General features: G+C 44.3%; 53 protein-coding genes (2 of these 53 only partly in view). 43 read left to right on the plus strand and 10 right to left on the minus strand.

The window, feature by feature from the left end:
* The 18 genes from BROSI_RS05960 to BROSI_RS06045 all read left to right on the plus strand — a co-directional run.
* On the plus strand, positions 1-207 hold the final stretch of the coding sequence (locus tag BROSI_RS05960; RefSeq protein WP_052562841.1) for a class I adenylate-forming enzyme family protein. 1,266 nt of this gene lie to the left of the window's left edge; 207 of the gene's 1,473 nt are visible here — the last part of the coding sequence; its start codon lies beyond the left edge, outside the window; its stop codon occupies positions 205-207.
* A 219-nt stretch (positions 208-426) separates the two neighbouring features.
* Complete coding sequence (gene rodA, locus BROSI_RS05965; RefSeq protein ID WP_052562842.1) at positions 427-1,536, plus strand: rod shape-determining protein RodA; 1,110 nt, start codon at positions 427-429, stop codon at positions 1,534-1,536.
* A gap of 6 nt (positions 1,537-1,542) precedes the next feature.
* Positions 1,543-2,697: an ABC transporter permease gene (locus tag BROSI_RS05970; protein ID WP_052562843.1), complete on the plus strand. Its 1,155-nt coding sequence runs from the start codon at positions 1,543-1,545 to the stop codon at positions 2,695-2,697.
* Between the two features lie 125 nt (positions 2,698-2,822).
* Complete coding sequence (locus BROSI_RS05975; protein WP_052562844.1) at positions 2,823-3,569, plus strand: ABC transporter ATP-binding protein; 747 nt, start codon at positions 2,823-2,825, stop codon at positions 3,567-3,569.
* Positions 3,570-3,717: 148 nt separating this feature from the next.
* Positions 3,718-4,506 (plus strand): HlyD family secretion protein, encoded by a 789-nt coding sequence (locus tag BROSI_RS05980; protein WP_230400651.1) that lies wholly within the window; start codon positions 3,718-3,720, stop codon positions 4,504-4,506.
* Positions 4,507-4,561: 55 nt separating this feature from the next.
* Complete coding sequence (locus tag BROSI_RS05985; RefSeq protein WP_052562846.1) at positions 4,562-6,406, plus strand: TIGR03960 family B12-binding radical SAM protein; 1,845 nt, start codon at positions 4,562-4,564, stop codon at positions 6,404-6,406.
* 69 nt (positions 6,407-6,475) lie between these two features.
* Complete coding sequence (gene folK, locus BROSI_RS05990) at positions 6,476-6,955, plus strand: 2-amino-4-hydroxy-6-hydroxymethyldihydropteridine diphosphokinase (protein ID WP_052562847.1); 480 nt, start codon at positions 6,476-6,478, stop codon at positions 6,953-6,955.
* Between the two features lie 4 nt (positions 6,956-6,959).
* Entirely contained in the window at positions 6,960-8,033 is a 1,074-nt protein-coding gene (locus BROSI_RS05995) for an LptF/LptG family permease (protein ID WP_052562848.1), read from the plus strand.
* A gap of 76 nt (positions 8,034-8,109) precedes the next feature.
* Positions 8,110-8,853 carry a ComF family protein gene (locus BROSI_RS06000; RefSeq protein WP_052562849.1) on the plus strand — a complete coding sequence of 248 codons (744 nt, stop codon included), beginning with the start codon at positions 8,110-8,112 and terminating at the stop codon, positions 8,851-8,853.
* A 102-nt stretch (positions 8,854-8,955) separates the two neighbouring features.
* Positions 8,956-9,318 carry a ribosome hibernation-promoting factor, HPF/YfiA family gene (gene hpf / locus BROSI_RS06005; protein ID WP_052562850.1) on the plus strand — a complete coding sequence of 121 codons (363 nt, stop codon included), beginning with the start codon at positions 8,956-8,958 and terminating at the stop codon, positions 9,316-9,318.
* A gap of 31 nt (positions 9,319-9,349) precedes the next feature.
* Positions 9,350-9,820, plus strand: coding sequence for a PTS sugar transporter subunit IIA (locus tag BROSI_RS06010; protein WP_052562851.1), 471 nt, complete (start codon positions 9,350-9,352; stop codon positions 9,818-9,820).
* 22 nt (positions 9,821-9,842) lie between these two features.
* Positions 9,843-11,897 (plus strand): phosphoenolpyruvate--protein phosphotransferase, encoded by a 2,055-nt coding sequence (gene ptsP, locus BROSI_RS06015; RefSeq protein ID WP_052562852.1) that lies wholly within the window; start codon positions 9,843-9,845, stop codon positions 11,895-11,897.
* Positions 11,898-11,994: 97 nt separating this feature from the next.
* Positions 11,995-12,606 carry a TIGR03936 family radical SAM-associated protein gene (locus BROSI_RS06020; RefSeq protein WP_261338895.1) on the plus strand — a complete coding sequence of 204 codons (612 nt, stop codon included), beginning with the start codon at positions 11,995-11,997 and terminating at the stop codon, positions 12,604-12,606.
* Positions 12,607-12,621: 15 nt separating this feature from the next.
* On the plus strand, positions 12,622-14,142 hold the full coding sequence (locus tag BROSI_RS06025; RefSeq protein WP_052562854.1) for an Rne/Rng family ribonuclease: 1,521 nt from the start codon (positions 12,622-12,624) through the stop codon (positions 14,140-14,142).
* Between the two features lie 30 nt (positions 14,143-14,172).
* Positions 14,173-14,493 (plus strand): 50S ribosomal protein L21, encoded by a 321-nt coding sequence (gene rplU / locus BROSI_RS06030; RefSeq protein WP_052562855.1) that lies wholly within the window; start codon positions 14,173-14,175, stop codon positions 14,491-14,493.
* Between the two features lie 51 nt (positions 14,494-14,544).
* A complete protein-coding gene (gene rpmA / locus BROSI_RS06035) occupies positions 14,545-14,793 on the plus strand; it encodes a 50S ribosomal protein L27 (protein WP_052562856.1) in 249 nt (82 codons plus the stop codon).
* A 68-nt stretch (positions 14,794-14,861) separates the two neighbouring features.
* On the plus strand, positions 14,862-15,890 hold the full coding sequence (gene obgE, locus BROSI_RS06040; RefSeq protein ID WP_052562857.1) for a GTPase ObgE: 1,029 nt from the start codon (positions 14,862-14,864) through the stop codon (positions 15,888-15,890).
* A complete protein-coding gene (locus BROSI_RS06045; RefSeq protein WP_052562858.1) occupies positions 15,881-16,651 on the plus strand; it encodes a type III pantothenate kinase in 771 nt (256 codons plus the stop codon). The genes obgE and BROSI_RS06045 overlap by 10 nt, the downstream gene beginning before the upstream one ends.
* Here BROSI_RS06045 and BROSI_RS06050 read toward each other — a convergent pair.
* Positions 16,638-17,078, minus strand: coding sequence for a TPR end-of-group domain-containing protein (locus BROSI_RS06050; RefSeq protein ID WP_052562859.1), 441 nt, complete (start codon positions 17,076-17,078; stop codon positions 16,638-16,640). The genes BROSI_RS06045 and BROSI_RS06050 overlap by 14 nt on opposite strands.
* 130 nt (positions 17,079-17,208) lie before the next feature.
* Between BROSI_RS06050 and BROSI_RS06055 the strand changes: the two genes are divergently transcribed.
* The 9 genes from BROSI_RS06055 to BROSI_RS06095 all read left to right on the plus strand — a co-directional run bounded on the left by BROSI_RS06055 (position 17,209) and on the right by BROSI_RS06095 (position 26,019).
* Positions 17,209-17,775: a hypothetical protein gene (locus BROSI_RS06055; protein WP_052562860.1), complete on the plus strand. Its 567-nt coding sequence runs from the start codon at positions 17,209-17,211 to the stop codon at positions 17,773-17,775.
* A gap of 5 nt (positions 17,776-17,780) precedes the next feature.
* Positions 17,781-18,479: a hypothetical protein gene (locus BROSI_RS06060; RefSeq protein WP_052562861.1), complete on the plus strand. Its 699-nt coding sequence runs from the start codon at positions 17,781-17,783 to the stop codon at positions 18,477-18,479.
* Between the two features lie 6 nt (positions 18,480-18,485).
* A complete protein-coding gene (locus BROSI_RS06065) occupies positions 18,486-20,198 on the plus strand; it encodes a DEAD/DEAH box helicase (protein WP_261338896.1) in 1,713 nt (570 codons plus the stop codon).
* 10 nt (positions 20,199-20,208) lie between these two features.
* The gene (locus BROSI_RS06070; RefSeq protein ID WP_052562863.1) at positions 20,209-21,549 is read left to right on the plus strand and encodes an acetyl ornithine aminotransferase family protein; all 1,341 of its coding nucleotides are present in this window, start codon (positions 20,209-20,211) and stop codon (positions 21,547-21,549) included.
* Between the two features lie 229 nt (positions 21,550-21,778).
* Positions 21,779-22,375, plus strand: coding sequence for a hypothetical protein (locus BROSI_RS06075; RefSeq protein WP_052562864.1), 597 nt, complete (start codon positions 21,779-21,781; stop codon positions 22,373-22,375).
* A 114-nt stretch (positions 22,376-22,489) separates the two neighbouring features.
* The gene (locus tag BROSI_RS06080; RefSeq protein WP_052562865.1) at positions 22,490-22,672 is read left to right on the plus strand and encodes a hypothetical protein; all 183 of its coding nucleotides are present in this window, start codon (positions 22,490-22,492) and stop codon (positions 22,670-22,672) included.
* 15 nt (positions 22,673-22,687) lie between these two features.
* Positions 22,688-24,541, plus strand: a complete 1,854-nt coding sequence (locus BROSI_RS06085) for an amidohydrolase family protein (protein ID WP_082059074.1) — start codon at positions 22,688-22,690, stop codon at positions 24,539-24,541.
* Between the two features lie 6 nt (positions 24,542-24,547).
* The gene (locus BROSI_RS06090) at positions 24,548-24,955 is read left to right on the plus strand and encodes a bacteriohemerythrin (protein WP_052562867.1); all 408 of its coding nucleotides are present in this window, start codon (positions 24,548-24,550) and stop codon (positions 24,953-24,955) included.
* The gene (locus BROSI_RS06095; RefSeq protein WP_082059075.1) at positions 24,955-26,019 is read left to right on the plus strand and encodes a methyltransferase; all 1,065 of its coding nucleotides are present in this window, start codon (positions 24,955-24,957) and stop codon (positions 26,017-26,019) included. The genes BROSI_RS06090 and BROSI_RS06095 overlap by 1 nt, the downstream gene beginning before the upstream one ends.
* A 34-nt stretch (positions 26,020-26,053) precedes the next feature.
* On the opposite strand, the gene BROSI_RS06100 is transcribed toward BROSI_RS06095, so the two are convergent.
* Positions 26,054-27,115 carry a methyltransferase gene (locus BROSI_RS06100; protein WP_157842407.1) on the minus strand — a complete coding sequence of 354 codons (1,062 nt, stop codon included), beginning with the start codon at positions 27,113-27,115 and terminating at the stop codon, positions 26,054-26,056.
* Between the two features lie 235 nt (positions 27,116-27,350).
* On the opposite strand from BROSI_RS06100, the gene BROSI_RS06105 reads away from it, so the two are divergent.
* A complete protein-coding gene (locus BROSI_RS06105) occupies positions 27,351-28,484 on the plus strand; it encodes a methyltransferase (RefSeq protein ID WP_157842408.1) in 1,134 nt (377 codons plus the stop codon).
* A 111-nt stretch (positions 28,485-28,595) separates the two neighbouring features.
* Complete coding sequence (locus BROSI_RS06110; RefSeq protein ID WP_052562870.1) at positions 28,596-28,832, plus strand: CDGSH iron-sulfur domain-containing protein; 237 nt, start codon at positions 28,596-28,598, stop codon at positions 28,830-28,832.
* 88 nt (positions 28,833-28,920) lie between these two features.
* Here BROSI_RS06110 and BROSI_RS06115 read toward each other — a convergent pair whose 3' ends face one another.
* The 8 genes from BROSI_RS06115 to miaB all read right to left on the minus strand — a co-directional run bounded on the left by BROSI_RS06115 (position 28,921) and on the right by miaB (position 38,953).
* Positions 28,921-31,230 carry an ATP cone domain-containing protein gene (locus BROSI_RS06115; protein ID WP_052562871.1) on the minus strand — a complete coding sequence of 770 codons (2,310 nt, stop codon included), beginning with the start codon at positions 31,228-31,230 and terminating at the stop codon, positions 28,921-28,923.
* A gap of 179 nt (positions 31,231-31,409) precedes the next feature.
* The gene (locus BROSI_RS06120) at positions 31,410-32,330 is read right to left on the minus strand and encodes a hypothetical protein (RefSeq protein WP_052562872.1); all 921 of its coding nucleotides are present in this window, start codon (positions 32,328-32,330) and stop codon (positions 31,410-31,412) included.
* Positions 32,327-33,400, minus strand: a complete 1,074-nt coding sequence (locus BROSI_RS06125) for a hypothetical protein (protein ID WP_052562873.1) — start codon at positions 33,398-33,400, stop codon at positions 32,327-32,329. Before BROSI_RS06125 ends, BROSI_RS06120 begins: the two co-directional genes overlap by 4 nt.
* 112 nt (positions 33,401-33,512) lie before the next feature.
* Entirely contained in the window at positions 33,513-33,785 is a 273-nt protein-coding gene (locus BROSI_RS06130) for a hypothetical protein (protein WP_052562874.1), read from the minus strand.
* Between the two features lie 200 nt (positions 33,786-33,985).
* Positions 33,986-35,110, minus strand: a complete 1,125-nt coding sequence (locus BROSI_RS06135; RefSeq protein WP_157842409.1) for an ABC transporter permease — start codon at positions 35,108-35,110, stop codon at positions 33,986-33,988.
* An 8-nt stretch (positions 35,111-35,118) separates the two neighbouring features.
* Entirely contained in the window at positions 35,119-36,129 is a 1,011-nt protein-coding gene (locus BROSI_RS06140) for an ATP-binding cassette domain-containing protein (RefSeq protein WP_052562876.1), read from the minus strand.
* A gap of 45 nt (positions 36,130-36,174) precedes the next feature.
* Positions 36,175-37,242, minus strand: coding sequence for an HlyD family secretion protein (locus BROSI_RS06145; RefSeq protein WP_052562877.1), 1,068 nt, complete (start codon positions 37,240-37,242; stop codon positions 36,175-36,177).
* Between the two features lie 352 nt (positions 37,243-37,594).
* A complete protein-coding gene (gene miaB, locus BROSI_RS06150; protein WP_052562878.1) occupies positions 37,595-38,953 on the minus strand; it encodes a tRNA (N6-isopentenyl adenosine(37)-C2)-methylthiotransferase MiaB in 1,359 nt (452 codons plus the stop codon).
* A 275-nt stretch (positions 38,954-39,228) separates the two neighbouring features.
* Here miaB and BROSI_RS06155 point away from each other — a divergent pair, with 275 nt between their 5' ends.
* The 14 genes from BROSI_RS06155 to BROSI_RS06220 form a co-directional block, all read left to right on the plus strand.
* The gene (locus tag BROSI_RS06155) at positions 39,229-39,906 is read left to right on the plus strand and encodes a response regulator (protein WP_052562879.1); all 678 of its coding nucleotides are present in this window, start codon (positions 39,229-39,231) and stop codon (positions 39,904-39,906) included.
* A complete protein-coding gene (locus BROSI_RS06160) occupies positions 39,903-41,291 on the plus strand; it encodes a HAMP domain-containing sensor histidine kinase (protein WP_052562880.1) in 1,389 nt (462 codons plus the stop codon). Before BROSI_RS06155 ends, BROSI_RS06160 begins: the two co-directional genes overlap by 4 nt.
* Positions 41,292-41,667: 376 nt before the next feature.
* Positions 41,668-42,033 (plus strand): lipid-A-disaccharide synthase N-terminal domain-containing protein, encoded by a 366-nt coding sequence (locus tag BROSI_RS06165; RefSeq protein ID WP_052562881.1) that lies wholly within the window; start codon positions 41,668-41,670, stop codon positions 42,031-42,033.
* A 46-nt stretch (positions 42,034-42,079) separates the two neighbouring features.
* The gene (gene cmoA, locus BROSI_RS06170) at positions 42,080-42,775 is read left to right on the plus strand and encodes a carboxy-S-adenosyl-L-methionine synthase CmoA (RefSeq protein WP_200891703.1); all 696 of its coding nucleotides are present in this window, start codon (positions 42,080-42,082) and stop codon (positions 42,773-42,775) included.
* Positions 42,772-43,494, plus strand: a complete 723-nt coding sequence (locus tag BROSI_RS06175) for a methyltransferase family protein (protein WP_052562883.1) — start codon at positions 42,772-42,774, stop codon at positions 43,492-43,494. The genes cmoA and BROSI_RS06175 overlap by 4 nt, the downstream gene beginning before the upstream one ends.
* Positions 43,495-43,971: 477 nt before the next feature.
* Positions 43,972-45,609 carry an ArnT family glycosyltransferase gene (locus BROSI_RS06180; RefSeq protein WP_052562884.1) on the plus strand — a complete coding sequence of 546 codons (1,638 nt, stop codon included), beginning with the start codon at positions 43,972-43,974 and terminating at the stop codon, positions 45,607-45,609.
* A 10-nt stretch (positions 45,610-45,619) separates the two neighbouring features.
* Positions 45,620-47,395 carry an ArnT family glycosyltransferase gene (locus BROSI_RS06185; RefSeq protein ID WP_052562885.1) on the plus strand — a complete coding sequence of 592 codons (1,776 nt, stop codon included), beginning with the start codon at positions 45,620-45,622 and terminating at the stop codon, positions 47,393-47,395.
* On the plus strand, positions 47,385-48,536 hold the full coding sequence (locus BROSI_RS06190) for an aminotransferase class I/II-fold pyridoxal phosphate-dependent enzyme (protein ID WP_052562886.1): 1,152 nt from the start codon (positions 47,385-47,387) through the stop codon (positions 48,534-48,536). Before BROSI_RS06185 ends, BROSI_RS06190 begins: the two co-directional genes overlap by 11 nt.
* A gap of 295 nt (positions 48,537-48,831) precedes the next feature.
* Positions 48,832-49,818, plus strand: coding sequence for a glycosyltransferase (locus tag BROSI_RS06195; RefSeq protein WP_052562887.1), 987 nt, complete (start codon positions 48,832-48,834; stop codon positions 49,816-49,818).
* Positions 49,815-51,824, plus strand: coding sequence for a bifunctional UDP-4-amino-4-deoxy-L-arabinose formyltransferase/UDP-glucuronic acid oxidase ArnA (arnA, locus tag BROSI_RS06200; RefSeq protein ID WP_052562888.1), 2,010 nt, complete (start codon positions 49,815-49,817; stop codon positions 51,822-51,824). Before BROSI_RS06195 ends, arnA begins: the two co-directional genes overlap by 4 nt.
* Positions 51,825-51,872: 48 nt before the next feature.
* Complete coding sequence (gene arnD, locus BROSI_RS06205; protein ID WP_052562889.1) at positions 51,873-52,802, plus strand: 4-deoxy-4-formamido-L-arabinose-phosphoundecaprenol deformylase; 930 nt, start codon at positions 51,873-51,875, stop codon at positions 52,800-52,802.
* A gap of 449 nt (positions 52,803-53,251) precedes the next feature.
* Complete coding sequence (locus tag BROSI_RS06210; RefSeq protein ID WP_052562890.1) at positions 53,252-54,559, plus strand: glycosyltransferase family 87 protein; 1,308 nt, start codon at positions 53,252-53,254, stop codon at positions 54,557-54,559.
* A 69-nt stretch (positions 54,560-54,628) separates the two neighbouring features.
* On the plus strand, positions 54,629-56,254 hold the full coding sequence (locus BROSI_RS06215; RefSeq protein ID WP_082059076.1) for an ArnT family glycosyltransferase: 1,626 nt from the start codon (positions 54,629-54,631) through the stop codon (positions 56,252-56,254).
* A gap of 222 nt (positions 56,255-56,476) precedes the next feature.
* Positions 56,477-57,671, plus strand: partial view of an adenylyl-sulfate reductase subunit alpha gene (locus tag BROSI_RS06220; RefSeq protein ID WP_052562892.1) — the 5' portion only. Its footprint extends 482 nt past the window's final position; 1,195 of the gene's 1,677 nt are visible here — the first part of the coding sequence; its start codon is at positions 56,477-56,479; the stop codon falls past the right edge of the window.

Here is a 57,671-nt window from a genome sequence, read left to right on the forward strand (position 1 = left end):
GCCGTTGTTGGGGTGCCTGACAAAGTTCGCGGTGAGGCTCCCAAGGCATTTATTGCGCTGCATGAGAACGTAACATGCAGCGAGGAAGAAATTAAGGACTACTGTATGCAGCGATTGCCACATTACAAGATACCTAAATATTTTGAATTCCGCAAGGAGTTGCCACACGGCCCCACCGGCAAGGTCTTAAAAAGGGCATTGAAATAACGCATTTCAGATTGAACAAAGCGTGAATCTGAAAGTATAACCTCTCTCTAAAACACATGCATGCTGAATGATTTTCTTCATATTTTCACCACCTTTATGACAAATAACCGGTGAAAGACTTCCCCTTTCTCCTGTTAGATAAATTTTACCATCTTTTAAAATGTTAAATGGAAAAGGTATATTTTTCCATACCGGTCAGCGTAATTTAAAGAGTAACTGATGATACGCAGTATAAGTCCCAAAAATTTTGATTGGTTCATGTTCCCCATAATATGTCTCATTTTGACCGTGGGGATATTTTTTATCTGGAGTGCATCATCCGAGAAGTTCGTATTCAAACAGCTCGTTTGGGTACTGATGGGATTTACCATTTTCTTTACCCTCCTTTATTTTGACTATCTCTCATTCGCCCACTACGCTTATATTATCTACGCCTGTGTCCTTTTCCTCTTATTACTCTTGCTAGTCCTTGGAGGTTCCGTGAAAGGCTCACAGAGGTGGTTTTCCATCGGTTCCTTTTCAATTCAGCCTTCGGAGTTCATGAAAATCACCCTGGTTCTCACCCTCGCAAGATTTCTCAGGTACAAGAAATACGGTCTCGGACTATTTGATATCGGAATTTCCCTCCTTTTAACCTTCATACCCATGGCGTTTATTATAAAGCAGCCGGATTTGGGCACAGCGCTGGTCATGGTTCCTATTTTACTTTCTATTCTCTATACTGCAGGTATCCGGCTCTCTCACCTCCTGATGTTCATCTGCACCGGGCTAGCCGTCTCACCTTTACTCTGGATGTTTCTGTTAAAGCCGTATCAGAAAATGAGGATCATAGGATTTCTCTGGCCTGAGAAAACCAATGATTGGGGCGCAGGCTATCACAGGCTCCAGTCCCTTATTGCCATCGGTTCCGGTGGTTTTTTTGGAGCCGGATGGGGAAATGGCACACAGAACCAAATGAAATTCCTGCCGGAACGGCATACAGATTTTATCTTTGCCGTTATTGCCGAAGAGTGGGGGTTTTTACGGACGTGTTTTGTCCTGTTTCTTTATATTGTTTTCATTACCTGCGGCATTGGTATTGCCAGGAGCACACGCGAGCCCTGCGGTCGACTTATTGTCGTAGGACTGGTTACCATGTTTGCGACTCAAATCGTAGTCAATATCTGCATGACTTTGGGAATAGCCCCCATTGTAGGAATCACGCTTCCCTTTATCAGTTACGGAGGTTCTTCCATGCTCACTTCATTTATCGCCCTTTCTATTATCTTTAATATTAAAATGCGTTCGAAGATAGACCTTGCTTCTCAGTATCTCCACGAAATACGGTAATAAAAAATGAATTTTGTTGCGTTAAAAATGCTTGTTGGAAATCGCGCCAAATACCTTGGCATTATTGTCGGACTGACCTTCGCTTCACTGCTTATTACCCAGCAGTCAGCCGTCTTCGTGGGGCTGATGACGCGGACGTTCGGCTTCCTGACGGACACGGCGCTTCCTGACATCTGGGTAATGGATCCGAAAGTGCAGTATATTGACGATCTCAAACCGCTAAAAGAAACGGAATCGCTTCGCGTTCGCAGCGTGCAAGGGGTTGCGTGGGCCGTGCCTTTGTACAAAGGGTTGCTGAAGGCGAGGCTGCCAAACGGAACCTTTCAGACATGCAACGTCATTGGTCTTGACGACGAGACGTTAATTGGAGGCCCCCCGAAATTGTTACAGGGGCAACTGGCCGACCTCCGCCGCAGTGACGCCGTAATCGTCGATAGTGTTGGCGCCACAGGTAAGCTGGCCAGGGTTATGCCAGACGGCAGGCGCGTGCCCATGAAAATAGGTGACACCATGGAACTCAATGATCATCGTGCCGTTGTCGTTGGAATTTGTGAAGTACAGCGAACGTTCCAGTCACAGCCGGTCGTTTACACAACTTTCTCGCGGGCAACGACTTTTTCACCGCGCGAGCGCAAACAGATGTCTTTTGTGCTGGTAAAAGCGAAACCGGGTCAGAATCTTCAGGCGTTGTGCCAGCGCATTCGCCAGACAACGGGTTTGGCTGCCTATACGAAGGACGAATTCAAAAAGCTTACTATCAGGTATTACAGGAAATACACGGGCATTCCTATCAATTTCGGGACTACGGTGGTGCTGGGCTTTATCGTTGGTGTTGCCATTGCAGGACAGACGTTTTACAACTTCACCCTTGATAATCTCCGTTATTTCGGAACGCTCAAGGCAATGGGCGCTTCGGATTTTCTGTTGTTGCGAATGATCTTGCTTCAGGCGGCAATGGTCGGAAGCATCGGATACGGACTCGGAGTCGGCGCCGCCTCGGTGTTCGGCATGCTGTCCGGCCGCACGGAACTTTCCTTCCAGCTGCCATGGCAGCTCCTGCTCTTCAGTGCGCTTGCCATCATGCTGATCTGTGCCATCTCTGCTGCCCTCAGCATGTGGAAGGTAGTGCGACTGGAGCCTGCAATTGTTTTTAAGAGCTAGCAGGCGAAAAAAATGGTTCAAGCCGCTTAAACGGCTTAAGCCGTTTAAACAGCTTAAACCGTGTATCCAGGATGGGAACTGAAACTTATTGTAATAATAAATCATAGAGAAAGTACCTGTTCATTATGTCAAATACGGATAACATTGCGGTGCTTTGCCGGGGTGTAACCAAAACGTATGGGAGCGGGGGTACCCGGGTCCGAGCCTTGAGTGGCGTAGATCTGGAGGTGCGTACGGGAGAACTGCTGATGCTCGTTGGCCCGTCCGGCAGCGGTAAGACAACACTGATTTCTGTCATCGCCGGCGTCCTGGACCGGGATGGCGGAGAATGTCTGGTATTTGGCCATGATTTCCAGCGTATGACCCATTATGAAAAGACGCAATATCGCGGACGAAACATTGGATTCGTTTTCCAGATGTTCAATTTGATTCCTACCCTGACGGCGGCTGAAAACGTAGCGGTTCCTCTGATCATCAATGGCACCAGACGGCGAGAGGCAATAGGCAGGGCGCGTGATATCCTCTGCCGTGTGGGTCTCAGCGATCGTACAAACTCACTCCCCTCGGAACTTTCAGGCGGACAGCAGCAGCGAGTCGCCATTGCACGGGCAATGTTACACAACCCGAAGCTCATTGTATGCGACGAACCCACCAGTGCGCTTGACCATGAGACTGGCCACAGGGTCATGGAACTGTTGCGCGAGGTGGCGGTTGGTATTGACCGTGCATTTGTTGTCGTTACCCACGATGCCCGTATTTTTGAATTCGCTGACCGCATAGCCAAAATGGATGACGGTCAGATCATTAGCGTGACAAATTCTCAGCGTAATTCGTCAGATCAAAAAAAGGAATCAGGAGAAGCCCATTATTAGAAAATACCTCCTCCCTGTCCTGGCGGCCTTAGGTGTTGGGTTTGCCGTGTTAACCGTCATTAAAGGCAGTAGATCCGTTCCACCGTCTCCACCTGTTGTGGATCCGAGTGCGCCGCCCTTCGGGTCATCTGTGGCCGGAGCTGGTATTGTGGAGGCAAACACGGAAAACATTGCTATCGGCACGCTCATTCCTGGTGTTGTCTCTGAAATTTACGTTTCCGTGGGCGGCAGGGTCAATGCCCGTGATCCTTTATTTAAGATCGACGACCGTGATCTGAAGGCCCAGCTGGCGATACGACAGACGGCGCTAAGAGTGGCAAAGGCAAAAGTCAGCGTGGAAAAGGCACAATTGGATGATTTGAAAGACCAATTGGCCAAGGCTGAAATCTTGTCTTACAAAAAGGTTATCAGCGTCGATGAACTGGACAGGCGCCGTTATGCGGTGCAAACCGCTGAGGCGAAACTGGCACAGGCAAGAGCAGAGGTCGCTTCTGCCAAAGCACAAGTGAATGAAACAGAAACCAATCTTGACCGGGTGATTGTACGGGCGCCATGCAATGGCAAGATCCTGCAGTCTAAAATCCATCCTGGGGAGTTTGCCCCTGCGGGCATCACCCAAACGCCGCTCATGCTCTTTGGTAGCACAGAACCCCTGAACGTGCGTGTTGATGTGGATGAAAATGACGCATGGCGCGTGTATCCGGATGCTCCGGCAGTGGCCTTTCTGCGCGGCAACCGGGAAATTAAAACGCCCCTAAAATTCGTGCGTTTCGAGCCGTATGTTGTTCCCAAAAAGTCGCTTACCGGCGACAGCACTGAGCGCGTTGACACGCGTGTGTTGCAGGTCATTTACCGCGTTGAACACAACGATCTGCCGATTTTTGCCGGTCAACAGATGGATGTATTCATCGAGGCGGCTGATCAGATTACACCATAAATTTCAAAACGAAACAACGCTTGCTTAATATCAGATTTCATATTATCATTAAAACATGAATGCCTTAAAACTGTTCATAACAGGAAATATACTACCCCTGGTGGAAATGCCCGGACAATATATCGGTGGGGAGTGGAACTCCGTTGTGAAGAATCATGACGATATTGATATAAAAATCGCATTGGCATTTCCCGATACCTATAGTATCGGTATGTCTCATCTTGGTATCCAGATTCTTTACGGGTTGCTCAACGAACGAACGGACACTGCTTGTGAAAGGGTATTTGCCCCTCTGGATGACATGGAATCACTTCTCAGGAAACAGAAGATTCCTCTCTTTTCCCTCGAAACCTGTACCCCTTTGAAAGAATTCGACATAATAGGTTTCTCTCTTCAGTATGAATTATCGTATACCAATGTCCTGAATATGCTGGATCTCTCAGGGATTCCTGTCATGGCATCTGAACGCAATGAAACAGACCCGCTTATTATTGCCGGGGGGCCTGCAGCCATTTCTCCCGAGCCATTGGCAGATTTTATTGATATCTTTCTTGTTGGAGACGGAGAGGAGTGCCTGCCACAATTCATTGAATTATTTAAGGACATGAAGCAGAGAAAACTCCCTCGCAAAGAAAAGATTGTTTCCATAGCACAAACCATGAGGAACTCCTATGCGCCATCTTTCTATGAAGTCTCTTATCATAAGAATAATACGGTAAAAGCTATATATCCAGGAATATCTGGTCTGCCGTCGCTCATCCGGTCGGCATCGGTAAAGGATCTCAACAAGACCTATTTTCCAACCAGGCCGATTGTGCCGTATGTAAAAACGATTCATGACCGCATTACTATTGAGGTCATGCGTGGATGCACACAGGGGTGCAGATTTTGCCAGGCCGGCATGAGTAAACGGCCTACCCGACCCCGTACTGTAGAAAACATTTTACACCTTGCGGAAAGCTGCTATACCAATACCGGACATAACGAAATATCCCTTGCATCACTTTCTATTAGTGACTATCCCTTTTTAAAACAATTAATGGACCGGATGAACCGCATCTTCCGTCCCCGCTATGTAAACATCTCTTTTCCGTCTTTACGGATAAATGAACAACTTGTCTTTTTGCCTTCCATGCTCAATACCGTTCGCAAGTCAGGACTCACCCTTGCGCCCGAGGCGGCAACGCAAACGCTGAGAAAGATTATTAATAAAAATATCACCGATGAAGATCTCTATACAGGCATCGGGGAGGCGTTTAAACAAGGCTGGAATCTGGTGAAACTCTACTTTATGGTTGGTCTCCCTACAGAGACAGACGACGACATCGATGCCATTGCAAGGCTTGCCTATAACGTCTCCGACTTGAAAAAGAATATGAGTGGTTCTTTCGGGCAGGTGAATATCAGCATAGCGCCCTTTGTGCCCAAGGCGCATACTCCCTTCCAATGGCACCCCATGGTTACCCTCCAGCGGATAAAAGAGATCAGAAACAGATTATTTGACCGGGTTCGGCGAAAATGTATTCATATCAAGTTTCACAATGCAGAACGCAGTATTTTAGAAGGGATATTTGCCCGCGGAGACCGAAGGTTGGGAAAGGTTCTTTATCAGGCATGGAGGGATGGATGCAAATTTGATGCATGGGAAGAACATTTCCATTTTCAAAAGTGGATGGATGCGTTTCAAAAGGCTGGGATTGATTGGAACTTTTATGTCCACCGCCAAAGAAACGACGATGAGGTCTTCCCTTGGGACCACATCAGCTGTGGTGTTGTAAAGCCATTCCTTATGCAGGAAAGGCAGAAATCTTTCGATGAGAAAATTACAGCCGATTGCCGCCTGGATACATGTCCGGAATGTGGAAGCTGCGCGCGTTCCAGGAATTTTTGCACAGTTTAGGCTATGCTTCGTTGAATTTGGTTAACTTTAGCAAAGTATTTTTATTAATCCGGTTAGGAAAGATGAATTATGGTACATGTTTTTCTCGGTCTTGGCTCAAATGTGGGAGACAGGGCAAGGAATCTGTTCTCCGCTCACGACCATATTATCACCACGAAGGGGATACAGCCTTTAAGGCTTTCCCGCTTTTATGAAACAGCGCCCATAGGCGGACCATCCCAGCCGATGTTTTTGAATGCCGTTCTCAGCATGGAGACTGTACTGTCTCCTCATCAATTACTCGATCGGTTCCAAAGCATCGAAACCGCCATGGGCAGAATCCGTTCGGTAAAATGGGGGCCCAGGAATATAGATATTGATATCCTGCTCTATGGCGATGAAATTGTTGATGACCAACAACTGAAAATACCTCATCCCCTGATGCATACACGGTTATTTGTCCTGGAACCATTTGTTGAAATCGCTCCCGGCGTCGTTCATCCCGTTTTCAAAAAAACTATTCTTCAGTTATATAAGGAACGCCAGGCCTCATTATTGGTTACAACATAACAGCATGTTCTCAAGACTCGACAACTACATATTGAAGGCCTTTATTCCGACATTCTTCATGTGCCTCCTCATTATCTCAGGAATATACATTGTTGTTGACCTGCTTCAAAAACTGGGTGAATTTGTGGAGATGGGAGGAGATGCCCTCGCCACAGGGACACGTTACTATATGTATCTCTTTCCCGTAATTGTCTTTCAATTTTTTCCTGCCATCATTTTGGTAGCGGTAAGTATTGTCCTTGTGCGGCTCTGTAAAAATCGGGAGATCCTGGCTATGCAGGTCGCCGGCATCTCACTTTACAGGATATTACTCCCTATCTTTGTTGTTACCGTATTTATGTCCTTTGCTTCCTTTGGTGACCAGGAATGGCTTATACCAAAATTTGCAGAGAAGTTAGAAACCTTACGGCAAAACTCGTTCAGTGATAATATCCAGCGAAATCTTCTTTTAGATGATAAGGAAAATAATGCCTTAATTCGTATCTGGAAATATAACAACAAAACGCAAAACATGCAGTCTGTATTTATCCTTGCTCGATATGAAAACAAAAAAAAGAAATTTACCATCAGCGCCGATGAAGGCAGGTGGCTGGGAGATAATACATGGCTGCTTACCAAGGTAGTAAAACATATTTATAATGAACGGGGAAAGTGGGTTGCACCCATACAACAAATTGATAGTATGGAATTTGAGTCTGCGATAACACCCGCGGATATTGGTAAAATAAAGCTGGACCCCAGTTTATTAAATTTTGAGCAATTAAAGGAACTCTGTAAAAACGAACCTGATAATCCGAGAAACAGGGTATTGTTTCATTCCAGGATTGCCTATACCCTTACGCACTTTGTGTTACTCCTGCTCGGTATACCACTTGTGGTAGGGTTTGAAAGATTAAGCAGAAATTTATTTTTGCGTGTTGGTCTGTGTGTCCTGATCTGTGGTATTTTTTATGCCATGTCTTTTGTCTGTTCCAACCTCGGCAACACGGGAATGATCCATCCCATATTGGCAGCGTGGTTACCCATAGTTATTTTTGGAACTGTCGGGTTGTTATTTTTTGATATGATGCATATGTAGTATAGGCGATAGAGACGGGCGGCCGTTCGCCCTCGCAAGAGCAGTATTTTCGGATATGGCAATGGGGGAGTGTACTATGGCCATAGGTGAATACATCCATGCCTTTTTAGACCTTTTTTATCCCCGATCCTGTTTGCATTGCAACTGCAATTTAAATAATTCGTATGAACTGTATCTTTGTGAGCATTGTAAAAGAAAAATCCCCTATATTAGTCATTCTTGTTGCATCCGATGCGGAGCTATCCTGGGACCCCATATCACGCCCAGGGCAAAAGAAGGTTGTGCGGCATGCAAAGGAAAATATCTCCCCTTTAACACCATTACCTCTGTTACTTATTACGACGACGCTATGAAAACATTAATCCATAAGTTTAAATACGCCAGGCAAAAATTCTTAGCCAGTGTGTTGAGCGATATTCTGATAACCCACGAAAGATTGAAAGAGGTCGTTCCGGATACTGATGTCATCGTGCCCGTGCCTCTTCATTGGTTAAAACAAATGCTTCGGGGTTTCAACCAGTCCGAGCTTTTGTCGCAGGGAATTCAGAGACATTTTTCAAAACCCGTGGCAATAAACAATCTCTGTCGTATTAAAAACACAGCGTCACAGACCCAACTTTCAAAAAATCAACGACAGAGAAATATCCACAATGCGTTTTTTATTAACCATCCTGGGTCGTTTAAGGGGAAAAAGGTGTTGCTCGTAGATGATGTATTAACCACCGGAGTAACCGCATCTGAGTGTTCAAAAAAACTAAAAGAAGCAGGCGCCGTTGCTGTTCATTTACTTATCCTGGCAACGGCGAGGCATCCTGAATAGATAATACAATCTTAATTTCCTTGACTGACAATTTTTAAAGAAGTACAATTATGCGTTTGAATGTATTAAGAGACTTTCACCTTTTCACGAAAGGATTCTCCCTTGGACAACATCACAATTGTTGCAAGGCATTTAAATATAACAGAAGCTATTAAAAATTATGCCCTGCAAAAAGCGAATAAAATAAAAAAGTTTTTTGAGCGGATTCTGCAGATACAGATTACCCTGGATATTGGTGGGGACAATGGTCATATTGTCGAAATGATTGTTTCAGTTTCGAAGGGACCTACGCTTGTTGCAGAGGTATCGAATCCCGATATGTATCGGGCAATTGATCTCGTGGTGGATAAGATCGAGGCCCAGCTGAAAAAGCACAAGGGTAAAATCCAATCCAGAATTGTCCGGAGAAAAAAACCTGCGATTACTGAAACGGAAGGTTTTGAAGGTATACCAGAAACAGAATGAAAAATAATTCGATCGGGAGGAGTTTTCTAGCATGAAATTAACTGATTTTATTGTGGAAGGCGCTATTATCACGGAAATAAAGGCCGCGGAAAAAGAGGCTGTAATTCGGGAGATGGTTTGCTCCCTTAAGGATGCAGAAAAAATCAATGCCAGGGATGTTGAAAATATCATTAAATCTCTCATGAAAAGGGAGGAATTGGGGAGCACCGGCATAGGGAAGGGCGTCGCTGTTCCTCATACAAAACATGATTCCGTAAAAAAGATTATGGGGACGATTGCGCGGTCAATGCAAGGCGTTGACTTTAATGCGCTGGACGGTGAACCAGTCCATCTCTTCTTTCTCCTGCTTTCCCCAAATGATTCTGCCGGGTCACATCTTGCTGCATTAGAAAGGATATCTACCGTTATAAGGGATAATGATTTCCGCCGATTTATGCGCGAGGCTAATGGCAAAGAGGGTATGATTGAAATATTGCACGAGGTCGATGGGATTCAGATTTAGTTACTCCTGGTAATAACACAACATGGATATTTACGTTAAAAATTCCACATTATTAGAGCGAAAAGTAAAAATCTCGAATTCTAACGGGATGCACGCGCGACCTGCCACCAAATTCTCGGAAATTGCAAATAAATATACTTCAGAAATCCGTATTAGAACAAAGAGTAAAGAGGTCGATGGCAAAAGCATTATTGAACTTTTAACCCTTGGCGCGGAGAACGGCACAGAAATAATCATTAGCGCAAAAGGACCTGATGCAGCAGAGGCGCTGGATGCCCTGGAGGGATTGGTTAAAAGCAAATTTGAAGAAGAATTTATGGAAATCAGAAAAGGGATCGCAGTCTCTCCGGGTGTAATTATCCGTGAGGCCTTCATGTTTGAAAGTGAAGGATACCGCATTCCCCGCCATATTATACGAAAAGAAGAGGTCGAGGGTGAAGTATACAGGCTCGAAAAGGCCATCGAAGATTCAAAAAAGGAAATACATGATTTAGAGCAGAAGGTTTCTGAAAATTTAGGTTCTGAAATCGGGTCGATCTTTGGCACCCACCGAATGGTATTACAGGATGTCCGTTTAAAAAATGAAATTATTGAAAAAATAAAGAAAACCAACTTTACACCGGAATTTGCCGTATCGCTTGCCTTGCGTGTATACATCAGAAAATTTCAGGACGTTCATGACTCTTATCTGGCAGAAAGAGTGACGGACATCTTTGATATTGAGCGGCGACTTTTAAGAAATTTGTTAGGAGAAAAGAGAGAGGAACTAAAGAATCTTGCTGAAGAAGTGGTATTGGTGGCACACGACCTTACCCCTTCTCAAACTGCTTCGCTCGACACGGAAAAAGTCAAGGGATTTGCCACTGACGTAGGCGGAAGGACCTCTCATACTGCTATCGTTGCCCGCGCCTTAGGCATACCAGCTGTTGTCGGGCTTGGCACTATCACCACAGACGTCTTTGGGGGTGATACGGTAATTGTAGACGGTAATAGTGGCATTGTTATTGTCAGGCCAGACGCAGAAACCCTGGCAACATACCAAAGCAAGGTCAAGAGCATACATGTCTTTGAAGAAAAATTAGCCACTGAGCTTAAGGATCAACCTTCAACCACGCGGGATGGCAAGCATATTTCCATTTTCGGCAATATCGAATTCCCAAAAGAAACCGGTCTGAACGTAAAATATGGCGCCGAGGGAATAGGCCTTTATAGGACGGAATTTCTCTATTTAGGCGCATCCAGTCCTCCAACAGAAGAGGAGCATCTCGAGGCATACACTGCTGTCGTGCGAGAATTAAAGGATAAGCCTGTTATCATTCGAACACTCGATCTTGGCGCCGACAAATTCGATTATTTGGATGACCGGAAGGAAGGAAACCCTTTCCTGGGATGTCGTTCCATACGTTATTGCTTCGAAAATCCATCCATATTTAAGATACAACTGAGAGCCATTTTAAGGGCTTCTGTGCTGGGTAATGTGAAAATATTATTTCCCCTCATTTCTTCTCTCCAGGAGTTGCGGCGCGCAAAGCAAATAGTTTGGGAAACTATGGAAGAATTAGATAAGGAAAATATCCCCTTTAATAAAAACATTGATATGGGAATTATGCTCGAAGTCCCTTCCTCTGTCATTATTGCAGATACCTTAGCAAAGGAATGTGATTTCTTCAGTATCGGCACCAATGACCTTATCCAATACTCTTTGGCTGTCGATAGAAATAATGAACGGGTGGCGTATCTGTATTGCCCCGTGCATCCTGCCATCTTGAGACTTTTAAAACTTGCAATAACGGCAGCAGAAGAGAATAACATCCCGGTTGGAATATGCGGGCAAATGGGAAGTGAGATTGAATATACCGCTCCCCTTATCGGGTTGGGACTTACCGAGTTTAGTGTAGCCCCAGCAACGATTATACCGGAAATAAAAAAAATTGTCCGTTCGATTACTTTTGAAAAAGCAAAAGAGATAGCAGAAACGGCTTATCACTTTGACGACCCTGAAAAAACCATTAATTATCTCAGAAATATTGCTATTGACATATTGCCGGAGATTTTTGAGGGACAAAAATATCCTTGACAGCAAGAAACGGCATGATTAGAATTTTACATAAGTAGTTTGAATTATTAGAGTTGAACTTTTTTTGAACGGCTGATTAATTATAGCAAAGATACGTATTCGATTTCATAAATTAGGCGATATTCGCTTTATTTCTCATCACGATTTGATGAAGGTCTTTGAACGGGCTATTAGAAGGGCTAACATACCTATCGCGATGTCCAAGGGTTTTAACCCTCACCCGAAATTGTCTATCCCCATAGCATTGAGTGTTGGAATAGCCGGCAAAGATGAAGTTTTGGAACTAGAATTGCCTGAATCGATGCCTCCTGAGATTTTGGCCGAGCGTTTAGGTCGGCAGCTGCCAAAGGGTATTCATATTCTTTCAGGGGAGGCTATGCCATGTTCCCCAAGGAGTTCGGTTTGTGATGTATTGTATGAGGTTGTTTTTAAAGATCCGGGCCTTCCCACGACGGAAAGGATTAGCGAATTTTTACAACAATCGTCGATTATTGTAAACCGCACAAAGGATGGATATTCAAAACCTTTTGATATTCGACCTTCTATTCAGGAAATCACGGTAACGCCCAACGGGTTAATTTTGTCGATAAAAATGGAATCAGAAGGCATGGCAAGACCAGAAGAGGTAATCCATTCCTTATGTGGAAACGAGAAAAAAGGGCTCTTTGAAATTACGAGGATAAAGGTCAACCTGTCTTCTTCTGCCTAGCAAAGGGAAATAATCATGGATAAGAGGATGCTTATTAATGCAGTTGAACCTGAAGAATGCCGCATTGCCATCTTAGAAAATAATATTCTGGAAGAACTTTACATTGAAAGGAGTTCACGGGAACAAATTGCAGGCAATATTTACAAGGGAAGGGTTGTTAATATTGAACCCAGTATTGAAGCGGCTTTTGTTGATATCGGACTCAAAAAAAATGGATTTCTCCATGCATCGGACATTTTGATTCCCACCGAGAACGGGAGCCATGCATCAGATGCTGATACCCATGCCAGACCCCATCGGGAATTCCGTAAGATAAGGGATATTTTGCATCAGGGACAAGAAGTGCTGGTTCAGGTGACAAAGGAAAGTATCGGCACAAAGGGTCCTAGTCTGACAACGTATATCAGTCTGCCGGGAAGGTATCTGGTCTTGATGCCGGATGTGCCCCGCCACGGAGTTTCCAGAAAAATTGCGAGTGAAGAGGAACGGCAAAGGTTAAAAAAAATACTTGAGGGATTGAATCCTCCCGCTAATGTCGGTTTCATCATACGAACGGCAGGGGCGCAGCAGACCAAAAAAGAGATCCACAAGGACTTTCATTATCTGTTAAAACTATGGAAAAACATTGAAAAACGATCAAAAAGCGTCAGTACCCCGGCAACTATTTATCAGGAAAGTGATCTGGTAATTCGGGCTATCAGAGACATATTTTCACCTGACATACAGGAAATCATCGTAGACACGGAAGCCGTATATGAAAGAACACGTGATTTCCTTCGCATGATTATGCCCAAATATGAAAGACATTTGACCCTTTACAGTGAGGATAAGCCATTATTTCATAAATATAATATTGAAAAAGAGATTGAGGAGATAAACTGTAAAAAAATCCGCTTGCCTCGCGGGGGCTCAATCGTGATTGAACAGACTGAGGCGCTTGTTGCAATTGATGTCAATAGCGGCAAATTTAAAGAAGAAAGCGACCCGGAGGAAACGGCCTTTAAAACCAATCTCAAAGCTGCAAGGGAAATTGCGCGTCAGATACGATTAAGGGACCTGGGCGGTGTAATTGTAATTGACTTTATTGACATGAGGACGGAATCGCACAATCATGCTATTGAAAAGGTTGTTGCAGAAGCCCTGAAAAGGGACAAGGCGCGAACAAAGATGCTGAAGATGTCAAAATTTGGCACCATTGAACTTACCCGTCAAAGGATCCGGTCGAGTCTGCGGGATGTCCTTTTTGAGGAATGTAAGCTTTGCGGCGGCACCGGCTATGCCAAAACAGTTGAAAGCCTTTGTTTAAATGCCATGAGAGCCCTGAAGTTTGCTATCCATTCGCCTCAGATTGCCAGAATTGAAATCATTGCGAACCATGAGGTCGCAAATTATTTGCAAAATCAAAAAAGGAAGCAAATGATAGAAATCGAAGAGTCCTATAATAAAAAGATACATATTTTTAGCACAACGAATCACGAATACGGTAAAATAGATATTCGTTACTTCAATCAGAAAGATGAACTTGTTACCATATAATTTTTTAACAGGGAAAGGAGAAATGAATAAATGTACGCAATAGTAAAAGACAGAGGGAAACAATACAAGGTAAGGGCCGGTGAGCATCATCTCATCGACCTGAAAGCTGATACCCAAATCGGACAAATTTTGGAATTTCATGACGTATTAGTATGTTCAAATGATGAGGGGAACACGACCTTTGGGGCTGAAGCTAATAAAAATGCAAAAGTTATTGCGGAAGTTGAAGGCATAAAAAAGGGGGTAAAATCTATGACCATAAAATTCCGCAGGAGGAAGGAATCGATGAGCAGAAGAGGGCACCGGGAAAAATATACCCGGATAAAAATTAAAGAAATCATCTGTGGGTAAATCAGTTGTTGTTACGAGTATTTACATATATTTCAAAACGGAGGGAGTAACATGGCACATAAAAAGGGACAAGGTTCCTCAAAGAACGGAAGAGACAGTAATCCGCAAATGCGGGGCGTAAAAAGATTCGGCGGACAATTTGTTACTGCCGGCTCTATAATCGTCCGCCAATGTGGAACAAAGTTCAAACCTGGAATGAATGTTGGCATTGGAAGAGATGACACCCTTTTTTCCAAGATAGACGGTACGGTAAAATTTGAAACAAGACACCGTGTAAGCGTCTATTCAAAGCCCAATTAATTATCGTTCAATACAAGGAGTTTTTATAATAGGGTGCCCTGGCGTGCACCCTTTCTCTTTTCTAAAGTATGTTTGTTGACGAAGCTGTTATATTTGTAAAGGGGGGTAGCGGGGGAAACGGTTGTGTAAGTTTCCGGAGGGAGAAATACGTCCCTCATGGAGGACCCGACGGCGGGGACGGAGGGAAAGGGGGAGATGTTATACTTCGCGTCAGCACGAAGATAGATACACTACTCGACCTCACCTCCCGGGTAAAACATATCGCGGGGAGCGGGGCACATGGAAAGGGTTCCACGAAAAAAGGCAAAAATGGGAAAGATCTTATTATAGACTTACCCAGAGGAACGATAATTAAAGATAAAGAAAGCGGACGTATTTTGAAAGATATGAGTAGCGGTGGGGAAAGCATTGTTATTGCACGAGGCGGAAGAGGGGGAAGAGGGAATAAACATTTTGCAACTTCCACCAATCAGGTTCCACGCCGGGCAGAAAAAGGGAGGCCGGGAGAAGAACGATGGTTGGCCATTGAACTGAAATTACTTGCGGATGTCGGACTTATTGGAATGCCCAATGCGGGAAAATCAACACTACTCGCCCGCATATCGGCTGCCAGACCTAAAATTGCCGATTATCCGTTTACCACGCTGCAACCTCAATTAGGGATCGTGGAGGTAGAGAATTACCGAAGATTCGTTGTCGCCGACATACCCGGACTCATTGAAGGGGCACATAAGGGGATAGGGCTTGGGGATGAATTCCTCCGTCATATCGAAAGGACAAAACTATTAGTCCATCTTTTGGATGTGTCTCCCGTTGCGGGTGCAAATCCTGCGGACGCATATTATATTGTCCGGAACGAATTAAGACAATACAACCCCAGCCTTGCTGAAAAACCAGAAATTGTCATTGCAAATAAAATGGATCTTTTAGATGCAGAGACTGGTATCAGGTGTATTCAAACCCTGGAAGAAAAAATATCCAAACCGGTCTGTCCTGTCTCCATGGTTACGGGCAAAAATGTCGGCACAATGACAAATATGATTGTAAGCGCATTAAATGAGATTCAGGCCAGCACAAACCAACCTGTATGTTGTTAGCAATCGACATTGGTAATACAAATATTCACGTTGGTATATTCGAAGGAGACATCTTACAGTCTGCTCATACCGTAAAAGATGAGCGCCCGCCCCAGACAAATTTAACAAAAATTCTCAATCCTGCTGTCTTAAACGAAGCACAGGCTGTTGTCATCGCATCTGTCAACCCAAAGGCAGAAGCATTCGTCATTGAAACTATCCGGAAACATCTGCCGGTAAAACCCCAAATTATCGGGAAGGACATTCCCATTCCTATCCCGGTTCTGACGGAACATCCGGAAAAGGTGGGCGTAGACCGGTTGGTAAATGCAATTGCCGCATTTGAACGGACAAAAAATTGGACGATCGTTGTTGATGCGGGCACTGCAATAACCATTGACGGGATAAACGATAAAGGGGCTTTTCTGGGGGGAGTTATTGCTCCTGGGATGGACACTTCATCACGGGCACTCCACCACTATACAGCGCTTTTACCGCGGATATCCGTCAGGAAACCAAACAATGTTCTCGGCAAAAACACAGAAGAGGCAATAAATTCCGGCATTTACTGGGGAACTATCGGGATGATAAACCAGATTCTTGGTATGATTCGTGATGAACTGGAATGCCAGCCAACCGTAATAGCGACCGGAGGAAATGCACATATGCTGGCGCAGGAAATCCCCCTCGTTACTACGGTATTACCCTATCTGACGTTGGAGGGAATCAGAATCACGTACAAAACAGCGCGTGCTTCACACAACCGTATTAACGTTTTTTGATTTTCTCAATCAATTTTTGATACCGAACATCTTCTCTTAGATAAGCCAGATCCTTGTCCCTTTCCAGATGATAGATATCTTTATAACCTAACGCAATTGCCTTTTCCAGTACTTCAAATGCGGCGTCAATATTTTTCAGCAGCGCATAACTACAAGCAAGGTTATAGTGGACCAGAGGGTCGTTTGGTCTAAGGCGACTTAACTTCTGATCTACCGAAAGGCCTTTTTCATACATACCATGTGTCGTATACGCATTGCCTAAATACAGAAGGCAATCTACATAATTTGGATTCTTTTCAAGGATACCTTCAAAAAACCAAATAGTAAATTCCTCCCCTTCTTTTTTAAATTCAGGCGCGGTAATGATAAACTCATAATTCGGCAGTGTAATCGAGTTGAGAAATCTGTTTTTCGTTTCTGTTTTCATTTGTATGCTTATTTATTATTATTGCTTATAATTGTTGCTCTTGAATAAATATATGTATAAAATATGCAATTGTCAAGTCTCAGTATGCATATTTTTATTTTGTTTCGTTGACGAAACGGAGGAGCAAAAAATGCCCATCGATAAAGAGCTCATAAAAAGCAAAATCCACAGCAAGGAAGACATCACACTGAAGACAATAACCGATATGGTAGCATATAAAATACACGAAAGCCCGGAAAATATGGGTCCGGAGGCAAATTTTCTTGCAGCGACTGAGGCGGTCGCCCAATATATATCCGAAAAATTTAAGGATTTTGATTCATTGAAAACCCACGTATCTCAACGTGATAAGGGGATGAAATCGATTAATGACATTGCCGATACGGTGTATAATTATTACCAGGATAAGCAGCTTTTAAGCTTTGATATCGTCAAAAACATGATTTCAAAGGTAAAAGATGTCAACGTAAAAATGATCACCGACATTGTCGCATATAAAATTTACCAAAGTCCGGACGACAAGGGCCCGGAGCTCAATTTCATATCCGCAGAAACGTTTGTTGCCCAGTATCTGTCAGAAAATTTTAAAAATCTCCGTGAATTTAGGAGATGCCTTTCAGATCTTGGAAAAGGTTCATATGCGCTGGAGGCATTTGCTGATTTAGTGTACAAATATTATTGTCAAAAGAAAAACTAATTACCATGAAGATATCCAGAACGCACAAACCAGAAGACCTTAGCCTAGAGGAGTGGCAGCGAATTCTCAGAAAGCAGTATGGTGAACAGCAAAAGTATAAGCTCGATAATACCGGCAACCATCCCCTCTTTTCGGAATTTAAACTCACCAATTCCGAATCCGGGAAGGTATATAAAATCGCCATTCGGGGAGACGCTCCCGGAGACAATTATTGCTCCTGCCCCGATTACAGCATCAACAACCTTGGAACATGCAAGCATATCGAGTTCACCCTCTCCAGATTGATGGAAAAAAAAGGTGCAAAGAAGGCACTCAGGGAGGGATATACTCCGCCATATTCCGAGGTCTATTTGCGTTACGGGCTTAAGCGAGATGTCCGATTTAAGGCAGGGAAAGATGCGTCACCTGAGGTGCTCTCCCTGGTAAATAAGTATTTCGATCCAAACGGAATGCTCAAAGAGGACTATATTCTTCATTTTCACCAATTTCTTAACAATATATCACAAAAAAATGGCCACGAAATACGATGTTATGACGATGTAATGGCCCATATCGCTGAATATCAGGATGCCGAACATCGGCGGAATATCATCAAGTCTCAGCTCAAAGGAGGGATTAACAGCCCAATTGTTAAAAATATTCTGAAAACGAAATTATACCCCTATCAGCGTGAAGGGGCATTGTTTGCTGTGAATGCAGGGTGATGCCTCATCGGTGACGATATGGGACTGGGGAAGACGATCCAGGCGCTCGCTGCGGCAGAATTAATGGCGAAACTATTTAATATACAGAAGGTCTTGATCGTTTCTCCCACCTCTCTGAAACATCAGTGGAAAACAGAAATAGAGAAATTTACCGATAGATCGGTTCAAGTAATTGAAGGTCTTAACCATCTGAGGAGACAATTCTACCGGAATGAGTCTTTTTACAAGCTTATCAATTATGAGCTGGTCTTCCGGGATATTGATATGATCAAAGGTTGGGCACCAGACCTGATTATCCTTGATGAGGCACAGAGGATTAAAAACTGGAAGACGAGGACCGCGCAATACGTAAAACAACTGAATTCTACCTTTGCCATCGTACTTACTGGGACCTCCATCGAGAACAGGATTGAAGAATTGCACTCTATTATGGAATTCATCGACCGGCGACATTTTGGTCCTTTATATCGGTTTGTCCATAACCACAGAATTGTAGATGAAGGGGGAAAGGTAATCGGATACCAAAACCTGCAATCCATCAGGGATTCCCTGAAAAATGTCATGATGCGGAGGAAAAAAGAAGAGGTTTTAAAGCAGCTTCCGGAACGAATCGACAAAAACTTCTTTGTCCCCATGCCAAAAGAACAACGGGCCATCCATGATGAAAATTACGATATTGTGGCAAAACTGGTAGCCAAGTGGCGACGTTATAAATTCCTGTGCGAGGCGGATCAGAGGCGGCTACAAATAGCCTTAAATTATATGCGAATGGCAGCCGATAATACCTATCTCGTTGACAAGAAAACGATTCATGGCCCAAAGATTGAAGAGTTAGAAATAATCCTGAAAGAGATAATCATCGAGGGTGGAGAAAAGGCTGTTATCTTCAGCCAGTGGCTCAGAATGACGGAACTAGTGGAGCATGTCCTGAAGAGGAACGGGATTGGATACGTCCACTTGAATGGCAATATCCCTTCAAAGCAGAGGGCAGGGTTGATGTCGCAATTCATGGAAAACCCTGAATGCAAGGTCTTCCTATCCACAGATGCAGGCGGGGTAGGATTGAACCTGCAAAGCGGATCAACGGTAATTAACATGGATATCCCCTGGAACCCTGCTGTTCTTGAACAGCGCATCGGCCGTGTGCATCGGCTCGGCCAGCAAAAAACGGTTCGCGTCATCAACTTTGTCACTGTCTCTTCCATTGAGGAAAGAATGCTGGATCTCCTTAAATTTAAAAAATCATTGTTTGCAGGGACACTCGACAGTGATGGAGAAAATGTCGTAATGATTGGAGAATCCCAGCTCAAAAAATTCATGCAGTCTGTGGAGACGTTAACAGATAATTTAGAGAAGGTGGATTCTGCCTTGGAAAGGCAGGATCAAAGAGAAACGGAACTGGATGAGGAGGCGGCTGACATAAAAGAACTCACCCTGGAGGAAGGAGGCCATGCCGTAAGTGCGGCAGATGGGGATAGAAAAGGATTGGATCATTTGAATAACCTCCTCAATAGTGGCGCTCAATTCCTGATGAATCTCAGTAAAGTTATAACACAGCCTGATCAATCCATCGAAAAACACTTGGACACAGCCATCAGCAGAGATGAAAAAACAGGAAAGGTTTATCTGAAAATACCCCTCCCCGAAACAGAGGTCGTGAAAACCCTCTTTTCAACCTTGGGTGAATTGATATCGAACACATTACAGATGAAAAATTGAAAGGTTTTACATGACGACAAAAAACTATCCTTGCGTCCGCACCAAACTCCCCGGACCCAACGCAATTCAATACCTAGAGAAGGAAAAAAAATTTGTCTCACCATCTTCAACAAAGAGTTATCCATTAGTGGTAAAAAGCGCAAAAGGCACGGTTGTTACGGATGTCGATGATAACACCTTCCTTGATTTTACCGCTGGTGTTGCGGTTTGTAATACCGGACACAACCACGACCAAATTATCTCATCGATCTCCAGTCAGGCAGACACCCTTATCCACATGTCTGGCGCAGATTTTTATAACCCCCTGCACATCGTATTGGCCGAAAAGCTCTCTGCGATTTGCCCGGGGTCTCATACAAAGAAAGTCTTCTTCGGTAATTCCGGTGCAGAATCTGTAGAGGCTGCATTTAAACTGGCACGCTACCATACAAAGCGCAGCATCGTCATTGCCTTTTACAATGCATTTCATGGAAGAACGATGGGGGCGCTTTCTCTGACTGCCAGCAAACTAAACCAACGCAAGCATTTTTTACCCTTAATTCCTGAGGTCATCCATATTCCGTATGCATATTGTTACCGCTGTCATTATGGCCTGACTCCCGACAACTGTAATATGGCCTGTGTAACGTGGATTCGGGAAGAATTATTCAAAACAAAGGTGCCACCCGAAGATGTGGCAGCGATTTTTGTGGAAATTATCCAGGGAGAGGGTGGATACATTGTGCCTCCAAAAGAGTTCCACAATGCCCTGTATCAATTGACACGCGATTTTGGCATCCTTTACGTTGCTGATGAAGTACAATCAGGTATGGGTCGTACAGGTAAAATGTTTGCCTCCGAACATTTTGACATAATCCCGGACGTTATTACTATTGCAAAGGGTATTGCGTCCGGCCTCCCCTTATCTGCCACGGTTGCATCAGAGGAAATAATGGACTGGGTGCCTGGCAGTCATGCAAGTACGTTTGGGGGGAACCCCATCAGTTGTCAGGCTGCGCTCACAACTATTAAGCTTCTTGAGGATGGACTCATAGAGAATGCGGCCAAACAGGGTGCTTATATGATGCAAGAATTAAAGAAATTAGAACGCACCTATCCCATCATTGGTGATGTCAGAGGCCTGGGACTTATGCTTGCCATTGAAATGGTGAAAGATAAAGAAACCAAGGCATATGCATCAGAAGAGCGGGATAGTATCATCCAGAAGGCGTTTTCAAAAGGACTTTTGCTGTTGAGTTGCGGACGCAGCGCCATCCGCTTCTGCCCGCCTTTGATACTTTCGAAAGACGACGCAGATATTGCTTTGTCCATATTTGAAGAGTGTTTGAAAGAAACCTTGGAAAATAAATGATATCGCACAAATAAAATAACATGTCAGAACAAAGTTCTCCTCGCCTTCGCAATCTAATAGAGATAAATATTTTGAACAGTTCCATTTAGATGGAAGATAACGGGCAAAAGGTAAAACCCAACATGTCAAAAATTAACAATACCACAGACCCAAAGGTTATTGAGAGTGATGGTTTTATAATTACCACGTATTTTACGAGCAAAATTAAACTTGAAAGAGAAGCAATTGTATGGCAACGGTAAAGATGGAAAAAACCCTGAAAGAAGTAAATGGACTTATTTCACATATTATAAAAATGCCCGAGACCAAAATGTGGATTGATTATGATAAAGAGGCCGATGTGCTTTACCTGAGCTTCAAAAGGCCGCAGCATGCTGGGATAAAAAATAGGTTTCCTTTTGGTACTTCTTGGAGTCTTTTGCTAGAGAGTGATGCGATGTGGGGGATATATTCTCAAGAAAAAATGGGGGTACAGATTCAAAGTTCTGTGGAAAAATTGGAAAGTGCATTAAGTAGAGTTGAGTTTCCAAAAGAATATCTTGTGATAGAAGGCTATTTTGATATTAAGTATGTAATTGGAAAAATTGATTATAACCTGGCTGATAATCTCAATGATCTTGAACACTTTTTAATAAAAAAGGAAGCATTTAAACATGAAGAGGAAATCAGAGGATTGGTTAAATTTTCTGTAACAGATGATCGTCAACGTTTTGCCAACTTCGACCTTCAATTAAACATTAAGATAAACACCTTTTTTCGAGGTGGTATCTATCCACCCTGGATGCGGCTGCAAGGAGAGGAAGTTAAAATTAAAAATAACTATTGAGTGATACGTATAGAATGTCTACTTAACATAACCATCTTTGATTTTACTTTCATTTTTTATTAATGCTATATTATTGTCGATTTTAAAGATATCTTCTAATAAAAATAATTGTTTATGCATAAGAAAAAACTTATTCACTCAGTTAACATCGAAGATATTCAAAACGTTGCTGAACAGGAATTAGGGAGAGAATTAACAAAAGAAGAGTTAAAATTAGTCGAAGACAAACTCGGCGATTATGTGGGCTGGTACGAAGCAATTCTTCATGCAATTGATGAATTAAACCTTAAACCCTGAAATATTAAGGAGAAGATGATGGATGGAAAAGAGAAAAAGGTATTTTACGATATCCATTGCCATGCACTGAATTTGAGCCATGCAGGACTCCTCGCCTTCCTGAATCGCTTTTTAAAGGACAGGACGGTATCTTTCTCAGGCCTGCTGGGAAAAGGAAAATTTCTCCAAATTATCTGCCGGTTATTGGGGATAAATTTCAGCGTTAAACTAATCAAAATACTATTGATTATCTTAAGTGGCGCCCTCTCCGGAATCGTATTGCTTGCGATAAGTAAATATGAATATTTCCTGTCGGCCAAGGTAAGCAATATCATTTTGTTTTGCGCTTTTGCAGTTGTTTTCGCCGCATTGATTTTCACTTTATGGATTCTGAGAAAGATCTCTTTAGGGGGAAGCGACCTGGTAACAGATACTCTTAGAAAAAATATAAACCTTTTATCAGTTATTGAAAATGATGCGGGTAGTTTGTTTCTCTCTATGGAATTGGACATCCTGGCAGCAGATGAAAGATACAAAGGATTAATAGATAAGTATCGTACTGCATCAACAAATAAATATTCGTCTTTTATAAAAAATCTCGAGGAAAAATGGAAAGAAAACGGGAATGAAATACAGATTAAAACAAAAGAGGGAGAACTACTAACATATAACAAGGTAGTTATCACTCCTCTGATAATCGATTTTGGTTACAAAGATTTTGACATACCTGGAATTCACTACAACAAACCACCCAGGAAACCCGTTGTGGAGCAGGTTGTAGACGTTTTTAACGGTATAAGAGATTATCGGGAAAGAAGTCCGGTAAAAATACTCGACATCTATCCCTTCCTGGGAATTAATACGAGAAATTATGACCTGGGAACTGTGAGTGTAGCTCCAAAAGGGATAAAAGATACATTGTATAGCTCTCTCAAGAGCAGGAAGATCCCGCAAAGCGTAAAAGAGAATGTTAGAGATACTTTAGAAAATAAAGTTACTTACATCGAAAAGACGGGGAAGTTGGTAATTTATAAGAGAGCTACAAACATAGGAAATGATTTGCGCACGGTCTCCTCCCATGTGCAAATAGATGAAAATATCCTTAATAAAATCGGTGCAATGTCCGACGAAACTCATGACCTTGATGAAAGAAATAACATCCCCAAGATGCTGGAAAAGTATTTTGGTGAATATAATAATACAAAATATGGAACATTTACTAAAAAAAGCAGAGAGCATTATTTCCCGGATGAGAAAGATGCCAAAAAGAGGGAAAAAATGATACCGGTGAGAGGTATTGATGACCTGCGCAGTCATTTCTTTGCTGGAATCAAGTTATATCCCCCTCTGGGCTTTGATCCATGGCCAGACTACGATGACAGACCAGCCGATACAGCTACTGAATTTGACAAGGTAAATTATCTCTACCAATTCTGCAGTGAGAAGGGCATTCCAATAACCGTACATTGTTCACCCGGCGGGTTCAAGGCCGCTCATCATGGCATTGAATATACCAATCCAGAAAAGTGGAGAAAGGTGCTTTCAGTATATAATAATCTCAAAATCAATTTTGCCCATTGTGGGTTTGATATCAATAAGCCTTACAAAGTATGGTTAGATACCATACTGGCATTAATGGGTGAATATAAGAATGTTTACGTGGACTTTTCGTATATAGGGAATAATAAGGATTTTTATAAATTCTTGAAGGAACGAATTATTGACAAAGGGTATGAGGATCGTATACTCTTTGGGAGCGATTTCCCGATTAACCTGTTTGGTATTGATTCGCATGAAGATTATTTGAAAAATTTCTTTCGTTCTTCTCTGGATGCGAATCTTAAACACAAATTCTGTTCTGAGAATCCCCAGAAATTTCTCTGGATATAGGGTAATATGGAAAAGATACTATGGGGCGAAAACTTTAGTGTCGGCGTCCTGGTCCTGGATAAACAACACCAGCAAATCGTCATGCTGGTAAATACCTTGATTGAGATGAATGACACAAAAGTTGATTCAGAAATTATCTCGGATACATTGACTAAAATGACCCAATATGCCAGCGATCATTTTAGGACAGAGGAGCAATACATGCTCGATTATGATTATCCGGAGTATCCGTCACAAAAAAAACAACACCAGGAATTCAAGAAAAAGACCGTTGATTTCTGCGTGGAAACTATGGTGCATAAAGTAACTGTCCCAGCGGAAATATTCACGTATTTAAAATCGTGGTGGACAAATCATATCCTGAAAGAAGACATGAAATACAAAGAATTCTTTAATGCAAGAGGCCTGAGGTAATGAAAAACCAGGCAACCCGCAAGTTCTCCCAGAAAGATCAAATACCATTGCAACTGCACATGATGCATCTGGCAACCGGCCACTTTCGAACCCAAGCCATTTATGTTGCCGCAAAGCTAGGCATTGCCGACCTGCTCAAGGACGGATCAAAGACCGTTGATGAACTAAGCAATGCCACGAAAGCTCATGCTTGCTCACTTTACCGACTCCTGCGTGCCCTTGCCAGCATTGATATTTTTCGAGAAGAGGAAGACGGCCGCTTTTGTCTGACTCCACTTGCAACCACACTCCGGAGCGATAGCATGAATTCCGTATTGCCGGGTGTGCTCCTGGCAGGTTCAGAGTTTCATTGGGGAGCCTGGGGCAATCTGTTCTATTCAGTAATGACCGGAGAAAGCGCATTTGAACATATACACGGTATGCGTTTCTTTGACTATCTCCCCAAAAATCCGGATGACGGAGCGACCTTTGATGCATGGATGACACGGTCATCGGAAATGCAGATTTACGCAATCATGAATAGCTATGATTTCTCCATGTATCAAACAATTGTAGATATTGGAGGCGGCCATGGCAGCCTCCTTGCCGCAATTTTACAGACAAATCCGCATCTGAAAGGCATTTTGTTCGATATGCCTGAGGTTCTAAAAGCAGCAAAGAAATTCAGAAATGCCGGAATCGATACACGATGTGAAATGACCGGAGGTGATATGTTCAAGTCTATACCACAGGGTGGCGACCTTTATATACTCAAAACCATTATACACGACTGGAGTGATGAATTATCGATAAAGATCCTTAGAAATTGCCATACTGCGATGACAGACCACGCCCGGTTGCTGGTAATTGAGTCTATCGTCCCCACGGGGAATCAGCCTCACCTCAGCAAATTCATGGATTTGAACATGTTGGTATTGAACCACGGCGGCCGGGAACGCACCGAATCTGAATATCGGACACTATTCCATGCAGCCGGCTTCAGACTTACGAATATTATTAAAACACCTTCACCGTTGAGCTTAATTGAAGGTATATGGATAGCGGAAGGATTTTCTTCAATTTAGATTTTTAGAAAGGCCGACAGCCGGAGATACCTGATCACACCTTTCTTCCTTCCACGATACTCGTTCCGAAGTTGTCGTTGAGTGACGTAATGGATACAATCTTAAAGCCCGCAGCTTTGTAAAGAGCCTCCCATTGATTTCGTGTCCGTTCCTTGCCAGGATGAAAGACCATCATGTTGATGTCAAGGAATTTGGCTAAATCTCCCCCTGTATCACCCATCGGCGGAAGCACTGTATCTATGCAAATCATGCGGCCATCGCCAACCATTGCTGAGTAACAGTTTCTGAGAAGCCTGATGCAGTGGGTATCGTCCCAATCATGGATAATGTGTTTTAAGATATAGACATCTGCACTGGGTACCCCATCAAACATATTTCCTCCGACAAACTCTACCCTGGAGACAATATCCTTATCCTCCCCAGCAAGACGCCTCTGAGCAATAGGAATGAGGTCTGGCATTTCAAGAACGATACCATACAGATTCCGGTACTTTCTGAGAAGCTCAATCGTAAGATGACCAAAACTACCCCCGATGTCTGCAACTTTTCTGACACCTGACAAGTTGCAGTATTCAAGCACACCGCGTATGGAATTGTGGCTGTTTGATTTCATTGCTTCTCCGAAGTCTTCCATTTCCTTCGGGTTGGCTTTACAGTAATCCCAGTAATCCATACCGAGTTGTGCACTTGCTTGTGCGTGCCCCGTCCTCAATGCATCATGCAATCCTGACCAGACCTTCCACCAGGAGTTACCAAACACTTCGGTGAATTTCTTGACAGATACCGGAGAACTTGAAGTAAGGACATCCGAGAGTGCGGTTGGCCCAAAAATCCCCTGGGTGTCCTCAGTAAAAATCCCTACGCTGGCGCAGGCGCGCAGCACACGTTCAAGGTGGTCTGGTTTTGCATCAACACCATACTCTTGAATTAACTTTAAAGCAGTTTGTGGACCATGTTTTTTGAAGAGGTCGGGAATATCGAGACGGGTTACTGACGAAATTGTCTGCGATATCCATGCGCCAACAACCATCTGCATGACAACCGCTTGGGGTGGAAGTGCACTTCGTTCACTATCTTTATTTTGTGTTTCAGTCATATTTTTTTCTCCCATTTTAATGATTCGTTTTCGCTCAATTAGAAAAACACCTGCTTGAAAAGTCAATAACAAATATTCGAAAACAGGCAATCTGTAACTTGAATACTTAGCATATTTTTATTGTAATATTAGAGCCGGATTGTTAAAAGATGGACAGTGAAGAAAAGGAACTCCTCGTCCATGAAATGTGGCTGGTGGCCTTATTCTGACTGAACTTTTGAGAAAGGGGGAAGATGTGTTCATTACTATTACAGACCGGGAAGAGAAGACGACAGGAAAAGAAGAGTTGTTTTTGGACAACCAATTCAGGGTTGCATCCCGTTCTGGTTTGAATGTTACCGAGATACAAATTATTGGAGTTCTCAAAGAACTTTCCAGTCCGAAAAGAATTCTTTTTCTTGAAAACAGGACCGGCGTGTGTGGAATTGTTGCAAGTGCCTTATATCCTGAAGCAGAGACAACAATCCATTGTCTGGATTTATATTATGCCAATAAAATAAAGAGGAATCTGTCAAAAAACGGTGTTTCCTCTGTAACGGTTTGTTGTAAGCCATATGTGGAGCAGAGAGAGAGTTTTGACGTGATTTTTCTCCAATTATCTAAGGGAGGCGCCACAAAGGAATTGGTGCTGGATTTCATTCAGCAAATCCATCAAGCATTGCAACCAGGAGGGAAAGGCTTTTTTTCTCTGGAAGGGAATGACCCCTGGATGCAAAATCAGATGAAAAGGATCTTTGGCGGCTTCACTTTTTATTCCCGGAGTAAAACAGGTTGCTGTATCGTTGCAAAAAAGAAGGAAAGGCTCAAACGAGTAAGGAATTTTCAGGCAGAGCTTACCATGACGATTTTTGGGAAAAAGCCCATCCAACTCCTCACGATTCCTGGCGTTTTTTCGCACAGGGAAGTAGATCAGGGCACATTGGCCCTTGCGGAAATTGCGGTTGGAGAATCTCAAAAAAACGATGCGGCACTGGACATGGGCTGTGGATGCGGGGCTGTTGGGATTTCGGTTGCTGTAAATCAGGACGTAAGTAAAGTATGCTTTATAGATTCAAACTCGCGTGCCGTATACATAACGGAAAAGAATTGCAAGCTCAACGGCCTGGAATGTTATGAAGTGTTGTTGCAAGATACAGGGATAGAGGAAGAACAGGAATTCACCCTTTTTACGGGTAATCCACCCTATTTTACTCATTACAAAATTTCTGAACTCTTTATTAACACAGCATACAAGGCACTGAAACCGGGCGGGAGGGCTTATATTGTGGCAAAAACAGCAACATGGCACCATACCTGTATGAAAAATATTTTTGGTAACGCAGAACGAATCAAAAGAAGAGGTTATGAGATTATAAAATCGCTGAAGTAAAACGGTTTAAGCGGCGCGAAATGCAATTTCATTTATGTTTACAAAATTCACCGTTGCCACCAAGTCACTAAGGCACAAAAGTATTTCTTTAACGGGGAGGAAAAAATACCTATGAAGAAGCAGATGCCGATGATTATTGAGTTAGAACCAGGTACGTATCAGTGGTGTGCCTGCGGGAATACGAAAAACGAACCGTTCTGTGATGGCTCACACAAAGGAACTGATAAAGCACCACATATGTTCAAAATCGTACTGAAAAGAAAATATAATATTTGCAATTGCTATTTAACAAAAAATCCACCATTTTGTGATGGTATATGTCGTCGCGTCAAAATTGCTGAAGCATGAAATTGCAATTCGCAGATAAAATACGGGTAGAGGTAGCCTAATGACGGTGGGAAGAACTTCGAACGGAAGAAGGAAAATATTGTTTTTACTATTTGTACACACCAGGCGAGGCGCTTCCCGGAAGCGATCCTTCCTCCGGATCGATCTCACAGATGTTGCCGAGGCAGGCAGATTCTTTTGCCCCTGCGGTGGAATCCTCTCTCTCGTATATCACAATATGGGAAAAATCAATCCCTGGAAGATTTTTGGTCCGCATGCAGTATTCATCTGCCGTAATTTCTTCGTAGGGCGCAAGCTGATATACCGTTTTCGACTTCGGTAAGAATGATAACCCACCAAGTATGTTCCAGTTTTTGTAAAGCCAATGTGCCGTCTCAATCCATTCATCATCTGCCACGGAAACAGTGACAGAAGGGTTGTGTTCGGTATAGTTTTCCTTGACCATTTTCCAGTATTCGAGGTGGTCAACAGCACTAAGATCTTCCCTTGTTATGCTTCCTTCCGGAGATTGTACAGGAAATTCCAATACATATGTGGTGGCCGTTGCCACATCTTGTCCAACTTCCGGATAGCACGGGAATTTCTGTTCTTTTAACATGATAAATAACGGATCCTTTGCAGAAATACGGACCCTGCGAATATAATATCTTGCAAAACGCGGGTGCATGCCTGAGGCGGCATCTACCAGTTGAGAAACCGTTCCGGAAGGCTTAACACAGGTTACTGCGGTAGATGCATTGATACCAAACCGCCGGGCATACATGTGGTTCGTTTCGATAGCATGGCCTCTTAATTTCATCAAAATATTTGGATCACGCACTGCAGGGGAATCCCATTGCCCGGTAATAGAGATCCCCAGAAGCCGTTCTTCTTCACAATTCATCTTCCACTCCGGTGAGAGATAGGGAAAGTTTGTTAGCATGGATTGGTAGGTACCCAGTATTGAAGCGATCCTGATTTTTTTCAGCAATACTGTTTCCGTATCGTCCGGACGGGCAACTACCTCGCTCACATTACAAAACTGTTTCGAACGCAGGATTATCTCCCCGCACGGATTGATACCGCTTGTCATCCAGTGTGTCTCGAATTTCTTCCAGCGACGGGCAGGGACCTGTTTCGGCAGACCGCCACGATTAAACAAACCGCGTTCACCAGTCCCGGCCATTGCCAGGGCGAGCCACTCTTTCAGAAAATCGGTGGCTTTCGGTTTTGAAATATAAACGGCTGAATTGTTCGCCATCATACGTTGCGGTTCATTAATATAGAAATAGCCGCTCTTGGCCTGGCGCATGTCATCGTCGTCGAAATCCGATAAAGAAATTAAGGCAGCGCGCCGTACCCCTCCCATCTCTACTACCTCGCCGATCTTGCAGATGATATCATGCACATCGATGTTCCGCAAACGTTTGCCCTGGGCACCGAGGATTTTTGTGCGAGCGTAATCAAGTAAGGACAGAAGTGGCCCCGGGCCGGAACTGCGCCCACCCATAGTATGCAAACGGGACCCGGCCGGTCTGACCTGTGAGTAATCAAATTGGATATCTTTTCCTTCGTACCAGGCATGCAGTCCGATTTTGAGTGCATTTGCCCAGCCTTCCTTGCTATCTTCAACTCCATGCAGAGGAAATAATTCTCCCGTTTGCCTTTGAATTATTGGCAGTTGTTGAACATTCTGACTCTCAACAGAGAAACCTACCCCTACACCAGACATTAAAAGATACATGATTTCAGCCAAATCTTCGAGACGCGAAGGGGCAATGAACGAACAATTGTATGCCGCAACATTATTTGTCCGGGCGGCTTTGCCAGCTGACCATAAAAGCCGCATGGAGGGCATCACCTGTTGATTCAGGATTGCCTGCCTGATTTCTTCGTATTCCTGAGGGTTTAAGCGGTCGCTTAAATTTTCCTGCATGAAATGTATGTATCGGTCTACGGTTTCTATCCATGTCTCGCGCCTTCCTTCCTCCTCGATCCAGCGCGAATACGTCCGGTAATAGATAAATTCGGCAAGGGTGTTGGGGAAATACTTTTTGCTTTCTGCCTCAAGTTGCTTGACCCGGTCAGGAATGGCCAGGGCCTTCTTGCGGATTTCTGCCCGCTCATACCGATACAGAATATAGGCCTTGGCTGTTTTCGGGAATTCAAGCAGGATCAGTGTCTCTTCAACAAGGTCCTGAATTTCCTCAACATGTGGAATATGCGTTGCCGGGTAAAGACTGTTGAGCCCTGCTACAACTTCACTGGAAACCCGTATGGGGTCATTTTCCCAATCACCTTCTTTGCTTGCCTGCATAGCCCGACAGATTGCGTTCGTGATACGTGTCTGATCAAAAGGCACAATTCGTCCGTCCCGCTTTTTGACGTGAGTAAATTTATTCTTTCCTGAGCTGGACATAATTGCCTCTATAAACGAGATTGGATTTTAAAAGACAAAAACCCAACAACTTTTTCGGACGAATTGTTGAGGATTTTTTGGAGTTGAGACGAACAGTACTGCGGAACCGGTTCTATCTCAATCGGCAAAAAAAGAAATAGTATAAGGAATTACCCTATCGGACAATATTGGATACGTCTTTATTCCATATCCTTTCGATTTGAACTCCTGAATTGTCTTAGTTTTCTCCCTACGTTAAATACGGACAAAAAACGAGGTAAAAATTGACCAAGGATACGAGAAGAGCCGTTTCCCCTGGAACTTCTAACTTGATTTAAATCAACTTTTTTTCTTGGATCAAAACGATCGACAGGGTCATTAAGGCGTTCATCAATGGGTTTGACCTGACGATCATCAGAAACAAGAGAAGGATTACTATCTTCGGTTGTTTCCGTACTATTTTTCCTTTTTGAACGGACTCCCACTTTCGCAATGACCTTGAAATGAAAATTTCTGGCCATTTCCGGTGTAGCGCCAAAGGCAAAGTCCATACAGTCATGATACGACACTATTAAATGAGACAGTTCTTTTAAGCCATCCCTATCAAAAGAAATAGACGTTAACTCATTTACAGGCAATATCTCAGAAAAGGGTTTTGGCGTTTGAGTTAGTTTTGCAAGCGATTCATCCAACTGGTCAAGCTTGAAAGAATGGTCTTCCGATGTACGACGCACAATATCATCTGCACCAGAAAAATCTATGCTTCTCCACGTATTTAATATATTCTCACTATCGTAGTTAGCCAATATCCACGGAAGTATAAACCAGAAATGCCTCCGGTATTCATGCGCAACACTGATCCCCTGCAAGCAGTAAATGTCACGACCATCCTTGTCTTTATGGTTTGACAGACCACAACTCACAAGAAATGTCGATTCCGGATGGTTTAAGCAATAGAGAGGCAAAACCGATGATTTGCGAAAGGTGTCTTTGTATTTGTCATACATATTGTACAGTTGATTTAATGCCTTAAGGCCATCCAACGACACCTTCTGTGGAACAATCATCCACCGGTAATCTTTGGAAAAGGAGCGGGAATACAAGAGTCCTTGATATATCATGCGATCCGTCTCACCCTTTCCAGCGCCTTATTGAGAAGCGGTTCGATATGTGGCTCAAACTGACTCAGAACCTCATAATCCTTGTTTTTTTCCTCTAAAATAGCCCTGGCAACGCTCTCCGCGTCAGGCTTACGTGTGATGAGAGACCAGATTTTATTTACCAGCCCTGCCTTTTTCAGTACCTCCGAGAGTTCTTTTTCCCGTTGCTTTATACTCTTGTGGGCCTCTACTTTCATCTGTTTTAATGTTTGCCCCAAACAATAAAATAAGACATGTTCTGCATTCAGAGGCGCTGGAAATCCAATAATTTTATCCTCAGATTTAAAAGGATGTATCATATCTCCTGTGGGAACAACCGTCCGCCTGGCATTCCCTTCACCTACTGCAGAGACAGGAACAATACCGCCCTCCCAGGTCGGATTTTGTTTGCACAAAGACACCATCTGATTGAATACCTCCATGCCACGCTCTATCAGGGGTGCATAATTGTCACTTTTCCACTTGGGGTCAACCGTATCTGCTTTAGTCAGCATAATCACAAATGTTAAGTTTCTATTGGGATACATTCTGCTATAGGTCGTAAATATCTCATGGATCCTACGGGCTCCAGACCGGTGCCTTGCCTCTTTTATATTCGAATAATATGTTAAGACAAAGGCATCGGCAACCAGGATAACGGCGTTACTGAGTTCGATATGAGAAGCCAGGTCTGAAATTTCTGATTTTGTTGCCTCTGAAGTATCATTTGTATCAAGGGCATCCGTAATTTCGGTGAGAATACCGCCCCTATAATCAATCCAATCAAAGTACGTTACCGGCTTTGAATTATAGTATACCGTAAAAGGCCATACCGTTGTCTGTTGCGTACCATCTGGCCATTTAAATTTATCGACAAGTGAAAATCTGCTAAAATCACCGACACTCAGTATTGCTTTATCAAATTGTTGTACTGAACGGGGGGCAAGGTAAAAACCCGCATCATTTTGACCTGCGTCTCCTAATGTCTCGTAAAGCGAAGACATATAAGTTGTTTTGCCGGAACCTGATACACCAACCATCGTCACTTTCATATTTCATTCACCTCTCATAAATTATGTAATAATCACATTGTAGTTTTTAATACACAAAAAATTACAAAAAAGATGGTTTTTACAAAGTAAAGCGGCAGTCTTATATCTAATACTACACCTTGTTCTTCTGTCTTATCATTTCAATGGCTGCGCCAAAAAATCCACCTATGAACGGCAGCATAAGCGCTAATTTTGAGAAACCAGCAATAATCCAGATTGCCACAAAAGCAAAAAAACCTACTATCGCGCCTAAGGAAAATACATAGATAAATTGCTTGGCAGACGGCTGAATTTTACCCGGCGAGTTTTGCTCTGAGGATTTAGATTCACCCGGGATTAACACTTTTTTGCTCAGTTCTTTATGCCTTTCCATAATGTCTGACATTTGATAACCCTCAATATAACTAAAAACTTTATATCTTGATTTAAGCCGAATTTTACTCTTCTCATGAGAATTTTACTATTGTCTTAACAATATCTTTCTGACATCCTATACCTGTTTTGTTATAATTATCCACAAATTACATCCTTATAATATTACTGAATCAGGTGCTTTTTTGGCAACATTTTTTGTAGTTAATTGAATTAAATGGTTCTTTTAAACGTTACTATCGATATGATCATCATTATGATTGTAAAGACTGAAAGGAAGGTAATGTCTGTTGCAATGCTCCTTATATCTGCGCCCTTGAAAAGAATGGTTTTTAATGCATTCACGGCATACGCCTCGGGATTTATCTTTGCAAATGTCTTAAGCCAATGAGGAAAACTCGCAATCGGATAAACTGCGCCACTGGGGAAAAAAAGTATAACATTCAGAAACCCGCTCAATATGCCGACAACCCTGGGATGATTGAACCTGCCAAGAATGACAAACATCAGACTGAGCAGACCAAGGGTAGTGAGAATTATAATAATTAATATGCAGATATACTGTCTTACCCCTCTCAAAATAGGAATACCGGTTATCGCCATGCTCATAACAAATACTAAAACAGCAATGGCCGTTGTAATGAACAGGCCACTTACGATAAGACCGGTTACAATATCCGATTTGGAAAGGGGGGTAAGCAGATAGCTCTCATCGGCGCCGAGAAATCTGTCCATAACAAGATTAAAGGCCCCCGTGGTCAGAGTACCCATAAAAATGGCCATGATTACAACACCGGGAACAAGGGACTGATAATAATCCACTTTCCGGTAAAGGTCTACATCTCTGAGAAATACCTCATCAGACTTCTCTCTTACAGGGACATAATCGGAATTCATGGCAGCAAGCGCCCCTTTTACCGCAATCCTTATGGCCTCAGCTGATACACCGTCTGTATTATCAAGAAAGAGACCCACTTCAGGCCTTCTCTTCAAAGAGATGCGTTTACTGAAATCAGAAGGTATGATGAGCCCTGCCTTATATCGCCCTTCCCTGACTCCACCGATGGCATCCTTCTGATCCTTGATACTGAAGATTTTTAGGGTCTTCGGTCCGGCTTCAATGGCTCGCAAGTTATCTACAAGATCCCTTGAATAAGGGCCCGAGTCCTGATTTACTACCACCACGGTGACGTCCTGCAATTTACCCTGGAATGAATTCCCCAGAAATACAAGATAGATAATAGGCATGAAAATGCTCATTGCAAGCACAACCGGATTTCTCCTGAATTTTTTCAAGTCCCTGTCTACAACAGCGAGCAGCCTCATCATATCAATCATGAATTTCTCTACCTCCCCCATTTCTGGGGTGTTCCTGCTCCTACAAGGAAGCTCACCTTTCTGGCTTCTTCTTCCCGTATCGATTTGCCGGTATAATGAATAAAGACGTCCTCAAGGGATTGTTCATGGATAGCGGCCGATAAAACCTTTCCTCCTGCAGATTTTATTTCCTCTATGAGCATGGGAAGGTTCTGCGCACCGCTGTCAACGTAAACCCTTATCGTATTATTTTCAAGAGTAACTCCATGTGCATATACCAGATTCTTTACCCTATTGATGATACTCTCGGAAAGATTTTCAATCGTAAGAGAAACGATATCATTCCCCGGTATCCGTGATTTAAGCTCTCCGGGGCTTCCAAGCGCTATTATTTTTCCCGAGTCGATAATGGCAACCCTGCTGCATAGGGCCTCTGCTTCCTCCATATAATGAGTGGTAAGAAAGACGGTCATCGTATCTTCTTCCCTGAGCTTTCTCAGAAAATCCCAGACAACATGTCTGGACTGTGGGTCAAGCCCTAAAGTCGGTTCGTCTAAAAAGAGTATCTCAGGCCTGTGTACAAGCACCCTTGCAATTTCAAGTCTCCTTCTCATACCTCCTGAATATGTTGCAACAAGGTCATGCGCCCTTGCCATCAGGCCAACTGTTTCAAGAAGATAACCGATCCTCTCCTTCCTTTCCTTTGAAGAAACGCCGTAGAATCGTCCATAAATATCCATATTTTCGTAGCCAGTAAGATCAAGATCGCTCGTCATTGCCTGGGGGACAACACCAATATGGTGTCTCACAGCATCAGGTTTTTTCACGACGTCATATCCCGCTATCCTGGCATTACCGCTTGTAGGTTTAATGAGTGTGGTAAGCATTCTGACAAGCGTTGTCTTTCCGGCTCCATTTGGGCCAAGAAATCCGAATATTTCGTCCTCAATCACATCAAAACTTACGTTAGCTACAGCAATAATCGGCCCGTATTTCTTTGTTATTCCGGAGACTTCTATGGCCTTTCTCTCTTGAACCATTTTATATCCTTTTAGACCTTCAACATTTGTTCTTTCTCTAAAATTTTAATTCACTTCCTGTTTTGTCCCTGGCTTGTCCGGGATAAATATTTTTGCTTCAGCCGTCATTCCCGGTTTCAGGAATCCGGTCGGGTCGTCTACCGTAATTTTAACTCTGAATGTCTTTATATCCTGCCTGCCCCGTAATACATCCCGTTGTGTTGCAAATTCGGCGTACCTTCCTATCTCTGAAACCTTACCTTTAAATGTTCTGTCGGAAGCCCTTTCTGTTCTAATAATTGCTTCACCATTAAGGGTAATATTGCCAATCAAGGTTTCCTCTATATCTACCCTCACATAGAGGTTATTCAGATCAACAATCGTTAAAATTGTCGTACCCGGTGTTACCATCTCACCTTTCTCCGATGCCTTGAAAACAACTATCCCCGATAGAGGACTTTTTATTATGGTGTCTGCGTACCTGGCTTGGTTATATGATAAATTGGCCTCCGACTCCCTGAGGCCAGCCTTGGCATATTTTAGCTGGCTTTCAGCCGTATTTAATTGCGCAGTAGTGACATTCCTTTTTGCATATGCCGCTGTGAGTTTTGCTTTTGAAGATACATAGCTAGCAACTGCTGTTTCATAATTGGCAACAGCAGTGTCACGGGATTCCTCTGAGACGGCTTCACGCTCGTAAAGCGCTTTTGCCCTGTCCATCTGCCTTTTTGTCTCCCCCATCTGAACCCGGTTTTTCTCCACATCTGCTGCGGCACTTTTTATTTCTGCATCGGCATTTGCAATATTTGCCTTTGCACTCTCAATGGCCGCTTCTGAAACACGGACTTCGGCATTTGCCTTCTCAACTCCGGCAAATGCCTGCATTACCGATGCCCTGAAATCTTTAGCCTCAAGTGTAATGACTCTATCACCTTTCCTGACTGCATCACCTTCTTTACAGCATATGGAGGAAATTCTACCAGGTACCTTTGTAGAAATATTGACCTCTATACCTTCAACAATACCGACTGTCCTGAGAAACCCGGCTCTCCTGCTCTTTTTTGTATAGAAAATAATTAAGACTGCTGTGATTATCACAAAGGCAATAGCAAAATAAACAAATCGTCTCTTCATAAATCAACTTTCATTGAACAGCTTAAAATTAGCGCCGCAAAACCGTTAAAAGATTACTGGCGATTTATCTTCACCGACGAGCTTAGTTTTGAAGAGTAACAACAGGAACCACAGATTTACAGATTATTCATATTCTTGTCTGTGTAAATATAAGCCTTTCATTGTGTATTTTCAAAATAAATCCAAGTAATTCCCGGGTTAAAGAAGATTAGAATTCGATAACGAAAAGAATGAGTAGCGGTGGATTTTTATTCCAGGAAGGGATTGAACAAATGTTGCTCCGTTGGAGCTTTACTTTGATTTTTATGACTGCTTTACCACTTCTGCGGCTCGCAATAACAATGTAGAGATATCAGGGATAATTCTCCAGCTTACCGTATAGAGCAAGGTCTGTTACTTCATGTATCATAACATCTATCAGTCTTCCTACCAGATCCGCCGAACCATTGAAAATGACAATGTGGTTTTGCCGTGTCCGACCGGACAACTTATTTGAATCGGATTTGCTGGCGCCCTCGACAAGCACCTGCACCTTCTTGCCTATCATTTTCTGATTTTCTTCCAGGCTGATACCTTTTTGCAATTCCAACAACTTTAAATTTCTTGCTCTTTTCACCTCATCAGTCACATCATCTTCCAACCCGGCTGCCTTTGTGCCGGTACGAGGCGAATATTTAAATATGAAACAGTTTTGGAAACGGATATCTTCCATCAATTGCACTGTTTCCTGGAAATCTTCATCCGTTTCCCCCGGAAAGCCCACAATAAAGTCACTGGCCACCGCAATATGAGGAATTAATTCCCTTGCATAAGAGATCAAATCACAATAGTAACCCGCCGTGTAGCCCCGCCGCATTCTTTGGAGGATTTGGTCAGAACCCGATTGGGCAGGCATGTGTAAATGCTCACAAACCTTTCCTAAACGGCTCATGGTACGAATGAGATCACGGGACATGTCGGCCGGATGGGAGGTCACGAACCGTATTCTTTCGAGCCCGTCTAAATCATTCAATTCGGAAAGCAGGTCGCCCAGTGTAACGTTTCCACTCAAACCTTTCCCGTAAGAATTTATATTTTGCCCCAGCAAGGTTACTTCTTTACAACCATTCGATACAAGGGCCTGCGCCTCTTCTTTTACATCGGCGATTGTCCGGCTGATCTCCCTGCCGCGTACATAGGGCACAATACAATAGGAACAAAAGTTATCACAACCCCGCATAACCGTGATAAATGCCTGATACATATTTGCCCGGTAGGCCACTGCCCTCTTTACATTAACGATTTGATCCTCATCTATGGCAAGGACATGTGAGCCATGATTTCTGATACTTAAAAGCAGCTCCGGCAATCGTGAAAACATGCGTGTTCCGCAGACCAGGTCCACATGAGGCATACGTTTGAATATAGCCTCACCATCTTTTTGGGCCATGCACCCAAGAACACCCACAATAATCTCCGGGTGTCTTTTCTTGAGTTTTTTTAATGCTCCCAGATGGGAATATACCTTATCCTCGGCATGCTGGCGCACGCTGCACGTATTAAACAGGATGACATCGGCTTCGTCAGCCTTGTCAACAATTCTATAGCCTTCTTCCTGTAATAGCCCTAACGAAAGCTCGGCATCGAGCTTGTTCATCTGGCAACCGAAGGTTTCAAAAAAAACGGTCTTGTATTGTTGGTCTTTATGAGTAAAAATAATAGAATCCATCATGGCGCTGATCTATACAAACGGTAAATGCATTTTCATATTTGAGTTCCGTTTTAAAAGCAAACACAAATCCTGTAAGCGGCAGCTATCAGTTGTCAGCAATCAGCATCTGTCTGACTGCACAAGGCTGGCAGTTAGGCGCTTAAAGTTGTAATTGTAACGAACCTCGGAATGTAATCCAAGTATTTTTTGGGGTGAATAAAAAAAGCCCCCTCTTGGGAGGAGATTCAGGGGCGGGTAAAAATAGCGGAAAATTCGACTTTATAGAATAATACTATATGAGAATATTAGTCGTAGAGGATGAAAAAAAATTAGCCGCCTATATTAAAAAGGGACTGGAAGAAAACCACTTTGCCATTGATGTGAGTCATGACGGAGAGGAATCTCTCTTTATGCTCAATACCAATGAGTACGACCTTGTTATCCTGGATATCATGCTTCCAAAGAAAAACGGCCTTGAGATATTGCGCGAGGCAAGAAAAAACGGCAAGGATATGCCGGTCCTTTTCCTGACGGCAAAGGATGCTGTTGAAGACAAGGCGTACGGATTAGATCTTGGGGCAGATGATTATCTTGTAAAACCCTTTTCTTTTATAGAGCTGATGGCACGGATACGGGCATTAATCCGAAGAGGAAAGGTTCATTACCAAACACGATTAACGGTTGCAGGCCTTTCTCTGGATGTCGGAGCGCACCGCCTCTATAAAAATGGGCAGCCTGTAGAGCTTACCAACAAAGAATTTGCCCTGTTGGAATTTTTCATGAGAAATCTAAATACCGTACTAACCCGCACCCAGATCGCAGAACATGTATGGGATTATAATTTTGATAGCCTTACCAATGTAATTGACGTCTTTGTAAATCGCCTGAGAAATAAAATAGATAAGGACCGTACCCATAAACTGATTCATACCATTAAGGGTGTAGGGTATATCATGAAGGATGAAAAATCATGAATTCATGGACAATCCGCACAAAACTTACCTTCTGGTATACCAGTATTTTCGGAGGAACGCTTGTTCTCTTTGTTTTACTAACATACCTTGCATTCTCTTACACAAATAATAAACGCATCGATGTTGGGCTTAAAGAAGAGGCCGACGGTATAGCTCATTATGAACGAATGAGCGAGAATTCCTTCAAGAAGTATGTGGAGCGTATATCGAATGAAAGAGACGAAGAGTGGGCTTCAGGAAAATATGTTGCTATACTCAATCATGCAGGAAATCTTCAATTCCGGTCAGGAAACTTAACGGATGCTTATCTGTCCTTAAATAGCCACCAACGAAAAGAAATCATTTCAGGAAAGACCTATTTTAAGACAGTAAGGACGTCAAAGGGGCGTCTTTTACGCATTATTACGATATCCAAGAAGGATACCCAACAGTTAATCCAGATTGGGATTGTTGTTAAAAATGACAGCACCCTCAAACTCTTTTTACTTACACTCACGGCTTTAGGGGGCATTGCAATTATCGGTAGCTGGTTTGGTGGTCGCTTTATGGCAAAAAAGGCCCTAAAACCCATAAATTGCATGGTAAAAGAACTTCAGAAGATCGAAACCGAACACTTGAGAAAAAGACTAACACTCCATCCTGCAAAAGACGAAATCAATGAGCTTTCAGAAGTTATTAACGAAATGTTATCCCGCTTAGAAAATTCCTTTAACCAGATTCGCCAGTTCACGGCAAATGCATCTCATGAATTGCGCACTCCCCTTGCCATTATGAAGGCCGGGATAGAAGTTTCTTTGTCTAAAGAAAGAGATCTTCGCGGTTATCAACAAGTGCTTGCTAATAATCTTGAAGACCTTGGGCGACTTTCAAAAATTATAGAAAACCTGTTTATCCTCACACAGGCCGATGCAGGACGATATGAATTACATAAGCAGCGGATGAATCTTTACCCTGTTATTGCGGAAATTGCAGAACAATTAAAGCTTATTGCTGAACCGAAAAACATCTTTGTATCAATGGAAAAGATGGAAGAGGCATTCATCGAGGGTGATGAGCTGCTTATCCGGATGATGCTCTTAAATTTAATAGACAACGCCGTAAAGTATACTCAGCCCAATGGAACAATTCAGCTGTCCCTTTGCAAAGACAATGGATGTGTAAAGATTGCTATACGGGATAATGGTATTGGCATTCCGCAGGAAGATATTGCTTATATATTCGAACGGTTTTATAGGACAAGCAATGCCCGTGCTGCCGACCAAGCCGGTGGAGGACTTGGCCTCAGCATCTGTCAATGGATCGTCAAATCTCATCATGGTACAATAACGGTAAAAAGTGAACTGCGTCAGGGAAGCACCTTTACAGTACTACTACCTACCTGCTGAATTCTCCAAGATTACAAAAAATTAATTTTGCGTTCATCTCACGTTCATCTGCCACAGGGTATAATGTACCTATAAAAAACAGAAGGGAAGAATATACTCAGACAGTGCAAACAGGTAAAATACTTTTTGTAATAATTACAATTATTCATTGTAAATATTACCTGTTATTACAGTAGCAATCGGTATTACAGGCAAAGAAACAAAAACTTATTTAATTCTAATACTATTACATTTCTTGTACTTACAGCACACGCCTGCATTAATTTCTGTTTTCATGCCTGTCCGGCACTTCCTTTGTATATTTAGCTTCCCCTGATGAAAGATGTGGAAATATTTATGTTTTTGTTGAAAAACCCAATTAAGAAGGAGCTTATGTATGCATTGTAATATTGCACGTGCCATCACGTGGTTTGGTCAGGAGCATCGCCTGTTCGGGTTAAATTGGAGCTACCTCACGATTCTTGGATTTATTGGTAACGCGATATTTTCCACCCGGTTTTTAATCCAATGGATAGCCTCTGAAAAGAAAGGAAAAAGCGTGATTCCTGATTCATTTTGGTACTGGAGCATAGCGGGAAGCGTAATTATGTGTGCCTATTGGATCATGGAACGCAGCCCGGTTGGGATACTGGCCTATCTGCCAAACTCACTCATTTATATGCGCAATTTACATTTAATCAGGAAACACAGATTCGCAGAAACTGCACCAGCACCAATCCAGGTACCTCTTGAAAAAATTTGAACTAAGGTGTTCGCCCGTGTCAAAAGACGAGATATTCAAGGAAAATATGACTACAATAGCAGACTTTAATTTTGGGGAGAAAGTCGCTTCAGTATTTGACGACATGCTGGACCGCTCAGTTCCGTTTTACCGGGAAATCCAAAGAATGATTGTGGAGATGGCAGTAGATTTTGCCGTTGAAGGAACAAATATCTATGATCTTGGATGCTCCACGGGCACTACCCTGCTCAATTTAGGTCAAAATATCCCCGGTAAAGTAAAATTCATTGGCGTCGATTATTCACGGGACATGCTTGCCAGGTGCAAACAGAAACTCAGTGCACTCCATTTCTTCCGGGAACACGAACTGATCTGCGCCGATTTGAATCAAGGTGTACATATCGAGAATGCCTCGGTCGTCATTATGATTCTTGCGCTTCAATTCATCAGGCCGTTAAATCGGGACAAATTAATCGGCAGTATTCTGAGGGGATTGAATGAGAACGGATGTCTGATCCTTGTGGAAAAAATCCTGGGGGAAGACTCAGTTTTTAACCGGCTCTTCATAAAGTACTACTATGACTTCAAGAAACGAAATGGGTACAGCGAATTAGAAATCGCACAGAAACGAGAGGCGCTCGAAAACGTATTGATCCCTTACAAGTTATTGGAAAACAGGGAACTCATGATCAAAGAGGGATTCCGGTATTGTGATGTATTTTTCAAGTGGTACAACTTCTGTGGGATGGTGGCCGTAAAATGATCGTCAAGACAGGCAACTTCTTTTTCCGGTACCGGAATGCCCTTTTCCCCATAGTTTTTGCCTTGCTTTTTTTCGAGGGGACATGGCCGTTGTTTGACAATCATCTCATTGAGATGTGGGAAATTGTCGTCGGCACTACCATAGCGGTGTGTGGTCAGACATTGCGGGCGCTTACCATTGGACTTGCCTATATCAAACGCGGCGGTAAAAAAAAGAAGGTGTATGCGGAAACCCTTGTTCAGGACGGAATTTTTGCACATTGCAGAAACCCCCTCTATTTAGGAAATATTTTGATCCTTCTTGGAGTGGGAATTGCCGGAAATTCACTCTTATTTGTTTTGTTTGGAATTCCGCTTCTCCTCTTTGCTTATTTAGCGATCATACATGCCGAGGAAAACTATCTGGGAAAAAAGTTTGGACAGGAGTTCAAGGATTACTGTAGACGAGTCAACCGCATTATCCCTGACTTTTCAGGTATAGGAAACACTATCAAAAGTATGGAATTCAAATGGAACCGATTAGTTGTCAAAGAATATGCTACACCCTTTGTATGGATAACGGGACTGACGTTTTTAATCATGAAGGATACATACCTGGACTACGGCTATGATGCCAGTAAATACACGTTGTGGCCTCTGTCAATTTTATCCATGGTCATCACCTGTGCATTTTTTGTTGCGTGGTATCTGAAAAAAAACAAATTTTTGCGAGCGAAATAAGAATACAAGATCACGGAAGTTCCACGTTATACTCAAAGGGTTCACAAGTAGTGAATATGTAAATTGATACACAGGGTGGCACGGACAAACGGAGTTTGTCCGTGCTGAACTTGCACAACGTTGTTTATAAATCATTCATTTTGAATTTAGGATAGACAATACAAGTGAGACTATTGCAAGCACAAAGCATTAATCAGTATTACAGAACCACGGACAAGCATAGCTTGTCCGTGCCACCCCGGTAAAATGGTTGCTATTTGTATCGGATTGATAAATCGCAAATTGTGAGCCACTCGATTATATCTCTCCGGTGTTGCCATCAAAACGGTAAACCCTTAGTTATAGTATTACTTTGTAAAAACTTCTTTTTGTGCAAGTTTTTACATCCCCACCATCCCCTCCTTGCGGAGGAGGAGAAAGAGGGGTGGTCAATTTGGTTGCGGCTATGCTGCGCCAGGTAATTTAAGCATTTGAAAAATGGAAACAAAACTGAATCGGCATTCTACGGAAAGGTTAACAAAAAAGGACATTCCTTTTCTCTTAGGCTTAATCGTAATTGGCCTTGTTCTGTTCCTATTTTATACATGGTCGATGCCGCTCATTGATCCAGATGAACCTCGTTATGCCTCTACAGCGAGCGATATGGTGATGAACAACAACTGGATTGTGCCGCACTTTAATGGAGCTCCGCGTATTAATAAGCCTCCGCTTTTTTATTGGGCCATTGCCATATCCTATAAAATATTCGGGATAAGCGAATTCAGTGCACGATTACCTGCAACACTGGCAGCCATAGGCACGGTATTGATTACCTATCTATGGGGGAGGCAACTTGAAGACCGTAAAAATGGATTTTGGGCTGGAGTGATGCTGATGGTCAGCCCACTGTTCTTTTTCGTTTCCCGGTTATGTATTACAGATATGCTATTAACCTTTTTTGTCAGTGCCAGCCTTTACCTTTTCTTCATTGAATATACGGAAGCTAATAAAAACAACCTCAGGAGGTTATTCCTTTACTTTCTCCTGAGTATGGTTTTTCTGGTAAAAGGGCCGGTAGGTCTCTTGTTGTTTATCCTGATCGCCATTGGTTTTCTCTTATGGATACGCGATTTTCAATCTATCAGGAGGCTTTGGTATCTGCCAGGATTCCTGCTTTTCCTGGGTATTATTTGTGCGTGGGGTATTCCCTTCTGGTTATCCCTTGGCACAAAACAAATCTTTACATTACTCTCGCAGGAGATGTCAGGCAGATTTGTCAGCGGCTATGCCCATCCACAACCTTTTTATTATTATGTACCGGTATTTTTCATGGGATTTTTCCCCTGGTCGCTGTTTGTATTTATTCCTTTTCTACATATCCAAAAACAAAGACAAAGTATGCCGGCAGAAGAAAAAAGACAGGTGTATTTTTTCTGTTCCTGGTTCATACTTACCTTAATCTTTTTTTCTCTGTCTCACTCGAAATTGATGACCTATATCCTTCCCGTTTCCCCTTCCATTGCATTGCTGACCAAGTCACTTTCCCGATGGGAAACGAAAGACACCTTTGGAAACAGCTACTTATGGACATTGTGGCTTGCGCTATTCGTGTCCGCAACGATTCCCCTTGCACTAATTTTTATCATGCTAAAATGGACGCCAACGGTGAGCGGTTTATCCACAATTCATATGGTCATTCCCATTGTTGTGCTTTTCGTTGGGACATTGGTGTCACTCTACACTTTCTTCAGGAGGAGGCATTTTCTCCAAATCATAAAGGTCTTTTGTTTCACCAATTGTTTAATCCTTGGTATCACCATGGCATATTCAGTGAAATACTTAGGAACCTTTCGGTCCACAAAGGATATTGTGGAACACTGTCTTTCAGACAAGAAGAATTATGTGCTTTTCAGTTACGGAAGAATTAAACCGAGTCTTGTCTTTTACAGTGGGAAAAATGTGCTAGAAATAGAGGCAGATACCAGATTAGAAAAACTTATTTCTGCTCAGGAATGTCCTCTTTATGTCGTGATGAGCATACATGATTATCAAAAAAAACAGGAATGGATTCATAAAAATAAATTACATGCCGTATGTCAGAATAATACGCATGTTATATTAGAAAATACCTTATAATTTTCTTCATATGAATAGAAAACAGAACGGATTTGCTGAAAGATACGAGCGGCTCGATATAGTAATACTCGTCCTGTCCTGCGTGCTCGTATTCTATGCCCTCGGCGACCGCGCGCTTTGGGGCGCAGAGGGCCGGTGGGCCGAGATAACGAGAGAAATGCTGCTCACAGGCGACTATTTCCACCCGACCATCAACGGCGAGCCGTATTTCGACAAGCCGCTGGTTACCTACTGGTTTATTGCCGCGATATCCCTTATTTCTGGCACACTGAACGAGTTTGTAGTCCGCCTGCCGAGCGCGATTGCTGGCATAGCTGCGGTGTGGGCAACCCTTAGGCTTGGCCGACGGCTGTGGTCGCCCGAGGTCGGCCGTATTGCCGCGATGATACTGCTGACAAGCTACGGCCTCATATCCCAGTCGCGCATGGCTGCGGCCGACACGGAGAATCTCGCAACCGTTATGCTAGCAATACTCTGGTACTGGTCGAGGCGTGATAAACTCAACTTCACCACGTTTTTAGTACTCTACCTAATTACCTTCGCCGGTTCGCTCTGCAAAGGTCCGGTGGCGGCGGTCGTAACTGCCATAGGTATCTTACCCGACGCCATAGCCGGCAAGAGATGGAAGGCGTTCCTCCGTCCTGCGTCGCTCTTTGCCCTTGCCATAGGCATTGCAATTTACTTTGCCCCCTTCATTTGGTCGTCAAAGACTAACCCAGTATCTTATACTTCCAGCGGACTGGTCCTCGTTTGGCAGGAGAACATCCAGCGGTTCTTCTCGCCCTTCGACCACAAGGCGCCCATGTACACGTATATTCATTCGGTGCCCATGCTCATCCTGCCGTGGGCGCCAGTCTTCATCACAGCCCTCATTGCCGGAGCGAAGTACTTCGCGAGACTGGACAAGAATGCACACTGGCTGATCAAGGTCATTGTCCTGATATTTGTTTTCTTCACCCTTTCCGGTTCGCGGCGCAGTTACTATATCCTGCCTATCATCCCTTTCTGCGCACTTCTGACCGCCGTCATTCTGACGAGCATGAAGGAGTTTAGTCCTTCCCGCATTATTCCTGTGGGGTTCAATATCCAGAAGGGAATCCTCTTCGGTGCAGCAGTCCTTGAGCTTGCAGTCTTCCTGGTGCTTCTTATAGTTCCACCCAGGAGTGCCGGGGTTTCGCTTGTTGGTATTTCTCTTGTCGGTATACTCGTAGCCCTGGCAGCGATAGCGGCTGCATTAGTTACATCAAGAACCGCTCGCCTCCTGACAGTGCAGCCGGAGGAGAAGGCATTCATACCCCTGGCAGCAGTGGCGTTTGTTGTGATGGGCGGATTCTTCTGCGTGCAGCAAAATACCCTTGAGGAATGCAGGTCAGAACGTCAGTTTATCTCCGAAATTCAAAGCGCTATGGCATGGATACCGTCCGACCGCATCGTCCTGATGTATAAAGGAGAGGTCGATGCAAAAATGGTATTCTATCTGGGTAAAGGATCACCCGTAACACTTCTTAGATACAAGGACAAGTACGCTGGCGAACCGGACCCTGACAAAATGGCCATCATGTCGTTCCTGCAAAGCGACCGGCTTGGGGCGCTTATCGCTCAGGTGAGATATGTGGCGGCACTTCCCACAGAGTTATCACGCCTTTTGCCTGCCGTGCCAACATTCGAAGAAAAGCCCCTGCCGTTTGAATCAAAGGATTCGCGGCAGGAAAGATGGGGGGTATGGCTCCTGAACAGTCAAAATACAACGCCAAGTAGAGGAGACAAGACGACCAATGAGAAGTAAGTTTCTACCATTTTCAGTGCCGACTATTACCGAAGATGACATCGCCGCAGTGGCGGAGGTCTTTCGTTCCGGCTGGATAACCACCGGCCAAAAGGCGGCCGATTTTGAAAAGAAGTTCGCGGAGTACATTGGCTGTCCTGCCGCGGTCGCTCTTACATCGGCAACTGGTGGCATGCACGTCACTTTCAATGCCCTCGACATAGGCCCGGGTGATGAGGTCATTACGCCCTCAATGACATGGGTATCGACCGTGAATCTGGCGGTTTTGGCAGGGGCAAGGCCGGTCTTTGTTGACGTAAATCGCGACACACTGATGGTTTCCGTCACATCCATCGCGGCTGCGATGACATCGAGGACAAAGGTGATAGTTCCCGTTCATTTCGCCGGCTCTGCAGTCGATATGGACCCCATCCTGGAGTTGGCAAAGAAGCACGGTGTGGCTGTCGTCGAAGATGCAGCCCATGCAGCAGGCACATTCTACAAGGGCCGCCATGTCGGCAAGACCGGCACCTCGATATTCTCTTTTCACCCGATAAAAAACATGACTACCGTCGAGGGCGGGATGTTCTGCTCTGACGATGCGGCACTGGTCGAACGTATCCGACGGCTAAAGTTCCATGGACTTGGCGTAGACGCGTTCGACAGGCAGATGCAAGGACGCTCTCCGCAGGCGGAGGTGCTGGAGCCTGGGTATAAGTACAACATGACGGACATCTCGGCTGTGCTGGGACTGAGGCAGCTTGCCCGGCTGGAAGAGTTCAATACCAAACGCACTGACCTTGCGATGCTGTATCGCAAGCGTTTGGCGGAGATAGATGAATTGCTTCCTCTTGCGGACGTGAAGTATCCCGTCAGGCACGCATGGCACCTCTTTATTGTGCGCCTCGATACGGACAAGGCAGGTATGAGTCGCGATGACTTTATGAAGGAACTGAAGGCACGCAATATCGGCACGGGCATTCATTTTCGTGCCGTACACCTGCAGAAGTATTATCTCGAAAAGATGGGAATGCGCCGCGGCATACTTCCCAATACCGAATGGAATTCCGACCGTATCTGTTCGCTGCCCCTTTTTCCCAATATGACCGGGCAGGATGTTGACGATGTGGTTAACACCATCAAGGAAGTTCTGAGGAAGTGATGCATACTATACTCAAGAGGCTCACAATTTGTGATTTATAGACTTGATACGGAGTCGCCATAATCTAACGGGGTGGCACGGACAAGCTATGCTTGTCCGTGTTTTTGCAATACCGCTTAATGACTTGTGCTTGCGTGGTCTGCCTTGTATTGTCTATCCAAATGTTAAAATGAATACTTCGTAAACAATGTTGTGTAAGTCCAACACGGACAAACGGAGTTTGTCCGTGCCACCCTGTTACCAATTTAAAATTCACCTTTTATGAACATCTTGAGTATATGAAGGAGAGGTAGAGATGGACTCGTTAGTTTCTGTCGTCATCCCCGTGTATAACGAGGAACACAACCTCGAAGATCTGGTCAGGCGGTGTCTTGCTGCCTGCTCGCAGATGAAAAGACCATTCGAGGTCATACTTGTGGACGATGGTAGTCGTGACAAATCTGCCTCGATGATCTCGGAAGCAGGCGTAAGACACGGTGGCAAGATAGTTGGTGTGCTCCTCAACAGAAACTACGGCCAGCATTCAGCCGTCATGGCGGGCTTTTCCGAGTCACGGGGAGAGGTCATAGTAACACTTGATGCTGACCTGCAAAATCCGCCAGAGGAGATACCCAGGCTCGTCGCCAAAATGGATGAAGGCTACGACGTTGTCGCCAGCCAGCGGGAGAACCGTCAGGACCCGCTTTTTCGCAAGATCGCATCGAAGCTCATCAACAAGGCTGCCCAGAAGTCAACCGGTGTAACGATGACTGATTACGGCTGCATGCTCCGCGCATATCGCCGCCATATCGTTGATGCCATGCTCCAGTGCCATGAGCGAAGCACGTTCATCCCCATCCTTGCCAACAGCTTTGCCCGCAGGACGGCGGAGATACCTGTCGGGCACTCCGAACGCATGAAGGGTGAGTCGAAATACAGCCTCTGGAAACTCATCAATCTGCAGTTTGACCTGTTGACGAGCATGACGATGTTCCCTCTTCGAATGCTCAGCATAATAGGCATAGTAGTTGCCGCTCTTGGCATAGGTTTCGGTATCATGCTGCTGGTAATGCGTTCAGTGCATGGGCCTGAATGGGCTGCACAGGGCGTCTTCACGTTGTTCTCAATTCTCTTCATCTTCATCGGCGCCCAGTTCGTAGGAATGGGGCTGCTGGGGGAGTATATCGGCCGCATTTACAGCGATGTCCGCGCCAGACCGCGCTACTTTGTGCAGCAGGTCGTCGGCAGAGAAAAAGACAGTGACGTCCCGCGCGTCAAGAAAGGATCTGATGTGAAAATATGAAAGCAGTTGTCCTCGCATATCACAACATCGGTTGTATCGGCATCGAGGCATTGATGAGAAACGGCATCGAGATAGTCGCCGTCTTCACTCATAAGGAAGACCCGGCAGAGAACATCTGGTTCAGTTCGGTGGCAGAGTTGGCTGCTTCGAAAAATATCTCCGTCTTTGCCCCTGACGACATCAACCATCCCATCTGGGTGCACAGGATACGGCAGTTCAAGCCCGATATCATTTTCTCGTTCTACTACCGCAACATGGTCAAGCCAGCCATTCTCGATATCCCCTCCCAAGGCTGCCTGAACCTGCATGGCTCTCTCCTGCCAAAGTATCGTGGCCGCTGCCCTATCAACTGGGCACTCATCCACGGCGAGCAGGAGACCGGCGTTACGCTCCATTACATGACCCCAAATCCCGATGACGGCGATATCGTCTGCCAGAAGAAATTTGCCATCACCGTGGACGACACACCAAAGAGCCTCTTCGAAAAGTCCGCCGCGGCATCGGCCGCTCTGCTCGATGAAATACTGCCCAAGTTAGAGAACGGCAATGCCCCCCGCTATCAGCAGGACCATTCGAAGGCAACCTATTTCAGCGGCCGCCGCCCTGCCGACGGCGAGATAGACTGGAAGAAGCCAGCGCACGACATAAGGAATCTCATCCGCGCTGTCACTCACCCGTACCCCGGGGCATTCAGCTACATCGGCGAGAGCAAGTACGTCTTCTGGGCAGCCTCGGAAATAAAACAACGCCGCAGCAGCAAGGTCGTGCCAGGAACCATCCTCTCTCTTGACCCGCTGGTGGTTGCCTGCGGCAAGGATATCCTGCGTATCGACTACGGCCAGATCGATGGCGGTATCTATATGAGTGGCGCCCAGATGGCTCGCGACCTTAATCTCGTTGAGGGTCTCAAGTTCGGACCCAGCGCCAGCCGCCGTGCCGAGATGACGACGAAAAAGAAGGTGCTCATCCTCGGCGTCAATGGCTTCATAGGCAACTTCTTCAGCGAGCGGCTCCTGCAGGACGGCAGGTATGAGGTCTACGGCATGGACCTCTATTCCAACCACATTCAAAATCTTTTGAACAGGCCGGGCTTCCACTTTGAGGAAGGCGACATTTCCATCCACGGCGATTGGATAGAGTATCATGTCAAGAAATGCGATATCGTATTGCCTCTGGTGGCCATCGCTACGCCCATAGAATACACGCGCAACCCGCTACGGGTTTTTGAGCTTGACTTTGAGCAGAATCTCCGCGTCGTCAGGTACTGCGTCAAGTATAAAAGACGCATAATCTTCCCCTCGACATCCGAGGTTTACGGCATGTGCGACGATCCGGATTTCGACGAAGATGATTCCCGTCTTATCCTGGGGCCCATCCGCATGCAGCGATGGATATACTCCTGCTCCAAGCAGCTTCTGGACCGCGTCATCTGGGCCTATGGCGCTAAAGAGGGCCTGAAGTTCACACTCTTTCGCCCGTTCAACTGGATAGGGCCGAAGCTCGACAGCCTTAAGAGCGCCCGCATTGGCAGCTCCCGGGCCATCACGCAGCTCATCCTCAATCTCCTGCAGGGCACGCCCATTCAGCTCATTGACGGCGGTCTCCAGAAACGCTGCTTTACGGATGTCTCCGATGGCATTGAGGCCCTCTTCCGCATTGTAGAGAACAAGGACCACAACTGTGACGGCCGCATAATAAACATAGGGAACCCGGAGAACGAGGCAAGCATCAAGGAGCTTGCAGAAATGCTGCTTGAGAAATTCGAGAAGCATCCGCTGCGGTCCAAGTTCCCACCGTTCGCCGGTTTCCGCATCCTCGAAAGCGCCTCGTACTATGGTGCTGGATACCAGGATGTGCAGCACCGCAAACCCAGCATCAAGAACGCCAGGAAGCTGCTTGGCTGGAACCCTGTCGTAATGCTGAATGATTCCGTTGAGAAGACGCTGGATTTCTTCATCAGGGAATCTGTCGAATCAGGTGAAATAGATACGGGCAATGGCGACTGAGGTTGAGGACCAGAACGAGCGGACTGCCGTGTTGCCTGGGATATGAATATGACGACAAAAGTTGGCCTCAGAGTTGATATTGACACGTTCCGGGGGACGCGACTCGGCGTCCCGGCTCTCTGCAAGCTCTTCGATGAGCGCGAAGTCAAAGCATCGTTCTTCTTCTCGGTAGGCCAGGACAACATGGGTCGTCATCTCTGGCGGCTGCTCAGACCTGCATTCCTTTGGAAGATGCTGCGGACGCGGGCTGCGAGTCTTTACGGCTGGGACATTATCTTTCAGGGTATCTTTTGGCCAGGCCCCATCATTGGAAAGAAGCTGGCTCCCCAGATTCGCCTTGCCGTCCGGCGTGGCCACGAAATCGGTCTGCACGCATGGGACCATCAGGCATGGCAGGCCCACATCGATACCATGACTGCGGAGGATATCCGTCTTGTTCTCCGCAGGGGCTTTTATATGCTCACCGACATAACAGGCACACCGCCGACCTGCTCGGCTGTACCGGCGTGGAAGTGCACGGATAACGTCCTGCTGGCAAAGGCAGAATTTCCATTCGTGTATAACAGCGACTGCCGGGGCACCAGCATCTTCCGGCCTGTCGTGGATGGCAAAGCTCTCTCACAACCGCAGATACCCGTCACCCTGCCGACCTATGACGAGGCCATCGGCAAGAATGGCATCACCCCCGCCAACTATAACGAGTTCATGCTTTCGCAGATTAAGCCCGGCGGCCTGAATGTCCTGACCATACACGCCGAAGTCGAAGGCATCGCCTGCGCCATGCTGTTCGCGGACTTTCTTGAGGCTGCTAAAGGGCGGGGCATATCATTCGTTCCTCTCGGGGATCTTCTCAAGGATGCGAGGCATATCGTTTCCGGAATGATGACCAGGTCTCCTTTTCCTGGCCGCGAAGGCTGGGTCTCTTTCCAGGGCGATCTGCAACGAGAGAAGCCCGCCTGCCATGACCGGAGACAGTGAGACATGGGGCAGGTGAAAAAGCACGCACTGATAGTTGTACCCCACTTTGTGGCGGTCTATAGCGCAGACGCATAACCATAAAAAGAAGATGTATCCGATATCCTCCGGTGATAACACCCGCTAAAAGCAATCTGCAATAATTTTATACCCAAGAGGCTCACCAGTTGTGATTAACAACTTGATAGATATTACCATAATCCCACGAGGTGGCACGGACAAGCTATGCTTGTCCGTGTTTTGTAATACTACCTAATGCAGTGTGCTTGCAATGGTCAGAATGGTATAGGTCTATCTGACAACGTTCAAAATGGATAATTCGTAAACCATGGTGTGCAAGGTCAACACGGGCAAACGGAGTTTGTCCGTACCACCCTGTTATCAATTTAACAGTCACATTTTATGAGCATCATGAGTATAAACAAGGAAATATTTGCAACAACAGACAAAATATGCTACAAATCTATTCCTATCAATTCAGGAACGAAGCAAAATGGAGCAATGATGAGATGAATCTAAAAGCCAATCCACAGAATCGCACCTATAAACTCCTTATCGTAATATTTGCAGTTATTATCCTGGTGTTTTCCATATTACCTGTTTGTAACTATTTTCGCGGCAGCACCAAGGACTACGACAGGTTTTATCAAACAGGACAGAGTGTGCTTTCCGGCGGGGATATTTATGTCAAGGGAGGTCAAACATTCCAGTTTATGTACCCACCGACCGCGGCCATTCTTTACGCTCTTATGAGTATGTTTGGTTTACTCCCAATGATTGTGATTTTTGTCATTGCAAATTCGGCGTTATGGATGGTGAGTATTTTTTTGTCAGTGTATCTGACGACCGGAAAGATATTGCAGCAACATCCCCTTCTCTATCTGGCGCCAACCGCATGCTGCATCCCGTTTGTCTGGGATATTTATCAATTGGGACAACCAAATCTGTTGCTGCTGGTATGCATGCTCGGTGCATTTGTTTACCTTCAATTGAAAAAGGAGTGGCATGCCGGCGTTTTCATCGCTTTTGCAGCTTCACTTAAGGCATTCCCCATCCTTTCCCTGGTATATCTGCTCTATCGGCGACGCTGGAAAGCGGCATTATCTACCGTGGTGTTTCTGGTCTTTTTTCTCGTTGTATTGCCTATTCCGTTTCGTGGCTTCCAACGCAACCTTCAGGATCTTATAACCTGGAACAAAGGCATGGTTTTGCATTATGATACCGATTCGATTGCCCAACGTCCCGGCCGCGGGTACAGTTGGAAAAACCAATCCCTCATTGCCGTTGCAAACAGGCTGTTACGTCCTGTAGACGCTTTTCACTCAAAAACCAGGCCTGTTTACGTAAATCTAGCAACTCTTGAATTTAAATACCTTAATGTAATTATCATAGCTACGGCTCTTGGTCTTTGTCTCTTTTATATCACCTCAATGCCGCACTCTGCACAGCGAACTATGCACACCGATTCGATTGAATATGCTATGCTGCTGATATTAATTTTGATCTTTACGCCGCTTTCATTTACGTACTTTTATGTTTGGCTTTTATATCCGCTCATGGTCGCTGTCCATATCCTGCTGGCCATGCCCTACCCGTCCCGGGCAAGGAATTTGACGCTCATCTGGTTTTTGGTGTGTCTCCTGCTCCTCAGCTTTATGTTGCCAATACCAGGATTTCGCTGGCTTGCGGCAATCGGCAGTACCTTGTATGCGTGCGTGTTATTGCTGGGAGGGCTTGGCTGGAAGCTGAGGCAGTTATGAAAGCGCGTCTCCGGAATGTATGCACACAGGTATCTGAGTAATCTGAAATTTGTGGTTACTTTTTAAGAAATGAATTCAACAACTCCAGTGAACAATACCCGCATAATAGCAGCGTGTATCATACTGTTTACGGCTGCTCTCTTCCTGTTCAATACAGGGAAAAGGGACCTGTGGGCGCCCGATGAGCCGCGTTATGCACAGGTTTCCAAGGAAATGAGGGAAACCGGTAATTTTATCGTCCCTCATTTAAACAGTGCGCCTTATCCTGATAAACCCCCGCTCTTATTTTGGCTCATCAATGTATTTTCACTTCCTTTCGGAAAGATTACGGCATTATCTTCCCGCCTGCCTTCAGCCTTTACAGGTATCGGTTGCTGTCTGGCAATATTTTATTTTGGTAAAAGATTATATCAAAACACACGAATAGGTCTGCTGTCTGCCCTCATTCTTGCCACCAGTTCAAAGTTCCTCTGGATGGCCCATCGCGTGGCATTTGATGTCCTCCTTACGTTTTTTGTAACAATGGCGATACTGTGCTTTTATAAGGGATATACAGAACAAAAAAGCAGGGGAAAAAATTATACACTTTTTTATATTTTCATGGCCCTGGGAGTCCTTACGAAGGGGCCTGTTGGTTTTATCCTTCCTTTTTGTGTTGTATTAACGTATCTCCTCTTGAAGAGAAATATGGGGATTTTAAAAGAAACATATCCCTGGACAGGTGGGTTGATATTTGTCTTTATTGTATTCACGTGGGTCTGTCTGGCAGGTATCTACGGTGGTAAAGAATATACTTATCAAATCCTTTTTAAACAGAATGTCGGGAGATTCGCCAGTTCATTTGCCCATAAAAGGCCAATGTATTATTATTTCATCTATTTTCCGGTTAACTTTTTACCCTGGGGTGTCTTTATCCCAAGCATTGCAATATATCTGTTTTCAAAAAAAAGGAAAGGAAAAGATCAGGAGTATTCTGTTGCCTCTTGCTTGGTTTGCCGTTATTTTTGTTTTTTTTCCGTTGTATCAGGAAAAAGGGATATCTATGTACTTCCTCTTTACCCTGGCGCAGCCTTGCTTACTGCCTGGTTTTTGAATGAATTTGTTGAACAATTCCGGGAGAAACCTTTTAAAAAAATAGGTTATTATCCATGCTATACCCTGTGTATCGTATCGCTGGCATCTGGAATTATTTTACCGGTCGCAGTGTACAAAATCTTTCCTCAGTATACGACCACAACAATTCCGTTTGTAATAATTCTCCTGATCGGCGGCTTTGCCATGTTACGTTTTGTAAAGTACGCCAGGATAATTCCTTTCCTGTTTACCCTCATTTTTGTTATTTTTGCCGTTTTTACCATGAGTACCTTGCAGGCTATTCCTGTTATGAACCAGTATAAATCAGCAAAAGAAATTTGCGATAAGGCCAATTCTATGATAAAATCCGGAGATAAATTGGCCATGTACAATTTCTTCAGAGACCCTTACCTGTTCTACACAAACAGGAATTACATAGAAGTTATAAATGGGCTGGATGCCTTAAAACAATTTCTGAATACAACCGAACGGGTGTTTCTTTTTATTCAGGAGAAGGATTTCAGGGAGGTATCAAAATCTCCTGAAATGCCTCTCTTTGTGCTGGGAAAAGATTCCGTAGGACACAGAAACATCCTTTTCATCTCAAACAAGGAGAAGTAAACCCGATGCGGCGCAGCCGCAACCAAAAATGAGTTACCTGGTACCAGGTAACAAATGCCATCGTTTGTTTTTTGACTAATTCAAAATTCAAATACTGAAATCCGGAAATACCCCTCTTCAATTCCTTTCTTATTTTTCTTTTCTCTAATTCGTTTTAAAATTGACATGGGAATAAAATATGAGTAGTATAATTTTTTTTATAAAATTCTTGATTTTACCTCTATGAGTATTTCACATATAGACACCGATATATTAATTATCGGCGGTGGAGCGGCAGGATGCTTTGCCGCTGTGGAGATTTACAAAAAATCCCCTACCTGTAATGTTGTTGTAATGGAAAAGGCGCATATCGAGCGCAGCGGTTGTCTGTCCATGGGGTTAAATGCCATCAATGCCTATTTACATGCCGGACAGACCCCTGAATCATACGTTGCGTTTATAGAGCGGCAGTTTGAGGGCATTATAAGAAAAGATCTGGTTTATAGCATTGTAGAAGGACTCAATGAGGCCGTCAAGGATGTAGAAGGGATGGGGCTTCCCGTTGAAAAGAATGAGGACGGCACATACAAGATGCGCGGAAAACGCAGTATCCGTATTTTTGGTGAACGGTTAAAACCCATCCTTGCAGAGGCTGTACAAAAAACCTCAGCCCTGGTGTTAAATCGTGTTGTAGCAACAAATTTTATTTACGATGGCAACCGTGTTTGTGGAGCATTTGGATATGGAGTAAAAAACAGTACGTTTTACGTAATCAGGGCAAAAGCTGTTATTGTGGCGACTGGCGGCGCTTCGGGTATCTATAAACCAAGCAATACCGGGGAGGCACGACATTTAATATGGTATTGCCCCTGGAATGCGGGAACGGGATATGCCATGGGAATACGTATCGGAGCGGAAATGACGAGTTTTGAGAATCGGTTTGTTGCTTTGCGGGTAAAGGATGTAAATGCGCCAACTGGTACCATTGCCGTAGGCGCGCGTGCGAAACAGATCAATGCGCGCGGAGAGGATTATCTGGAACGCTATTACAAACACCTGGGGGGAAACAAGTGTCTGACACAACACAGACTTCTGGCAACAGTAGAAGAAAAGAAAATGGGTCGGGGCCCCTGCTATCTGGATACAACTACTATGAACGAGTCCGATGAAAGAAGATTAAAAGAAGATTTTTTGAATATGAATCCTCAGATTATCCTTTTGTGGGCGAGCAAGGGCATGAATCCCCGGCATAAGCCTGTAGAAATTCAGGGAACAGAACCTTTTATTGTGGGTGGCCATTGTCAGGCAGGATATTGGATTGATAAAGAAAGAAGGACAACCATTCCTGGTCTTTACGCTGCCGGGGAGGTAGCGGGAGGCGCGCCGAAAAAATACGTAAGTGGAAGCTGGGTTGAAGGACGCATTGCGGCAACGACGG

Origin of the sequence: Candidatus Brocadia sinica JPN1, from assembly GCF_000949635.1 — a bacterium.
In the GTDB taxonomy this organism is placed as follows: domain Bacteria; phylum Planctomycetota; class Brocadiia; order Brocadiales; family Brocadiaceae; genus Brocadia; species Brocadia sinica.

What these genes read in the sequence shown, in the direction of transcription:
- rodA (WP_052562842.1), top strand. Translation starts at nt 427, where the DNA reads ATGATACGCAGTATAAGTCCCAAAAATTTTGATTGGTTCATGTTCCCC.
- BROSI_RS05970 (WP_052562843.1), top strand. Translation starts at nt 1,543, where the DNA reads ATGAATTTTGTTGCGTTAAAAATGCTTGTTGGAAATCGCGCCAAATAC.
- BROSI_RS05975 (WP_052562844.1), top strand. Translation starts at nt 2,823, where the DNA reads ATGTCAAATACGGATAACATTGCGGTGCTTTGCCGGGGTGTAACCAAA.
- BROSI_RS05985 (WP_052562846.1), top strand. Translation starts at nt 4,562, where the DNA reads ATGAATGCCTTAAAACTGTTCATAACAGGAAATATACTACCCCTGGTG.
- folK (WP_052562847.1), top strand. Translation starts at nt 6,476, where the DNA reads ATGGTACATGTTTTTCTCGGTCTTGGCTCAAATGTGGGAGACAGGGCA.
- BROSI_RS05995 (WP_052562848.1), top strand. Translation starts at nt 6,960, where the DNA reads ATGTTCTCAAGACTCGACAACTACATATTGAAGGCCTTTATTCCGACA.
- BROSI_RS06000 (WP_052562849.1), top strand. Translation starts at nt 8,110, where the DNA reads ATGGCCATAGGTGAATACATCCATGCCTTTTTAGACCTTTTTTATCCC.
- BROSI_RS06010 (WP_052562851.1), top strand. Translation starts at nt 9,350, where the DNA reads ATGAAATTAACTGATTTTATTGTGGAAGGCGCTATTATCACGGAAATA.
- ptsP (WP_052562852.1), top strand. Translation starts at nt 9,843, where the DNA reads ATGGATATTTACGTTAAAAATTCCACATTATTAGAGCGAAAAGTAAAA.
- BROSI_RS06025 (WP_052562854.1), top strand. Translation starts at nt 12,622, where the DNA reads ATGGATAAGAGGATGCTTATTAATGCAGTTGAACCTGAAGAATGCCGC.
- rplU (WP_052562855.1), top strand. Translation starts at nt 14,173, where the DNA reads ATGTACGCAATAGTAAAAGACAGAGGGAAACAATACAAGGTAAGGGCC.
- rpmA (WP_052562856.1), top strand. Translation starts at nt 14,545, where the DNA reads ATGGCACATAAAAAGGGACAAGGTTCCTCAAAGAACGGAAGAGACAGT.
- obgE (WP_052562857.1), top strand. Translation starts at nt 14,862, where the DNA reads ATGTTTGTTGACGAAGCTGTTATATTTGTAAAGGGGGGTAGCGGGGGA.
- BROSI_RS06045 (WP_052562858.1), top strand. Translation starts at nt 15,881, where the DNA reads ATGTTGTTAGCAATCGACATTGGTAATACAAATATTCACGTTGGTATA.
- BROSI_RS06050 (WP_052562859.1), bottom strand. Translation starts at nt 17,078, where the DNA reads ATGAAAACAGAAACGAAAAACAGATTTCTCAACTCGATTACACTGCCG.
- BROSI_RS06055 (WP_052562860.1), top strand. Translation starts at nt 17,209, where the DNA reads ATGCCCATCGATAAAGAGCTCATAAAAAGCAAAATCCACAGCAAGGAA.
- BROSI_RS06060 (WP_052562861.1), top strand. Translation starts at nt 17,781, where the DNA reads ATGAAGATATCCAGAACGCACAAACCAGAAGACCTTAGCCTAGAGGAG.
- BROSI_RS06070 (WP_052562863.1), top strand. Translation starts at nt 20,209, where the DNA reads ATGACGACAAAAAACTATCCTTGCGTCCGCACCAAACTCCCCGGACCC.
- BROSI_RS06075 (WP_052562864.1), top strand. Translation starts at nt 21,779, where the DNA reads ATGGCAACGGTAAAGATGGAAAAAACCCTGAAAGAAGTAAATGGACTT.
- BROSI_RS06080 (WP_052562865.1), top strand. Translation starts at nt 22,490, where the DNA reads ATGCATAAGAAAAAACTTATTCACTCAGTTAACATCGAAGATATTCAA.
- BROSI_RS06085 (WP_082059074.1), top strand. Translation starts at nt 22,688, where the DNA reads ATGATGGATGGAAAAGAGAAAAAGGTATTTTACGATATCCATTGCCAT.
- BROSI_RS06090 (WP_052562867.1), top strand. Translation starts at nt 24,548, where the DNA reads ATGGAAAAGATACTATGGGGCGAAAACTTTAGTGTCGGCGTCCTGGTC.
- BROSI_RS06095 (WP_082059075.1), top strand. Translation starts at nt 24,955, where the DNA reads ATGAAAAACCAGGCAACCCGCAAGTTCTCCCAGAAAGATCAAATACCA.
- BROSI_RS06100 (WP_157842407.1), bottom strand. Translation starts at nt 27,115, where the DNA reads ATGACTGAAACACAAAATAAAGATAGTGAACGAAGTGCACTTCCACCC.
- BROSI_RS06110 (WP_052562870.1), top strand. Translation starts at nt 28,596, where the DNA reads ATGAAGAAGCAGATGCCGATGATTATTGAGTTAGAACCAGGTACGTAT.
- BROSI_RS06115 (WP_052562871.1), bottom strand. Translation starts at nt 31,230, where the DNA reads ATGTCCAGCTCAGGAAAGAATAAATTTACTCACGTCAAAAAGCGGGAC.
- BROSI_RS06120 (WP_052562872.1), bottom strand. Translation starts at nt 32,330, where the DNA reads ATGATATATCAAGGACTCTTGTATTCCCGCTCCTTTTCCAAAGATTAC.
- BROSI_RS06125 (WP_052562873.1), bottom strand. Translation starts at nt 33,400, where the DNA reads ATGAAAGTGACGATGGTTGGTGTATCAGGTTCCGGCAAAACAACTTAT.
- BROSI_RS06130 (WP_052562874.1), bottom strand. Translation starts at nt 33,785, where the DNA reads ATGTCAGACATTATGGAAAGGCATAAAGAACTGAGCAAAAAAGTGTTA.
- BROSI_RS06135 (WP_157842409.1), bottom strand. Translation starts at nt 35,110, where the DNA reads ATGATTGATATGATGAGGCTGCTCGCTGTTGTAGACAGGGACTTGAAA.
- BROSI_RS06140 (WP_052562876.1), bottom strand. Translation starts at nt 36,129, where the DNA reads ATGGTTCAAGAGAGAAAGGCCATAGAAGTCTCCGGAATAACAAAGAAA.
- BROSI_RS06145 (WP_052562877.1), bottom strand. Translation starts at nt 37,242, where the DNA reads ATGAAGAGACGATTTGTTTATTTTGCTATTGCCTTTGTGATAATCACA.
- miaB (WP_052562878.1), bottom strand. Translation starts at nt 38,953, where the DNA reads ATGATGGATTCTATTATTTTTACTCATAAAGACCAACAATACAAGACC.
- BROSI_RS06155 (WP_052562879.1), top strand. Translation starts at nt 39,229, where the DNA reads ATGAGAATATTAGTCGTAGAGGATGAAAAAAAATTAGCCGCCTATATT.
- BROSI_RS06160 (WP_052562880.1), top strand. Translation starts at nt 39,903, where the DNA reads ATGAATTCATGGACAATCCGCACAAAACTTACCTTCTGGTATACCAGT.
- BROSI_RS06165 (WP_052562881.1), top strand. Translation starts at nt 41,668, where the DNA reads ATGCATTGTAATATTGCACGTGCCATCACGTGGTTTGGTCAGGAGCAT.
- cmoA (WP_200891703.1), top strand. Translation starts at nt 42,080, where the DNA reads ATGACTACAATAGCAGACTTTAATTTTGGGGAGAAAGTCGCTTCAGTA.
- BROSI_RS06175 (WP_052562883.1), top strand. Translation starts at nt 42,772, where the DNA reads ATGATCGTCAAGACAGGCAACTTCTTTTTCCGGTACCGGAATGCCCTT.
- BROSI_RS06180 (WP_052562884.1), top strand. Translation starts at nt 43,972, where the DNA reads ATGGAAACAAAACTGAATCGGCATTCTACGGAAAGGTTAACAAAAAAG.
- BROSI_RS06185 (WP_052562885.1), top strand. Translation starts at nt 45,620, where the DNA reads ATGAATAGAAAACAGAACGGATTTGCTGAAAGATACGAGCGGCTCGAT.
- BROSI_RS06190 (WP_052562886.1), top strand. Translation starts at nt 47,385, where the DNA reads ATGAGAAGTAAGTTTCTACCATTTTCAGTGCCGACTATTACCGAAGAT.
- BROSI_RS06195 (WP_052562887.1), top strand. Translation starts at nt 48,832, where the DNA reads ATGGACTCGTTAGTTTCTGTCGTCATCCCCGTGTATAACGAGGAACAC.
- arnA (WP_052562888.1), top strand. Translation starts at nt 49,815, where the DNA reads ATGAAAGCAGTTGTCCTCGCATATCACAACATCGGTTGTATCGGCATC.
- arnD (WP_052562889.1), top strand. Translation starts at nt 51,873, where the DNA reads ATGACGACAAAAGTTGGCCTCAGAGTTGATATTGACACGTTCCGGGGG.
- BROSI_RS06210 (WP_052562890.1), top strand. Translation starts at nt 53,252, where the DNA reads ATGCTACAAATCTATTCCTATCAATTCAGGAACGAAGCAAAATGGAGC.
- BROSI_RS06215 (WP_082059076.1), top strand. Translation starts at nt 54,629, where the DNA reads ATGAATTCAACAACTCCAGTGAACAATACCCGCATAATAGCAGCGTGT.